Source organism: Pseudomonas sp. lyk4-R2A-8, from assembly GCF_030209095.1.
GTDB lineage: Bacteria > Pseudomonadota > Gammaproteobacteria > Pseudomonadales > Pseudomonadaceae > Aquipseudomonas > Aquipseudomonas quebecensis.
The window spans coordinates 57672-114825 of sequence record NZ_JARVSS010000010.1 but is presented as its reverse complement, the minus strand read 5'-3'; the positions used below and the strand labels follow the sequence as shown (position 1 = coordinate 114825).

Sequence of the window (57154 nt, the reverse complement as noted above, 5' to 3'; positions counted from 1 at the left end):
GTTCATGCAGCAGGGCGCGGGCGATTTCCACGCGGCGCCGGTGCCCGCCGTTCAGGGCGCGGACCTTTTCGCGCCGCCGTTCGCCGAGCCCCTGGCGCGCCAGCTCGGCCTCGACGCGCAGGTCGGTTTGCCGGCGTGACAAGCCATGCAGGGCGGCGTGATAGCGCAGGTTCTGTTCCACGTTCAGGTCCAGGTCCAGGGTGCTTTGCTGGAACACCACCCCCAGTCGAGTGAGGGCCGCCCGCGGTGCGTCGCGCAGGGAGTGGCCGCCGACGTGGATCTCGCCGCGTTGCAGGTCATACAGCCGCGTCAGCAGCGCGATCAGGGTGGATTTGCCGGCACCGTTGGGCCCCAGCAATGCGCTAAAGCGCCCCGGCGCCAGGCTGAAACTCACCTCGCACAACGCCTGTCGAGCGCCATAGGCAAAGTGCAGGTCGCGCACCTCAAGAGCGTTCATGGCGTGACCACCACGCCCCACGGATAGCGCCCCACCTTCACCGACTTGATCACCTTCAGGCTGTCCACATCGATCACCGACACATCGCCGCTGACGCCGTTGGTGGCCAGCAGTTGCTTCTGATCCGGGGTGAATGCCAGCTGCCATACGCGGCGGCCCACCAGCAGGTAATCGAGCACCTCGAAGGTCTTGGCGTCGACCACCGCCACATGGTTGGCCGGGCCGAGCGCGACAAACCCGTATTTGCCATCGGCGCTGAGTTTGATACCGACCGGCTGCACCTTATCCGGGTGCACGCCCTTGATGGCGAATGTCAGGGTCTTGAGCACCTTGCGGCTGGCCACATCGAGAATGGTCACGGTGCCGCCGATTTCCGCCGAGGCCCACAGCTGCGAGCCATCATGGTTGAACTCGACGAAGCGCGGGCGCTGATCCACCAGGGTGCTGTCGGCCAGGGTCTGGGTGCTGGTGTCGATCCAGTGCAGCATGTTGGTGGTTTCGCTGGTATTGACCGCCCACTTGCCGTCCGGGCTCACGGCCATACCCTCGGGTTCCACGCCGACGCTGATCTGGCCGAGCACCTTGGCGGTCTCTGTGTCGATCACGGTGACCAGCGCATCGTCTTCGTTGGACACATACAACCAGCGGTTATTGGGGTGCAGGGCAAACTGCTCGGGGTCTTTGCCGGAAGGCAGCTCCTTGACGATTCTGCGCGTGGCCACGTCCATCACCTGCACACGGTCCGAGTCGCTGGCGCAGATGTACAGCAGCTTATTGTCATGGGACAACAGCAGGCCCCGTGGGCGCTGGCCGACCTTGAGGGTGTCGGTGACTTGCAGTGTCTGCATGTCGATCAGGCTCAGGCTGTTGTCTTTCTCGTTGGAGACCCAGGCGGTGCTGGCCATGGCATGCCCGGCGGCAAGCAGCAGGGCGCATGAGAGCAGGGTGCGGCGCATGGCGAGTTCCTTATTATTGTGAGCGATCAGGGAAAGCGGCAGGTCACCTCGGGTTGGTCATAACCCAGGCTGTCCATTTCATTGGTGGGGTGCAGGAAACCGTCCTGGGGCGACGTGCTGACCAGCGCGCGCGGCTGCACGATGGGAATCGGCTGGCGCAGTTGGCCGTTCCAGGCGCGGTAGCTGAGCTTGCGGCCCTTGAAACCATCCAGGGGCAACTGCTCGCTCAGCTCCAGTTGACGAATCGCCTGAGGGTCGACCTGGCGCAGTTTGTTGACCGCGCTGGCAACGCTGCGCACGGCCATCCAGGCGGCGAAATCGCGGTCGTTCATCCAGCGTCCGGCCAGGGCTTCGAAGCGCTTTTGCAATTGGGCGGCGCCGTAGGTTTCCACGGTCTTGTGCCAGCCGGTGGGTGTAAGGCCCTGGGTGCCGGCGACGGGGCGCGGGTACCAGGTTTGATAGGGAACATACTCGCCGAAGTCACCGCGTTCGTCGGCCACCAGCACCACGTCGTAGTCGGCGGTCTGGGTAAACAGCGGCATATCGGCCTGGGCGCTGCGGCGTTGGTCGTTATCGAAACGCCAGGCTTTTTCCGCGACCAACTGCACGCCGAAGCGTTTGGCGGCACGGCGCAGGGCGGCGGCGTAGGCCTGATCGTCTTCGGTGGGGCCGACAATCAGCAACGCCTTCTGCCATTTGCGCAGCACCAGAAACTGCGCCAACGCATCGGCGAGCATCGCGCGGCTGGGCAGGGTATGCAGCACATTGGCCAAACAGTCGGTGCTGCGCAGGCGGTCGTCCGGGCTCCCGGCGTTGAACAGCAGGCTGTCGGGCAGGGCGGCACTGAGTTGACGCAGGCTGGCGGCCGGGGCATTCACCACGAACAGGCGCAGGCCCTGAGCGTGCTGGGCTTGGGCCGCAGTGAGCAGCGCTTCGGGGCTGTCCACGCTGGCGCTGGTCAAGCTGTAGCGCTGGTTGAGAAACGCGCCGGTGCTGTTGCTGTCGATGATCGCCAGCTCGGCGCCGCGCTGCCCGGCATCGGCGGGTTCGGGAATCACATTCGACAGCAGCGGCCCTGGGTCGGGTCGATAGCCCAGGTAGCCGATCTGCACCTGCAAGGGCGCTTCAGCGGCCTGGCCGTGGCTAGCCCAGGCCATTGTCAGCAGGCAGATCACGGCATAAGGGGCGAGCTGGCGCATAAGGCACTCCATGACAGGTAGCGCCAGCATAGGAAGCCCGGTGCCCGCTGCAAATATGCAGAAAGTAGCGCTGAGGCAGTACCAAGGTAGTAGCGGCGGCGAGCGACGGTCTTAGCATGGACCACCTGGCCTCATTCACAGGAGTGACACGAGCATGCGCGTCTTCACCGCCTGGCCTGGGCTGTCGGCCCTGTGGCGCATCAACCTGTGGGTGTGCAGCTTCTTCACCTTGGTGACCGGCGCGTGTATGGCACTGCTGCTGCACCAAGCCTTGGCGGACGTGGAGCGCGAATTGCAATCGGCCGCGGCGGTGGTGGCCTGACTGGGCGACACCGCCGGGCGCGACCCCGCCAGCCTGCACTGTAAAGTCCCGCCGTGGCCGGGAAGATTTCCCGAGGCGCCGCTGTTTTAGGCCTGCCCCACAAGCCCTACTACCAAGGGAGGAGAGCGCGCCCACCAAAGCAGCATACGGCCCATGCGCCGGGGTTTCTAAGATGGTTGCCATAGCCTCTGCAATGAGGTTTTGCGTGCAATCCTGAGGGCAAAAATAATGACAACAAAACACAACGCCTTGCTCGTGGCCGGGCTGCTGGCCGGTGTGATCGCTGCCGGCTCCGCCTGGGCCCATGGCAACGTGGTCCCGCAAGCGGTGGAAACCAAGGGCCTGACCTCGATCAAAGACGCCGGCGTAGCGGTCAACGAAGACGGCTGGGCGGCGGTCAATCCGTACCGCACCTCGCCTGAACACGACCGCGCCGTGGAAATCGGTGCGTCGGCCTATAACCAGAACTGCGCCGCCTGCCACGGCCTGGAGGCCAAGTCCGGCGGGATCGCCCCCGACCTGCGCATGCTCGATGTGGGCGAAGCCGGTGATGAGTGGTTCGTCGAGCGCGTGCGCCATGGCGCCGTGCGCGACGGCCGCGTGTACATGCCGAAAATGGCCGATTACTTGAGCCAGGAAGCCTTGTGGGCGGTGCGCACCTACCTGGACAGCTTGCACGTCGAGGAGTAAGCCATGCGCCTGTTCGCTTATGTGCTTGGCCTGGCCCTGCTGTGCTGCCAGCCGGCACAGGCGCAGGTGCGCAGCTATGACCAGATGATCGCCGCCGGCGAAATCAACGTGGCGGTGTACCAGGACTTTGCCCCCTACAGTTTCCAGGACGGTGGCACCCCGCGCGGGGTCGACGTGGAGCTGGCCCGGGCCCTGGCCAAGGCGTTGGGGGTGCAGCTCAAGTTGATCTGGGTGCCAGCCGGGGAGAAGCTCGACGACGACCTGCGCGACTACATCTGGCGCGGCAGCCCGTTGCACAACCAGCAACTGGCCGACCTGATGATGCGTGCCCCCTACGATCACGATTACGCGCAAAAGCGCAACGATCAGGGCGAGCTGGAAAATGCCCATGTGGTGATGTTCGGGCCGTACCAGAATGAGCAATGGCAGGTGGCTTATGACCGGCGGCGCCTGGACAGCGTCGCCAGCGTGGCGGTATTCGAACGGCACCCGATCGGCGTCGAGGTCGACAGCGTACCGTCGTTCTACCTCACCTCGGTGTTCAACGGCATGCTCGCCGCCAGGACCCATCACTACCCCGACGTGCCCCAGGCCTTTGCGGCGATGAAGGCCGGTGAGGTCGACGCCGTGATGGCGATGCGCGGCGAAGTTGACTGGCAGGTGCACGAGGCCCATGACCCGCAATTGGCCCTGGCTGAAAACGCCTACCCGAACCTGGGCAAGCAACGCTGGGAGATCGGCATGGCGGTGCACGAGAGCAATCGCCAGTTGGCCTATGCGGTGGAAGAAGCGCTGGAAAGCCTGATCCGTGACGGCGTGGTGCACGCCATCTATGCCCATTACGGCCTGCGCTACGAAGTGCCCGAGATGTATCAATAGGAGCAGGCGATGAACTGGCGACTGAGCTGCATCCTGGCTTGCTGGCTGCCGCTGGCGGCCCACGCCGTGGAGGTCGACCCGGTGCCGTCGGTGATGTGGGACTTCTATCACAAGCAGTTCCTGGCGCAGGCACCGTTCGTGTTCGACGACCGAGTCAAGCTGCTGGCGCCGCCATTCGCCGAAGATGCGCGCCAGGTGCCGCTGGAAATCGATGCGCGCGCCTTCAACGGCCATGTGGTGAAAATCCTCGCCTGGGCCGAGCTCAACCCACTGCCGAAAATCGTCGACTTCCAACCCAGGGCCGGCGTGCTGCCGTGGTTGTCGCTGCGCATTCGTGTCGAACAGGCCACGCCGTTGCGCGCCGCAGTGCTTACCGACGACGGCCTGTGGCATGTGGGCTCGACTCTGATTGACGCGGCCGGTGGCGGCTGCACCGCGCCCAGCGTGGTACGCACCCAGCCGGGTTGGGAAGAGCACATCGGCGAGGTGCTCGGCGGGCGCTACCCCCGTGGCGAATTCAGCCGCGTGCGCGTGCAGGTGGCGCACCCGATGGACAACGGCATGGTCAGCGGTATCCCCGAATTTTTTATCAATCATGCGCAACTGCGTGGTCAGGACGATCAGGTGCTGGCCGAGCTGGAGTTGTTCCCGGCGGTCAGTGAGAACCCCAACCTGGCCTTCGATATCGACGCGCCGGGACCCACTCGCCTGGTGCTGCGCGACAACAGCGGCAATGAGTTCGACGCGGCCATCCCCTGACCAGAAGGAGCGCGCCATGCGCTGGATTTTCCTGTTATGCCTGGGCCTGAGCCTGCCGGCCCTGGCGGACCTGGACTACACCCTCAAGCCCCGGCTGATCGCCGAAGACACCTGGCTGCTTGAAGGCAGCACCGACAACTTCGCCAAAGCCAATGGCGGCAATATCGTCAACACTGCCTTTATCGTCACCGAGGCCGGCGTGGTGGTGATCGACACCGGGCCGTCGCGCCGCTACGGCGAAGCCCTGCGCCAGGCCATCGCCCAGGTCACCTCCAAGCCGGTAATCCAGGTGCTGATCACGCATCATCACCCCGACCACGCCCTGGGTAACCAGGCGTTCAAGGACGTGCCCATCGGTGCCCTGGCCGACACCGCGCGACTGCTGCAGGAGCAGGGCGACAGCATGGCCGAGAACCTCTACCGCATGGTCGGCGACTGGATGCGCGGCACCGAGGTGGTGCTGCCGACCCAGGTGCTGCAACCCGGTGTATTGAGCGTGGGCCAGCATGACCTGCGTTTGCTTGCGCTGGCCGGGCATACCGGCGCCGATCTGGCCATTCTCGACCAGCGTACCGGCGTGCTGTTTGCCGGTGACCTGGTGTTCTACCAGCGCGCCCTCACCACGCCGCACAGCCCAGGGCTGGCGGTGTGGCTGGCCGACCTCGACACCCTGCAAGCCTTGCCCTGGCGCCTGATCGTGCCCGGCCACGGTCCGGTGGCCGACGATGCACAGCCCTTCGCACAGATGCGCGACTACCTCACCTGGCTCGACCAACTCTTGCGCGACGGCGCGGCTCAGGGCAGCGCCATGGCCGAGATGATCCGCAGCCCAATCCCTGAGCGTTTCGCCGCGATCAGCCTGAGCCGCTACGAACTGATCCGCAGCGTCAGCCACCTGTACCCGCGCTACGAACGCGCGCAGATGCAACGGGTCGATACCCGCTACTAAGGAACTAGCAATCTCGATACTGCGGTCAATTGTGACAACTGCCCCTGCGCCCAAGAATCGGCACCAGACCGGGAAAATTTCCCGGGTATAACAAAAAACCGCAGAGGTAGCCGTCATGACCCAACCCGCCCGCCGCCAACCCTTCGCCTTGAGTGTGTTGCTCGGTGCCATCCTGTTATCCGGCCAGGCCATGGCCGCCGTGAGCGATCAGGACATTCTCCAGGACCCGAAAAACCCCGGGCAGATCGTCACCAACGGTCTGGGTGTGCAAGGCCAGCGCTACAGTCCGTTGGACACTCTGAACGTGGACAACGTCAAGGACCTGCGCCCGGTCTGGGCATTCTCCTTTGGCGGCGAGAAACAGCGTGGGCAGCAGGCGCAGCCGATGGTCAAGGACGGGGTGATGTACCTCACCGGCTCCTATTCGCGGGTGTTCGCGGTGGATGCGCGCACCGGCAAGAAGCTCTGGCAGTACGATGCGCGTCTGCCGGATGACATCCGCCCCTGCTGCGACGTGATCAACCGAGGGGTGGCGCTGTACGGCGACCTGGTGTTCTTCGGCACCCTGGACGCCAAACTGGTGGCCTTGAACAAAGACACCGGCAAGGTGGTGTGGAGCAAACGCGTGGCCGACCACAAGGAAGGCTATTCCATCAGCGCCGCGCCGCTGGTGGTCAACGGCAAGCTGATCACCGGCGTGGCCGGCGGCGAATTCGGCGTGGTGGGCAAGATCGAAGCCTACGACCCGAAAAACGGTGACCTGCTGTGGACCCGGCCGACTGTCGAAGGCCACATGGGCTATGTGTACAAGGACGGCAAGGCCGTGGAAAACGGTATCTCCGGCGGCGAAGCGGGCAAGACCTGGCCGGGCGATCTGTGGAAGACCGGCGGCGCGGCGCCGTGGCTGGGCGGCTACTACGACCCGGAAACCAACCTGCTGTTGTTCGGCACCGGTAACCCGGCGCCATGGAACTCGCACCTGCGCCCCGGCGACAACCTCTACTCCTCGTCGCGCCTGGCGCTGAACCCGGACGACGGCAGCATCAAATGGCACTTCCAGAGCACGCCCCACGACGGCTGGGACTATGACGGCGTCAACGAGCTGATCTCCTTCAACTACACCGAAGGCGGCAAAGAAATCAAAGCAGCGGCCACGGCGGACCGCAACGGTTTCTTCTATGTGCTGGACCGCACCAACGGCAAGTTCATCCGCGGTTTCCCGTTTGTCGACAAGATCACCTGGGCCACCGGCCTGGATAAGAACGGCCGGCCGATCTACAACGAAGCCAGCCGCCCCGGCGCTCCGGGCAGCGAAGCCAAGGGCACGTCGGTGTTCGTTGCGCCGGCCTTCCTCGGCGCGAAAAACTGGATGCCGATGGCCTACAACCGCGACACCGGCCTGTTCTATGTGCCGTCCAACGAGTGGGGCATGGACATGTGGAACGAAGGCATCGCCTACAAAAAAGGCGCGGCGTTCCTCGGCGCCGGGTTCACCATCAAACCGTTGAACGAAGACTACATCGGCGTGCTGCGCGCCATTGATCCGGTGAGCGGCAAGGAAGTCTGGCGGCATAAAAACTTCGCGCCGCTGTGGGGTGGCGTGCTCACGACCAAGGGCAACCTGGTGTTCACCGGCACGCCGGAAGGTTTCCTGCAGGCCTTCAAAGCCAAGACCGGCGAGAAAGTCTGGGAATTCCAGACCGGCTCCGGCGTGCTCGGCTCGCCGATTACCTGGGACATGGACGGCGAGCAGTATGTCTCGGTGGTCTCCGGGTGGGGCGGCGCGGTGCCGCTGTGGGGCGGTGAAGTGGCCAAGCGCATCAAGGACTTCAACCAGGGCGGCATGCTCTGGACCTTCAAGTTGCCCAAAGACCTGGTGGCCAAGCACTAGGTCTACGACCAAATGAGCAACACCCCCCTGCCAACGGCGCATTCGCCCTGCCGTGGGGGCACCTTACTATCGGGTGATCGCCTGTTGATCGACAGGCCCGGACCCAGACAGAGGTTTCAACATGATCTACGCACAACCTGGCACCCCTGGCGCCATCGTCAGCTTCAAGCAGCGCTATGGTAATTACATCGGCGGCGAGTTCGTCGCACCGCTCAACGGCGAGTACTTCACCAACACGTCGCCCGTCACCGGTGAAGTGATCGCCGAATTCCCGCGCTCCAGCGCCGCCGATATCGACAAGGCCCTGGACGCCGCCCATGCCGCCGCCGATGCCTGGGGCAAGACCTCGGCCCAGGACCGCGCCCTGGTGCTGCTGAAAATCGCCGACCGTATCGAGCACAACCTCGAAGTGCTGGCCGTGGCCGAAACCTGGGACAACGGCAAGGCCGTGCGCGAAACCCTCAACGCCGACGTGCCGCTGGCCGCCGACCATTTCCGCTATTTCGCCGGCTGCATCCGCGCCCAGGAAGGCGGCGCCGCCGAGATCAACGAACACACCGCCGCTTACCACTTCCACGAACCACTGGGCGTGGTCGGCCAGATCATTCCGTGGAACTTCCCGCTGCTGATGGCCGCGTGGAAACTCGCCCCGGCCCTGGCCGCCGGTAACTGCATCGTGCTCAAGCCGGCCGAGCAGACGCCGCTGTCGATCATGGTGTTTGCCGAGTTGATCAATGACCTGCTGCCACCGGGCGTGCTGAACATCGTCCAGGGCTTTGGCCGCGAAGCCGGGGAGGCGCTGGCCACCAGCAAGCGCATCGCCAAGATCGCCTTTACCGGCTCCACGCCGATTGGCGCGCACATCATGCATGCGGCCGCCGAGAACATCATCCCGTCCACCGTGGAGCTGGGTGGCAAGTCGCCGAATATCTTCTTTGAAGACATCATGCGTGCCGAACCCCAGTTCATCGAAAAAGCCGCCGAGGGCCTGGTGCTGGCGTTCTTCAATCAGGGCGAAGTGTGCACCTGCCCGTCGCGGGCGCTGGTGCAGGAGTCGATCTACGAGCCGTTCATGGCCGAGGTGATGAAGAAGATCGTCAAGATCAAGCGTGGCAATCCACTGGACACCGAGACCATGGTGGGCGCCCAGGCGTCCGAGCAGCAATACGACAAGATCCTGTCCTACCTCAAGATTGCCCAGGAGGAGGGCGCCGAGCTGCTCACCGGCGGCGCGGCCGAGCACCTGGAGGGCGACCTGTCCAGCGGTTACTACATCCAGCCGACCCTGCTCAAGGGCCATAACAAGATGCGCGTGTTCCAGGAGGAAATCTTCGGCCCGGTGGTGGGCATCACCACGTTCAAGGACGAAGCCGAGGCCCTGGCCATCGCCAACGACAGCGAATTCGGCCTGGGCGCCGGGCTGTGGACCCGCGACATCAACCGTGCGTACCGCATGGGCCGGGCGATCAAGGCCGGTCGGGTGTGGACCAACTGCTATCACCTGTACCCGGCGCATGCGGCGTTCGGCGGCTACAAGAAGTCGGGCGTGGGACGTGAGAACCACAAGATGATGTTGGACCACTACCAGCAGACCAAGAACCTGCTGGTGAGCTACGACATCAATCCGTTGGGGTTCTTCTGATTTTCTAATTGCAATTAGACCCAGTATGGGAGGGGGCTTGCCCCCGATGAGGGAGTGTCAGCTTAAACAGCTGTGACTGACACACCGCCATCGGGGGCAAGCCCCCTCCCACAGTTTTGCTACCTGTACATTCGCGGCTACGGCGGCTACAAGGTGTGGGGCGTGAGAACCACAAGATGATGCTGGACCACTACCAGCAGACCAAGAACCTGCTGGTGAGCTACGACATCAATCCGTTGGGGTTCTTCTGATTTTCTAATTGCAATTAGACCCAGTATGGGAGGGGGCTTGCCCCCGATGAGGGAGTGTCAGCTTAAACAGCTGTGACTGACACACCGCCATCGGGGGCAAGCCCCCTCCCACAGTTTTGCTACCTGTACATTCGCGGCTACGGCGGCTACAAGGTGTGGGGCGTGAGAACCACAAGATGATGCTGGACCACTACCAGCAGACCAAGAACCTGCTGGTGAGCTACGACATCAACCCGTTGGGGTTCTTCTGATTTTCTAATTGCAATGCGACCCAGTGTGGGAGGGGGCTTGCCCCCGATGAGGGAGTGTCAGCTTAAACAGTTGTGACTGACACACCGCCATCGGGGGCAAGCCCCGATGCCAGTCAGTTAAGGAGGAACACTGGAACTGTGGTGAGCGGGCTTGCCCCGCGTTGGGCTGCGCAGCAGCCCCCAATAGGAGCGTCGCAGTATGCCAGGCAGCTCCGGGACTATGTTTTGGGGCTGCTTCGCAGCCCAACGCGGGGCAAGCCCGCTCGCCACAGGGTACTGGTTGCCCGTTCCGTCTCTTAACTGACCGGCATTGGGGCAAGCGCCATACCATAGTTTTGCTCCCTGTACATTCGCGACCAATGCACTGCGGTATTTACTTCGAAAGTAGCATTCGCACCCCCATCCCCCCATGCATTAATGCGTTTACCGGAATCTTCCGGCACAACAAGAGGACTCTCCCATGTGGACCAAACCCGCCTTCACCGACCTGCGTATCGGCTTTGAAGTGACCATGTACTTCGCCAGCCGTTGATTCAAACCCGGCCAGCCCAGTGCTGGCCGGTGCGCTATTGGGAATGACCCTTTGGTCTGATTGCAAACGCCTGCGGATCGGTTAGTGTGGAGCGCATCTTCCAAAAATAATAAGAACAGGCTTTCCAATGAGCCCCAACCTGAGCCTCCTGCGTAAATTCGTCTCGCCTGAAATCATCTTCGGTGCCGGTTGCCGGCATAACGTCGGCAACTACGCCAAAACCTTCGGTGCGCGCAAAGTACTGGTGGTCAGCGACCCCGGTGTGATCGCCGCCGGTTGGGTCGCCGACGTGGAAGCCAGCCTGCAGGCCATCGGCATCGACTACTGCCTGTACAGCGCGGTGTCGCCCAATCCGCGCGTGGAGGAGGTGATGCTCGGCGCCGAGGTGTACCGGGAAAACCATTGTGATGTGATCGTCGCCATCGGCGGTGGCAGCCCCATGGACTGCGGCAAGGCCATCGGCATTGTGGTGGCCCATGGGCGCAGCATTCTGGACTTCGAAGGCGTGGACACCATCCGCGTGCCCAGCCCGCCGCTGATCCTGATCCCGACCACCGCCGGTACCTCGGCGGATGTGTCGCAGTTCGTGATTATTTCCAACCAGCAGGAACGCATGAAGTTCTCCATCGTCAGCAAGGCGGTGGTGCCGGATGTGTCGCTGATCGACCCGGAAACCACCGCCAGCATGGACCCGTTCCTGTCCGCCTGCACCGGCATCGACGCATTGGTGCATGCCATCGAGGCGTTTGTGTCCACCGGCCATGGCCCGCTCACCGACCCCCATGCGTTGGAGGCCATGCGATTGATCAACGGCAACCTGGTGCAGATGATCGCCAATCCGGCCGACATTGCCCTGCGCGAAAAGATCATGCTCGGCAGCATGCAGGCCGGGCTGGCGTTTTCCAATGCGATCCTTGGCGCGGTGCATGCCATGTCCCACAGCCTCGGCGGCTTTCTCGACCTGCCCCATGGCCTGTGCAACGCGGTGCTGGTCGAGCATGTGGTGGCGTTCAACTACAACTCGGCGCCGGAGCGCTTCAAGGTGATTGCCGAGACCTTCGGCATCGACTGCCGAGGCCTGAACCATCGGCAGATCTGCGCGCGGCTGGTGGAACACCTGATTGCGCTCAAGCACGCCATCGGCTTTCACGAAACCCTCGGCCTGCACGGTGTGCGGGTGGCGGATATTCCATTCCTGTCCCAGCATGCGATGCACGACCCGTGCATCCTCACCAACCCGCGCGAGTCGAGCCAGCGTGACGTTGAGGTTGTGTATGGCGAAGCTCTCTAACGACCAGCAGCGCGCTCTTGCCGGGTTGCTCGGGCTGGGCGACCAGTCGGCGCGCAAGAGCCATTACCCCGAATTGACAGCGCGCCTGGACGAACTGGAAGCCGAGCGGCGGCGCTATATCCGTCTCAACGATGAACTGGAACAGCGGGTGGCGGCGCGTACCGATGAGTTGCTGGAGGCCAACCGCAATCTGCAACAGCAGATCGCCCAGCGTGAACAGGTGGAACGGCAACTGCGCGACGCCCGCGACGCCGCCGAGGCCGCCAACCGCAGCAAGGACAAATACCTCGCCGCCGCCAGCCACGACCTGCTGCAACCGCTGAACGCCGCGCGCCTGCTGATCGCCACCCTGCGCGAGCGGGCATTGCCCAGTGTCGAGCAGGTACTGGTGGAGCGCACCCATCAGGCCTTGGAAGGCGCCGAGGACTTACTCACGGATCTGCTCGATATCTCGCGACTCGACCAGGCGGCGGTCAAGCCGGACGTGGCGGTGTATCGCCTGGAGGAACTGTTTGCGCCGCTGGTCTCGGAGTTCCAGTCGGTGGCCCAGGCGGCGGGGCTGAACTTGCGTGCGCGCACCGGCGGTTATGCGATTCATACCGACCTGCGCCTGCTGACGCGGATCCTGCGTAACTTCCTCAGCAACGCCTGCCGCTACACCGATGAAGGTTGCATTCTGCTCGGCGCCCGCCGCCGTGGCGATTGCCTGCGCCTGGAAGTGTGGGACACCGGGCGCGGGATCGCCGCCGACCGGCTGGAGGCGATCTTCCTGGAGTTCAACCAGCTCGACGTCGGCCGCGCGTCGGAGCGCAAGGGCGTGGGCCTGGGGTTGGCGATTGTCGAGCGTATCGCCGAGATCCTCGGCTACCCGGTGGCCGTGCGTTCATGGCCGGGGCGCGGCTCGATGTTCAGCATCGAGGTGCCCATCAGCGCAGAGATGCCGCCCGCGATCAGCCAGTTGCCGACCCTGCCCAGCACCGGCAACCCGCTGCCGGGGCGGCGTTTGCTGGTGATCGACAACGAGATCAGTATCCTCGACAGCATGCGCGCGCTGCTGGGCCAATGGGGCTGCGACGTGGTCACCGCCACCGACCAGGCCGGCGCAGTGCTGGCGCTGCAGGGCAGGGCGCCGGAGTTGATCCTGGCCGACTATCACCTCGACCACGGGGTGGTGGGCTGCCTGGTGGTCAAGCAACTGCGCGAGCATTTCGGTCACAAGATCCCCGCCGTGATCATCACCGCCGACCGCACCGACCAATGCCGCCGCGCGCTGCGCAGGCTGGATGCGCCGCTGCTGAACAAACCGGTCAAGCCTGGGAAGCTGCGTGCCGTGCTCAGCCAGTTGCTGGCTTAGAAGCTTGATACCTGTCAACACGTCGCAGCCGGCGTTGCGGCAAGCTTAAGGCCTGACCCGGAGTCCTGGAGTACGCCATGAACGCCGCACCTTTCAAACTGCCCATGGGCCTGGTGGTCGCCGTGCTGGCGCTGGCCGGCGTGCTGCTGTTGCCGCTGCCCGCCGACCTGCCGGTGGCCGGCCAGCGTATGTTGGCGATCCTTGCGTTTGCCGTGGTGGTGTGGATCACCGAGGCGGTGTCCTATGAAGCCAGCGCGATCATGATCACTTCGCTCATGGCATTTCTGCTCGGCACGGCACCCTCGCTGCAGGACCCCGCGCACCTGATTGGCTCCAGCCCGGCCATCGGCATGGCGCTCACCGGCTTCGCCAACCCGGCGCTGGCGCTGGTGGCGGGGGCCTTGTTCATCGCGGCGGCCATGACCCACACCGGCCTGGACCGGCGCATCGCCCTGGTGACGTTGAGCCGCATCGGTACCAGCACCCGGCGCATCCTGCTGGGGGCGATTGCGGTGACGATCCTGCTCAGCCTGGTGGTGCCCAGCGCCACGGCGCGCAGTGCCTGTGTGGTGCCGATCATGATGGGCGTGATCGCCGCCTTCGGCGTGGACAAGCGCTCGAATATCGCCGCCGGGATCATGATTGTGGTGGCCCAGGGCACCAGCATCTGGAACGTCGGCATTCAGACCGCCGCAGCACAGAACCTGCTCACCGTCGGCTTTATGGACAAGATGCTCGGCCAGCGCGTGTCGTGGCTTGACTGGCTGATCGCCGGCGCGCCGTGGGCGCTGATCATGTCGGCAGTGTTGCTGTTGCTGGTGCTCAAGCTGCTGCCGCCGGAAACCGACAGCATCCCCGGCGGCAAGGAAGCGGTGGCCCAGTCCCTGGTGGACATCGGCCCCACGACCGGCCCACAGAAACGCTTGCTGGCGGTGTCGGTGCTGCTGCTGTTGGCATGGGCCACGGAAGGGCGCCTGCATCCTTTCGACACCACCTCGACCACCTACGCCGGGTTGGTGTTCCTGCTGCTGCCGGGCATCGGCGTGATGACCTGGAAAGATGTGCAGTCGCGCATTCCGTGGGGCACGGTGATCGTGTTCGGCGTGGGTATCAGCCTGGGTACGGCGCTGCTGACCACCCAGGCCGGGCAGTGGCTGGGGGCTGCGGTGGTGGCCCACACAGGATTGGATCAGGTCGGGCCGCTGGGGGTGTTCGCGATACTGGGTGCGTTCCTGATCCTGATTCACCTGGGGTTTGCCAGCGCCACGGCGTTGACCTCGGCGCTGTTGCCGATCCTGATTGCGGTGCTGCAGACCCTGCCCGGCGAATTCAACCGCTTGGGCATGACCCTGTTGCTTGGGTTTGTGATGAGCTACGGGTTTATCCTGCCGATCAACGCGCCGCAGAACATGGTGTGCCTGGGCACCGGAACGTTTACCGCGCGACAGTTTGCCAAGGTGGGGATTCTGGTGACGTTGATCGGGTATGGGTTGATGTGGGTGCTGGCGGCGACTTACTGGAGTTGGCTCGGTTGGATTTGATTTGACGTTTACCTCTGGCTGCACCTGAGATCCAATGGGGGAGGGGGCTTGCCCCTCCCACTTTCTGACCCTACCCACTTCTGACATCCATTCCACCCCAAGATGGCAAGATGAACTCCGCTCAGGTTTACTGTTCTCTGAGTAGAGGTATCACCGACGCCCCCGTCGGTCATCTAGGTCATTGAATGGACAAATACACCCCCCGCGCCTGGCAACCCCACGAACGCCCGAGCCTGCCCGGTTCGCCGTCGACGCCATTGCACCCCACCTATAAGCGCTGGCTGTTCGCGATGGTCGGCGTGCTGGTGGCGATCACCGGTGGGCTGGGCAATTCGTTGGTGATCGCCAACCTGCAATACCTGCAAGGCGCACTCGGTGCGACCACCGCGGAAATGGCCTGGCTGCCTGCCGCCTATGTGATGACCAACGTGTGCATGAACCTGCTGCTGGTGAAGTTTCGCCAGCAGTTCGGTCTGCGTGCCTTTACCGAAGTATTCCTGGTGCTGTACGCGCTGGTGACCTTCGGCCATCTGTTCGTCAACGACCTTAACTCGGCCATCGCCGTGCGGGCGGCGCATGGCATGGTCGGCGCGGCGCTGAGTTCATTGGGGTTGTACTACATGATCCAGGCGTTCCCGGCCAAGTGGCGTATGAAAGCCCTGGTGCTGGGGTTGGGCACCGCGCAATTGGCGCTGCCGCTGGCGCGATTGTTCTCCGAGGATTTGCTGCAGATCGCTGAATGGCGCGGCTTGTATCTGTTCGAATTGGGCCTGGCGCTGATCTGCCTGGGTTGCGTGTTTCTGCTCAAACTGCCACCCGGTGACCGTTTCAAGACCTTTGAAAAACTCGATTTCCTCACCTTTGCGATCCTCGCCAGCGGCGTAGCGCTGCTGTGTGCGGTGCTGTCCCTGGGGCGTATCGACTGGTGGCTGGAAGCGCCGTGGATCGGCATCGCCTCGGCTTGCTCGCTCGTGCTGATCATGGCCGGCCTGGCCATCGAACATAATCGCGCCAACCCGCTGCTGATGACGCGCTGGCTGGGCAGCGGTGTGATGATCCGCCTGGCGCTGGCGGTGGTGTTGATTCGCATGGTGTTGTCCGAGCAGTCCACCGGCGCGGTGGGTTTTATGCAGGTGCTCAATATGAGCTACGAGCAGATGCACACCCTGTATGTGGTGATGCTGGCCGGGGCGATCAGCGGGCTGGTGGTCAGTGCGTTGACGATCAATCCGGCGCATCTGTTGATGCCGCTGATCATCTCCCTGGCGCTGATGGCTACGGGGTCGGTGATGGACAGCTTTTCCAACAACCTGACCCGGCCGCAGAACCTGTATGTCAGCCAGTTCCTGCTCGGCTTTGGCGGTACGTTCTTTCTGGGGCCGACCATGGTGCTGGGGACCAGGAACGTGCTGACCAACCCGCGCAACCTGGTGAGTTTTTCGGTAATGTTCGGCATCTGCCAAAACCTCGGCGGCCTGATTGGCGCGGCGTTGCTTGGCACTTTCCAGGTGGTGCGCGAGAAGTATCACTCCAGCATGATCGTCGAGCACCTGACCCTGCTCGACCCTCGTGTGGCAGCGCGCGTGCAGAGCGGCGGTTCGGCCTATGGCGGGCTGGTCGCCGACCCGGAACTGCGCAACCTCATGGGCATTCGCAGCCTGGCCACGGCGGCCACCCGTGAGGCGAATGTGATGGCCTACAACGATGTGTTCATGCTGATCGCGATCATCGCCATCCTGACCATGTTGTGGATCTTCATCCGCAGCCTGTGGCTGATGAGTACAACCAAGGCAGCAACCCCTCCCGTTCAATCCAGCGGCGTTACTTCATGACTGAAACAACGACTACCACCAACGCCATCGCCTCCACCCCCGAAGGCACCACGCCCTCGGGTGCGACCGTGAATGAACCGCGCTCGCTGCGGGTGCGCATCCTGTCATCCCTGGGCTTTGCCGCGATTGCCATCGTCGGTGTGTTGATTGTGCTGTACGCCTGGCAATTGCCGCCGTTCAGCAGCGCGGTGGAAACCACTGAAAATGCCCTGGTACGCGGCCAGGTCACGATCATTGGCCCGCAGCTCAGCGGCTATGTGTTCGAGGTGCCGGTGCAGGACTTTCAGTACGTCAAGGCCGGCGATCTGCTGGTGCGCCTGGACGACCGCATTTATAAGCAGCGCCTCGATCAGGCGCTGGCGCAACTGGCGGTGCAGAAGGCCGCGCTGGCCAATGTAGTGCAGCAGCGCAACAGCGCCGAAGCCACGATCAAACTGCGTCAGGCAGCCTTGGCGGACAGCCAGGCCCAGGCGCGCAAAAGCACCGCCGATCTGCGGCGTAATCAGGAGCTGATCAGCGATGGCTCGGTGTCCAAGCGCGAGCTGGACGTCACCCGCGCAGCAAATGCCCAGACCCAGGCGGCAGTGGCCCAGGCCCAGGCCAGCCTGGAAATCGCCCGGCAGGATCTGCAAACGGTGATCGTCAACCGCGGCTCCCTTGAGGCCGCGGTGGCCAGTGCCGAGGCGGCGGTGGAGCTGGCGCGGATCGACCTGTCCAATACCCGCATTACCGCACCGCGTGACGGCCAATTAGGGCAGATCGGCGTGCGCCTGGGCGCCTACGTCAACTCCGGCGCGCAGTTGATGGCGCTGGTGCCGAAGCAGTTGTGGGTGATCGCCAATATGAAAGAAACCCAGATGGACAATGTGCAGGTCGGCCAGCCGGTGACCTTTACCGTGGATGCGCTGAACCACCGCAGGTTTCACGGCACGGTGCAGCATATTTCCCCAGCCACCGGTTCCGAGTTCAGCCTGTTGCAGGCCGACAATGCCACCGGCAATTTTGTGAAGATTGCCCAGCGCGTGCCGGTGCGGATTACCGTCGACCCGGATCAGGCCGAGAGCGAACGGTTGCGGCCGGGGTTGTCGGTGGTGGTGAGTATCGACACCGCCGGCCGCCTGAAAAACAGCCCGCCCTGAAGGATTGCGGTCAATGCGGGAGGTATTTCAGGGTGAAATCGAGGTGGGTTGATTGGCCCTGTTCCAGCAGCTTCAGCCCCGGCCTGCCCGGCAGGTGATGGGCATTGACCGGATGGCTTACCGGTTCGATGCAAAAGAAGCCGAGCCCCGGCGGGCAGTACAGCAGGAAGTAATCGGCGCCGATGGCCCGGCACTCCAGGGCATAGCCCAGCTCCGGCTGTTCGATCCGGCAGGCCCCATCCCACTGGCAGAAGCCATTGTCCACGAGGCCATCCGGCAGGTTTTTCAATATGTGGAAATCCCAGGCATCCGGAATCGCCGCCAACGCTGTCGGTAACTTGCTCGCGTCGCTCAGCCATACCTGCGCCGCCCTGGCCTGCAATTGCGTGCCGGCCCGGCGCGGAAAGTAGGGGTGCAACCCAAACCCATGCCACGCCGCCTTTTCGGCCAGATGGGTCACGCACAATTGAATGCTCAGTTCGCCGTTATTCAAGCGAAACCGTTGCTCGGCGCGATAGGCGAAGGGCGTTTGGCACAACACCTCCAACACTGCCTCAGTCGTCGTTTGGCTGACCACTTGCCACGCCTGCTGCCAGGCCGAACCATGAATCGCAAAGGGGTCGGTAAGGCTGTTGGGCGTCAGGGCCAGCCAGCCGTCGGGGTTCTCAAAACCGCCTTCGGCGATGCGGTTGGACCACGGCACCAGCGGGTAGCAGCCAAGCTTGCCGGGCAGCCCGGTGTTCAGTGCCTGCTGGTCGCTATGCCGTAACAGCGGCTGGCCGGTGGCGCGCACGCACCAGTTGACGAGGCTGCCGCCCACGGCAGGGTTCAGAGTGAGGTGAGTCACATGGTCTTCAAGTTCAAGCATGATCACTCCGCTGAGCGCTCCCACGCTCTACGTGGAAGCGCTGCCTTGGATGCTGTTGGATCTTGACGCGCAGCGTCACAGGATGCATGCCCACACAGGCGCGCAGGAAGAATCAGTCAGAGGGTGAAGGTGGGCTCCGGCAGGCCGGTCACCCCGGGGTTGAGGGCGAACACGCCCCCGGCGAGCGACTGCGGGCCCTGGTCATCACGGATCGAGGTGACGAACAAGGTGTCCAGGCGACTGCCGCCAAACGCGCACATGCTGGGCTTTTTCACCGGTACGCTCAAGGAGCGATCGAGGCGACCTTCGGGGGTGAAACGGTGGATCAGCCCGGCGTCGTTGGCGCAGATCCAGTAACAGCCGTCGGTGTCCACGGCGGCGCCGTCGGGACGGCCGAGGTGGTTGTGCATGTCGACGAACTCGCGGCGGTTGGACGGTGTGCCGGTGTCGAGGTCGTAATCAAAAGCCCAGATCCGTTGCACCAACGGGTGCGAATCCGAGACGTACATCGTGCGGCCGTCGGGGCTGAAGGCCAGGCCGTTCAGCGTGATAAAGCCTTCCAGCTGAGCATGCGGCGCGGAACCTGACGCATAGCGGTAAAGGATGCCCTCGGCCGCATTCAGGCCCATGTCCAGTACCATGCTGCCGGCCCAGAAGCGCCCCTGGCGATCACAGCGGCCATCGTTCAGGCGCATGTCCGTGCGCGGGTGCTCGACACGGGCCAGGAGCGTGGCGTCGAGGCTTGCGTCGTTATGCGGGGTGAGTTGGAAAAACCCGGTTTCCATGCCGGCGACCCAATTGCCCGCGTCGGTGCGGGCGATGCAGGCGAGCATCTGCGGGGCTTTCCACGCAGCCAGGTGGCCGGTGGCGGCGCTCCAGCGCTGCAGGCCGCCGTTGGGGATATCCACCCAATATAGGGCGTTTTCCTCGGGTACCCACACCGGGCATTCGCCCACGGCGTTGCGGGCGTCGACGATCAATTCAGCAGTCATGGCCACTTCCTGGGTTGGTGAACGCTCAATCGCCAAACGGCCCGGCCGCGCAGAACGCGCCGCCCTGATACACCTTGGCCGGGTCGTTGTCAGCCACCGGCGGCTGGGTTTCTACCTGGGCGCGGAACACTTCGGAGTTGTCCTTGGGCACGAAGCCCAGGTGCGCGGCGTAGCGGTTATCCCACCAGGTGTCGAGGTTGTCCGACATACCGTAGACCACGGTGTGGCCGACGTTGGGCGTGTACAGGGCGCGTTCGAGTAGTTGGGTCAGGTCATCGAAGCTCAACCAGGTGTGCATCATCCGGCGATTCTGCGGCTCGGGGAACGAGGAGCCGATGCGGATGCTGACGGTCTCGATGCCGTAGCGATCGAAGTAGAAACTCGCCATGTCTTCGCCGTAGGACTTGGACAGACCATAGTAGCTGTCCGGGCGGCGCGGGGAGCGGGCGTCTACTTTTTCGTCCTGCTTGTAGAAGCCGATCACATGGTTGGAGCTGGCGAAGATCACCCGTTTGACGCCATGGCGGCGCGCGGCTTCGTAGATATGGAAAACCCCGCAGATATTCGCGCCGAGAATCTCCTCGAACGGTCGCTCCACCGACACGCCGCCAAAGTGCAAAATTGCGTCGACGCCTTCCACCAGGTGATGCACGGCTTGTTTGTCCGAAAGATCGCACGGCTGCACTTCTTCCTGGGCGTTGGCGGCGGGGGCCATCTCGGCGATATCCGACAGGCGCAGTACGTGGGCGTAGGGGCGCAGGCGTTCGCGCAGGACTTTGCCCAGGCCGCCGGCGGCCCCGGTGAGCAGCAGGCGATGGAAGGGAGTTGGGGTGATGGTGGTCATGAGCATTCCAGATTTTTGTTGTAGGTTGTCGTATGAGTATGGCGAAGTATTGTTACGGAGCTCCGGGTTGTCAACGTCGATTCGGCTCGCCGCGACAGCGGTGGGTCAGCTAAGGAAACATCGGCTGACCCGGCCTCATCGGCGGCAAGCCCCCTCCCACATGAGTTGGGCGTCAGTTTCAGGTTGTGCAATCTTTAGAGCAGCGAGATCGGGTAGCTGATGAATATCCGGTTCTCATCGAACTCGTTGGTGCTGAAATCCCGACGCATCGTTGAGTTGCGCCATTTCACGTTGAGGTTTTTCAGCGCGCCGCTCTGCACGGTGTAGGCCAGTTCCGATTCGCGGCCCCATTCCTTGCCGTCAGTGATCGTTCCGGTGTGCACGTTGCTGCCGCTGATGTAGCGGTTCATCAAGGTCAGGCCGGGTACGCCGAGCACCGCGAAGTTGAAGTCGTGACGCAGTTGCCAGGATTTTTCCTTGGCGTTGTCGTAGCTGGAGTTGTAGCTGTCGTTGGCCAGGGTGCCGCCGCTGGTGCCGTTGACGCGCATCCACACGCTGTCGCCGCTGAGTTTCTGCAGGCCCACGTAAAACGTGTTGCCGCCGTACTTGGCCGAGAGCAGGGCAAACGCGGTTTTGTTATCGAGGTCGCCGGCCAGTGCGCTGCCGTCCTCTTTGCCGTTGAAAAAACCGAGGTTGGCGCCCAGGGTCCAGTCGCCCAGCGGTTGGCTGTGGATGAGGTTGACGTACTGCTGCTGGTAGATATCTCTGAGCTCGGCGTACCACAGGCCGACCTGGGTGCGTTTGTCATTGAAGGTGTATTCACCGCCGCCGAAGTTGAAACGGTCGGACTTGAACGCGGTTTTGCCGTTCATGAACATGTCTTCCATGCTCGCGTCGTTGCGCGGGCTGTTGCCGCGAAATTGCCCGCCGTAGAGGGTCAGGCCCGCGATTTCATTGGACGTGACCTGGCCGCCGCGGAAGGTTTGCGGCAGTGAGCGGCCATCGTCGGAGCGCAGGATCGGCAGCACCGGCATCCATTCGCCGACTTTCAATTCAGTCTTCGACAACTTGGTTTTCAGCGCCACGCCCAGGCGTCCGAAGTTGTCGGCGGGGCGGCCGTCGTCGTGGATCGGCAACAACTGGGTGCCGCCGGTGCCTTTACCGCCATCGAGTTTCTGCGAGTACAGCCCCAGCACGTCAATTCCGAAGCCAACGGTGCCTTGGGTGTAACCGGACTTGGCGTCGAGAATGAAGTTCTGCGTCCACTCTTCAGCCTTGCCCTGGGCGTTGCCTGGGTTAGTGAAGTTACGGTTGAAATAGGCGTTGCGCAGGTTGAGGGTGGCCTTGGCGTCGTCGACAAAGCCGTCGGCATGCGCGGCGAAGGGCAGGGTGATGGCCAGGCTGCCGAGGCCGACCAGGCCCAGGCGTGCGCAGGAATTGCGGGCGAGTTGACTCACAGTGACGCTCCATTCTTTTGTTGTTTTTATTAGATGTCATACGTCGTCGTACAACATTGGTGCGGATATTTGCGAGAAATTCTCGGAGTGTCAAGCAGAAGTCATACGATGACTAAGGTGCGCGAGGTTACTGTGGGAGGGGCGGCACGGGTATCAGTGAAAACATCCCTTGAGGCTCCTGTGGTGAGCCAGCTCACCACAGGGCAGGCCTGCTCCCCACAGAGTTATGTGTCGGCCTCTAAGACCTGTGTAGATACCTATGGCTATCGCAGGCAAGTCGAATCGTCGCACCGCCCCTCCCACATTTCAGCCAGCCAGGACCATCGGAGGCAAGGTGCCCAGCACCGAAACGGCCGCTACCGCACAAACACCGAGCAGCCACTCCAGCATTACGCTGCCTTTCAAACTGGCCAAGCGCTGTTCGTCGCTATCCAGGCGCAGCCGGTTCAGCAGGGCCAAGCCCAACATGCCCAGCACCAGCATCACCTTGATCAATAGAATCAAGGCAAAACCACTGAACAACGGCGTGGGCCACAGTTGCCCGGTGAGGACACGCACGTTGATCAACCCGCTCACCAGCAACGCCGCAACCAGGCCATAGCCGACGCCGCTGAAACGCCTGAGGACCGGCTCCAGCCGGTAACGCGGCGCTTGCCTGAAGATCAGCACCAGCAACAGCAACCCGCCCAGCCACGCGCCGACACACACCAGGTGTACCATTTGGTTGAGGATCAGCAGGCGTCCGCTCATCCCGTCCAGCATAGCGCCGTGCCCCACCGGGGCCAGAGTGGCCAGCAACAGTGCCAGCAGCGGCAGGCGCAGCGCCGGCCAGGGTTTGACCAGGGCGATCACCAGCAGCAGGTTCAGTAACAGGTGCCAGACCCACACCTGGCCGAAGAACGTCTTACTCAACACCAGGCGTACGGTGTTCGGCTGCAGTGCTGCGTCCCAGCCGCCGGCCATGCTCGCGGTGATCAGCAGCAACCAGGCCGCGCCGGACGCCAGGCCGATCCAGGCCAGCCCACGGGTGAGGCGCAGCAAGGTGCGGTCCAACGCCGGCTGTGTATCGCCGCCCAGCAGCCAGGGCCTGAAGGCCCAGGCTCCGAACATCAGCAGCACGACGATAAAATGCACGAAGCGGCACAGCACCAGCAGGGTTGCCATCGCTTATTGGCCGACCTTGAAGCGATAAGTGCCTTCGCTTTTGTGGGTGTCGACGGAGACCGCATGCCACTCGACGGTGTAAGTGCCGGCTGCCAGCGGCGCGGCCGGTGTGACCACCAGGACTTTTTTGTCGGCGTCCGGGGTTTCCAGGCCTTTGATAGCGACTTCGGTGCCGTCCTTGCTCAGGGACACCTTGGTGAAGGTGGCCTCGACGCCTTCGCTGAAAGTCAGACGCAGGTCTTTGGGCGCGGTGACGGTACTGTCCTGCGCCGGGGTGGCGCTTTTCAGGTGGGCATGGGCAAATGCCGCCGAAGCGCCCAGCAGGGACGCGAGCAGGGCAACGGTGGTCAGGGCTTGCTTGATCAACATTGTGCAATACCAATCAATGGGGAAGAGCGGGCAGTGTACGAAGTTTCGACTGTGCCTGTCGCCCCGATCTAGAGCGGTGGTAGTCTTTGGTTTATGTCTTTGTCAGGGAGCCCATATGGGCAATCACAAGAGTGGCATTCGCCGAGCCAACGTCGAAAAAATCCTGCTGGCGGCGGAGAAAGTCTTCGCCGAGAAAGGCTATGGCAGCACCGCCATGGCCGACATCGCCGAACAAGCGCAACTGCCGCGCTCCAACCTGCATTACTACTTCACCACCAAGAGCGAGCTGTACAGCGCGGTGCTGTTCGATCTGCTGGACCTGTGGAAACAGGATGCCCTGAGTTTTGAAACCTACGATGACCCACGGGTGGTGCTCAGCAGCTACATCCGCGCCAAGATGCAGCGTTCACGCACACGGCCGTACGGCTCGAAAGTCTGGGCCAACGAAATCATCCACGGCGCGCCGACCCTGGGTGAGGCGCTCGACGAAAGCCTGTACGACTGGGCCAAGATGAAGGAAGCGAAAATTCGCCAGTGGGTGGAAGACAAACGCATCCTGCCGGTGGAACCGTCGAGCCTGCTGTATATGATCTGGGCATCGACCCAGCACTACGCCGACTTTGATCACCAGGTGACGATTTTGAATGATCACCAGCCGTTGTCGGATATGCAGTTCGAGAAGGCGATCCAGACGGTGACCAGTGTGATTCTGCGGGGGATTGGGTTGGAGCCTTGAGTATCGTGGTGGGGCTTGGGGCCTCATCGGGGGCAAGCCCTCCCACACTTGACCGCATTCATTCAGACAGACTCGGTCGAATGTGGAAGGGGGCTGCCCCCGATGAGGCCTGAAGGGCTACACCGCCTCCCTGCACGGATTCCTCGGATCCTGCGTCCAATTCAAAAACGGCTTGCCCGTGTCGATGGGCACCATCTCGATGCAATCGGCCACCGGGCAGGTGATCTGGCACAGGTTGCAGCCCACGCATTCATCATCGATCACTTCGTATTTATGCGTGCCGTCCGCTTGTTTCAGGCTGGCGATGGCCTGGTGCGAGGTATCCTCACAGGCAATATGGCAACGCCCACAGCCAATGCACGCCTCTTGGTCGATCTTGGCGATCACCTGGTAGTTGACGTCCAGATACTTCCAGTCCGTGGTATTGCCCACCGCGCGGCCGGAAAACGCTTGCAGGCTCTGGTAGCCATGACTGTCCATCCAGCGCGACAGCCCGTCCTTCATCTCTTCGACGATGCGAAACCCATGCAGCATCGCCGCCGTGCACACCTGCACCGCGCCGCAACCGAGGGCGACGAATTCGGCGGCGTCGCGCCAGGTGCCGATGCCGCCGATCCCGCAGATCGGCAAGCCTTGGGTCTGCGGGTCGCGGGCAATTTCAGCGACCATGTTCAGGGCGATCGGCTTGACCGCCGAACCGCAATAACCGCCGTGGGTGCTCTGGGTGCCAACCGTCGGCAGCGCGACCATACGCTCCAGGTCGACGCTGGTGATGGAGTTGATGGTGTTGATCAGCGACACCGCATCCGCCCCGCCCCGATACGCCGCGCGTGCCGCCACGCGGATGTCGGTGATATTCGGCGTGAGCTTGACGATCACCGGCAGCGAGCAATAGGTCTTGCACCAGCGCGTCACCTGTTCCACGTACTCCGGCACCTGGCCCACCGCCGCGCCCATGCCGCGTTCTGGCATGCCGTGGGGGCAGCCGAAGTTGAGCTCGATACCGTCGCAGCCGGTGGCTTCCACCAGGGGCAGGATGTTTTTCCACGACTCTTCAACGCAAGGCACCATCAGCGACACGATCAGCGCGCGGTCGGGCCAGTCCTTTTTCACCTGGGTGATTTCCCGCAGGTTGATCTCCAGGGAGCGGTCGGTGATCAGCTCGATGTTGTTGATGCCCAGCACTTCACGGTTGGCGCCATAGTGCGCCGAGTAACGCGAGGATACGTTGACCGCCGCCGGGTCCTCGCCGAGGGTTTTCCACACCACGCCGCCCCAGCCGGCTTCAAAAGCCCGGACCACGTTGTAGGCCTTGTCGGTGGGCGGCGCGGAGGCCAGCCAGAACGGGTTGGGGGCTTTGATACCGGCGAAGACAATCGAGAGATCGGCCATTACGCAGCCTCCACATTCAGCATGAGTTGGGCGTGCATGGCCTCGGCGGCCCGCTTGCCATGTTGTACCGCCTGCACGGTAAGGTCCTGGCCGAGGCTGACGCAGTCGCCGCCGGCATAGACGCCTGGAATGCTGGTGCGCAGGTGCTCGTCGACGAAAATCCGCTCGCCCACGCGGTGCAGTTGCTGGGCCAGTGGGTCGTGCAACGCCTCGTTATCGAAGCCTTGGCCAATGGCCTTGAATATCGCATCGGCGGCCAGTTCGAAGGTTTCTCCCGTGGCACTCAGACGTCCGTTTTCCATGCGTGTGCGAGCAAAGCGCATGCCGCGAACGTGGCCCTTATCGTCGAGCAACACCTCTTCAGGCTGAGCCCAGGTCAGCAGACGTACCTGGTTGGCCTTGGCGATGTCCTGCTCATGGTGGGTGGCGCCCATATCGGCCAGGCCACGGCGGTAGACGAGGTTGACATCGCGGGCACCGAGGCGGGCCATCTGCACGGCCATGTCGATGGCGGTGTTGCCGGCGCCGAGCACGATGCAGCGGTCGGCCAGCGGCAGTTGGGTCAGGTCATCGGCCTGGCGCAGTTCGCGGATATAGTCGGTGGCGGCGAGCAGGCCGGGGGCGTCCTCATGGGGTAGACCGAGTTGCTTGCTGGCGGCCAGGCCCAGGCCGAGAAATACTGAATCGAATTGCTGGTGCAGTTCGCTCAGGGTCAGGTTGTCGCCCAGGCGCTGGCCGTGGCGGATGTCGATGCCGCCGATCTGCAGCAGGAACTCCAGCTCCTTCTGGGCGAAGTCATCCACCAGTTTGTATTTGGCGATCCCGTATTCATTCAGGCCGCCGGCCTTTTCCCGCGCTTCGAAAATCACCACGTCGTGGCCGTGCAAGGCCGCGCGATGGGCGCAGGCCAGGCCGGCGGGCCCGGCGCCGACCACGGCGATGCGTTTGCCGGTGGGCGCGGCGCGTTGGAACGGGTGTTCGCTGAAGTGGGCATTGTCGACCGCATAGCGCTGCAACAGGCCAATCAGAACTGGCGCACATTCTTCGGCGTTATTACGGACACAGGCCTGCTGGCACAGGATTTCGGTGGGGCAGACCCGCGCACAGCTGCCGCCGAGGATGTTGGCCGAGAGGATTTTCTGCGCGGCGCCCTGCACGTTATCGGTGTGGATATTGCGGATGAACGAGGGGATATCGATCTCGCTGGGGCATGCATTCACGCACGGCGCGTCGTAGCAATACAGGCAGCGTGAGGCTTCCAGTTGGGCCTGGCGGGCGTTGAGAGGCGGTGCCAGGTCGGTGAAATGGCTGGCGAGGGTTGCGCCATCTTCTACGGGATGGGGGAGGTGGGTCAGGGTCTGGATCACGGTGGTGGCCTCACGGTTATTGAGGTTCTGCCTCTGATGGGCGATCGTTCCCATGCTCTGCGTGGGAATGCCTCACTGGACGCTCTGCGTCCGCTCTTGGAACGCGGAGCGTCCCTGGCTGCATTCCCACGCAGAGCGTGAGAACGATCATGTGCGCTGTATGTTCAGCGCTTCACAGCAATTGGCCTGGAATGCTCGGCCCGCTTGCTCAACTGCTCGAACACCGCCGGATACGCCGGCCGCTCCACATAGCGCCCGGCCCCGCGCTCGGCGCGCAGGTCGCCATCGGCCCAGACCAGCTTGCCCTGGCTGATGGTGTGGCTCGGCACGCCGCGCACGGTCTTGCCTTCGAAGATGTTGAAGTCGACCTGCTGGTGGTGGGTCTTGGCGGAAATGGTGCGTGTGCCCTGCGGGTCCCACAGCACCAGGTCGGCATCGGCACCCACGCGGATCGCACCTTTGCGGGGGTAGAGGTTGAAGATCTTCGCGGTGTTGGTGGAGGTCAGCGCAACGAAGTCCTGCATGGATAAGCGGCCGGTGTTGACCCCTTCATCCCATAGCAGTGCCATGCGGTCTTCGATCCCGGCGGTGCCGTTGGGGATCTTGCTGAAGTCGTCGCGCCCGGCGGCTTTTTGCTCGGCGCAGAAGCAGCAGTGGTCGGTGGCGGTGGTGTGCAGGTTACCCGATTGCAGGCCGTGCCAAAGCGCCTCCTGGTGCCCGCGCGGACGGAACGGTGGGCTCATCACATAGCCGGCTGCAGTCTGCCAGTCGGGGTGCTGATAGACGCTGTCGTCCAGCAGCAGATGGCCGGCGAGCACTTCGCCGTACACCGGCTGGCCCTTGCCACGGGCATAGGTGATCTCATCCAGGGCTTCTCGGGTGGACACATGCACCAGGTACAGTGGCGTGCCGATGGTTTCGGCGATCCGGATCGCCCGGCTGGCCGCTTCGCCTTCCACCTGGGACGGCCGCGACAGCGGGTGCGCTTCCGGGCCGGTGATGCCCTGGGCCATCAGCTTGCGTTGCAGGTGGTACACCAGCTCGCCGTTTTCCGCATGCACGGTGGGCACCGCGCCCAGTTCCAGGCAGCGTTCGAAGCTGGCGACCAGGGTGTCGTCCGCCGCCATGATCGCGTTCTTGTAGGCCATGAAGTGCTTGAAGCTGTTGATACCGTGGTGGCTGACCAGCTCGGCCATTTCCTCGCGCACCTGTTCGCTCCACCAGGTGATCGCGACATGGAAACCGTAGTCGGCCGCCGATTTTTCCGCCCAGCCGCGCCACTGATGGAAGGCTTCCAGTAACGACTGCTGCGGGTTGGGAATCACGAAATCGATGATCGATGTGGTGCCGCCGGCCAAACCCGCCGCCGTGCCGCTGAAAAAATCTTCGCTGGCCACGGTGCCCATGAAGGGCAGTTGCATATGGGTGTGGGGGTCGATGCCGCCGGGCATCAAGTATTGGCCACTGCCGTCGAGCACTTCGGTGCCGACAGGAATGTCCAGGTCCATGCCAATAGCGCGAACTAGACCGCCTGCGCATAAAACATCGGCGCGGTAACTTTCATCATGGGTAATTACGGTGGCGCCACGGATCAACAGCGACATGTCGAATTCCTCACAGGCTTGACCGGCTTGTGCCAGTTCTAAGTGTTGTAATGCTGCGTTCCCATCTCAGGTTTATTCCTGACATCGGTGACAGGAATAGAAACTAGCCCGAGTTTTCCGATTGGGCAAGCGTATTTTTTACAAGCTTATTCAAGATATAACCTATTGAAAATAAACTAAAAAATGTTGGAATCACCAAAATGTAGCGGGCGTTCACCATTTTGACGCACTTGACAGGTTTGCAAATTGAGCAACATTTCTTATTGCAAATCAGGTGCTTGAGATATGTCGCTTGACGGGAGTGAAAAATGAAAATAATTGTGTTGCACCAGATTGAGTCCGACCGGTTCAGGCAACTTGCTTAATGCCCCGGCTGAACCCAGCAACAAGTAACCCGGATTCAATCTGAAAGTTGATTAACATCAGCAAGTTATATAAGCGGTGAGGGCATGGCGGCGGTTAACGGCACGAATATTGAGTGCAGTGGCGGCTGGCCGGGCCTGTGATGTCATGTTGTTTATGAGGTACTCCGGCCATCTCCTGCGTTGCAGGGGGTGAGCAACAATAATTCGAAAAAACCGTGGAGCGGCCATGCAACAGAACAGATCGCAAGTCATTGAGCGCAACGGCCTGTACGAACTCGACGCCGGCCCCGACGTCCTCGACAGCCCTCGCTACAACCACGACATGGCACCGACCAAGGTGCATGAACGAACCTGGAACAAATGGCATATCACCGCGCTGTGGGTCGGCATGTCGATCTGTGTGCCCACCTATACGCTGGGCGGTGTGCTTACCGCGTATTTCGGCTTGTCGGTGGGGGAGGCGCTGATTGCGATTCTGCTGGCCAATATCGTGGTGTTGCTGCCGCTGACCCTCAACGCGTTTCCCGGCACGAAGTACGGTATTCCGTTTCCGGTGCTGCTGCGCTCCTCGTTCGGTATTCTCGGTTCCAACGTGCCGTGCCTGATTCGCGCCCTGGTGGCGTGCGGCTGGTTCGGCATCCAGACGATGTTCGGCGGGCTGGCGATCCACCTGTTTTTGGGCTCGATTTTCGAAGGCTGGAAGTCCCTGGGCGGCACCGGCGAGGTGATCGGGTTCATGATTTTCTGGTGCCTGAATTTGTGGGTCGTGCTGCGCGGCGCCGAGTCGATCAAGCGCCTGGAAACCTTGTCGGCACCCTTGCTGGTGGCGGTGGGCATCGGTCTGCTGGTGTGGGCGATGCCGAATGTGTCGATCAGCGAGCTGATGGCGATCCCGCCCAAGCGGCCCGAAGGCGCGAGCCTCACCGGTTATTTCATGGCGGGCCTGACCGCCATGGTCGGTTTCTGGGCCACCTTGTCGCTGAACATTCCCGACTTCAGCCGCTACGCCAGGAGCCAGAAGGACCAGATCCTCGGGCAGATTTTCGGCCTGCCGCTGACCATGTTTCTGTTCGCCGCCCTCGGCGTGATCATGACCGCCGCCTCGGTAAAACTGGTGGGTGTGAGCGTGTCCGACCCCGTCACCCTCATCGGCCATATCCAAAGCCCGGTATGGGTGGCCGTCGCGATGGCGCTGATCATCATCGCCACGCTCTCCACCAACACGGCGGCCAATATTGTCTCGCCCACCAACGACTTCCAGAACATCGCGCCCAAGCTGATCAACCGCACCACCGCAGTGATCCTCACCGGCCTGGTGGGGCTGGCGCTGATGGCGCATGAACTGCTCAAGAAACTCGGCCTGATTGTCTCGGATGTGAGCCTGGAGACGGTGTATTCCAATTGGCTGCTGGGCTATTCGAGCCTGTTGGGGCCGATCGCCGGAATCATGGTGGTGGACTACTTCATCACCCGCAGGCAGCAGCTGGACCTGGCCGGCCTGTACCGCGACGACGTCTACCCGGCGTGGAACTGGAGCGGGTTTATCGCCTTTGGTGTGCCGGTGGTGCTGACCTTGCTGTCCCTGGGCAGCGATGCGTTCAGCTGGTTTTACAGTTACGGCTGGTTTACCGGTTCGGCGTTGGGCGGGCTGTTGTATTACGGCCTGAACGCCAGGCGCGCAGCCAGCCCGATCGTTGTCAATTCATAAGAAATACAAGCCTGAGGAGACCCCCATGAACGCTGCCCTCGACGTTCTGCAATCGAGCCACCCGCACATCAACCGCGACCGCTTGTGGCAGTCGCTGATGGACCTGGCAAAACTCGGTGCCACGCCCAAGGGCGGCGTGTGTCGGCTGGCCCTTACCGACCTCGATCGCAAGGCTCGCGATCTGTTCGTGCAGTGGTGTGAAGAGGCTGGCTGTACGGTGAGCGTCGACGGCATCGGCAACATTTTTGCCCGCCGCGCCGGGCGCAACCCCGACCTGCCGCCGGTGATGACCGGCAGCCACATTGATACCCAGCCCACCGGCGGCAAGTTCGATGGCTGCTTCGGTGTGCTGGCCGGCGTGGAAGTGCTGCGTACGCTGAACGACCTCAAAATCGAAACCGAGGCCCCCCTGGAAGTGGTGGTGTGGACCAACGAGGAGGGCTCGCGTTTTCCGCCGTGCATGATGGGCTCCGGGGTGTTCGCCGAGAAATTCACCCTCGCCGATACCCTGGCCAAGGTCGATGCGGACGGGGTCAGCGTGGGCGATGCGTTGAATGCAATTGGCTACGCGGGAACCCGGCCTGAAAGTGGGCATAGGGTCGGTGCGTATTTCGAGGCGCATATCGAACAAGGGCCAATTCTGGAGGATGAGAAAAAAACCATTGGCGTGGTGCTCGGCGCGTTGGGGCAAAAGTGGTTCGACCTGAAACTGCGTGGCGTCGAAGCCCATGCCGGGCCGACGCCGATGCACCTGCGCAAGGACGCCCTGGTCGGCGCGGCGGCGGTCGTGGCAGCGGTGAATACGGCGGCGCTGGGGCATCAACCCCACGCCTGCGGCACGGTCGGTTGCCTGCAGGCCTATCCGGGCTCACGCAACGTCATCCCCGGCGAAGTGCGCATGACCCTGGACTTCCGGCACCTGGAACCGGCGCGCTTGGATTCGATGATTGCCCAGGTGCGCCAAGTGATCGAAGACACCTGTGCCAAACACGGATTGAGTTTCGAGATGGAACCCACCGCCGATTTCCCGCCGTTGTACTTCGACAAAGGCTGCGTCGAGGCGGTGCGTAACGCGGCGAACGGCCTGGGTCTGTCGAACATGGACATCGTCAGCGGGGCGGGGCACGACGCAATCTTCGTCGCGGAGTTGGGGCCGGCGGGCATGATCTTTGTGCCGTGTGAAGGCGGCATCAGCCACAACGAAATCGAAAACGCCGCGCCGGATGACCTGGCGGCGGGGTGTGCGGTGTTGTTGCGTGCGATGGTGGCGGCCTCTGCTGCACTCGCCGCCTGAACGTGTGATTAACAATATGGGAGGGCGCTTGCTCCCTCCCACATTTGGGCGGTGTTTGACGTTAAACCCAGATGGCATCCCAGAGTGGGTAGTCGCCAATCCGTTCGACCAAACCCGCACGCAATGGATTAGCCACCACATACCGAGCCATTTTCACCAAATCATCTTCCTCGCGCAGGGCCCGGTCATGAAAGCTCTGCTGCCACAGCCGGCCCTTGCGACCACTCACACCATTGACGGATCGCGTGCTCTTGGACTTCACCTGCCGCATCAGGTCCGCCAGCGAGCCTTTGCGTAGCTCGATCAGCCAATGAAAATGGTCCGGCATGATCACCCATGCCAGAGAGTTGGCCAGCCCTTGGTACTGGGCTAACCGAAATTGCCAGACCACCAGGCGACCGAGGTGGAAATGGCTGAATAGCGGTGTGCGTTCGTGAGTGTTGGTGGTGATGAGGTAGATGCGGCCTTGCTCGCTGAAGCGGCCGATGCGCAGGCGGTGTGAAGCGGGTAGATCTGCCATTCCCTGGCCCTCTTTAGATGTGCTTAGAGAGGCTAGATTGGAGAGCAGGAGGTTGAGCGGCAGGCTTTTGGCAGGATGTGTCTGGAGGGCCGCCATCGGGAGCAAGCCCCCTCCCACATTGGCTCAGCGGCGCTTATACATTATGTGTCTGACGCAGGATCAGTGTGGGAGGGGGCTTGCCCCCGATGAGGCCAGAACTGACGCTGCCGCAACCTCATTGCACTTGGAAGTATCTTGCTTTGAGGCTGTGGTGTAAGGCATGCCTTACTCCTTCGTACGAATCCTCTTTTGCTCTTCTCCTCGCTCATCATCTTGGCTATCCGGTGTTAGGTTCTGCCGCTCAAAAACCTAATGCAGAGGAAGCATGCAATGGCGAACCCTATGCCCCCGCCTGGTGTATCGGTTGACGAAAATATGGCCACCGCTTTTCATAAAAAGAATGTACTGAAAGCCGGTTCAGCGTTTATGTACTCTTGGTTTTATACTCAGGTCCGCAATCGCGGCCCGTGGGACTACAAGCAAATTTCCAAAGAATATGAAGCGTTTGGAAACTTTCACTATGTCGCCGTGGGGATTGCCGCGGGTTTCAGCGAAGAAGTGCTTTTACGTGCAGCGGGACTTGCTCAAACCAGGGCGGGTACGGATAAACCCGAGTTTGGTCGTTGGTGGGGGGATGCGCCTTTCGGTGACGATCCAGTGGACCAATATTGGATCAAGAAAGGAATCAGGTATGCCAGGTTCAGGAACTACGAGAAAGTCGCTTTATTCAACGGTCACAACGATCTTGCTGGCGCTTTGCTTGGTGTATATCGCTGGTGATTGGCTGCTTTCGCCGGGCCGTCCGCAATTGACGGAGGTTGTACTCCGCGTGCCGATCAGTGATGACGCTTCGATCTATGGCGTCAAGGATGATCGCGGAGGGGCCACTGTGCCGTTTGGGAACCGATAGTGAAATATTGGCTTTATTGAAAGATGCCAATCCGTTTCTAGTTACGCGTGACGGGGCGGTAAAAGTTGATGTCGAGAGCCGTTCGATTACGGTTTCGGTGTCGGGGGATGTATCCGACTATCACAGCAGTACCCTGTATCGGCATGCCAATGGTAGTGATTACATAGTGGTGAGTGTTTTTCTTAATAGTCGGCCAGAGGGCTGAAATATGCGGTGGATCAGTCAGTGATGATTGACTGAATCACCGCAATCGGGGGCAAGCCCCCTCCCACATTGGCTCAGCGGCGCTTATACATTATGTGTCTGACGCAGGACCCGTGTGGGAGGGGGCTTGCCCCCGATTGCGGTGGCTCAGCTACGGATAAACTGGCTGTTCCACTGCTATCACTGTGCCTGGGGTGATGTCAGGCGCCAGGTTGCCAGCCGCCGCCGAGTGCGGTCATGAGTCCTACACTGGCCTGCAACTGCCGCGTCTGCACCGCCTGCAATGTCCGCTGCGCCTGCAACGCCGCCGTCTGCGCGGTCACCACATCCAGGTAACTCACCGCACCCGCTTGATAGCTGTTCATCGCCAGCGATTGCGTATGCTGCGCCGCATCCGCCGCCGCTTGTTCATCCTGCGCTTCCTGCTGCAAATCCCGCAGTTGCGCCAGGTTATCTTCCACCTCGCGCACGGCCTTCAGCACCTGGCTGCGGTACTGCGCCGACGCCTCTTCAAACTCGGCCTTAGCCTGGCGTTCATTGGCGCTCAAGCGGCCACCGTCGAAGATCGGCAGGTTCACCAACGGGCCCAGTGCCCAATACCGATTGCCCGCCGACAGCAGATTGCCGACGCCCTGCGTCTGCCCGCCAATCAACCCGGTCAAGCTGAAGTCCGGATACCACGCCGCCTTGGCCACGCCGATATTTGCGTTGGCCGCAAACACCCGTCGCTCTGCCGCTGCAATATCCGGGCGACGTTGCAACAGGTGGCTTGGCAACTGCGACGGAATTCCCGGCAGGGCGATCAGTTGCTGGTCGGGCGGCAAGGTAAAGTCACTGGCTGCCACACCTACCAACTCGCCGATGGCGTGCTCAGTGAGGTTGCGTTGGCCGCGTACCTCGTCCAATTGCGCCCTGGCCTGCGCCAGTTGATTTTGCGCACGGGTCAGGTCCAGCTCCGAGGCTATCTGGCCCTCGTAGCGACTGCGGGTCAGTTGCAATGCCTGGCTGAAATCATCCAGCGAGCCAGTGAGAATCCGGCTCTGTGCATCCAGCCCATTGAGCTGCACGTACAAGGTCGCCAGCTGACGCTGCAAACTCAGGCGCGCCACCGCCAGGTCATCCCCGGACGCTTGCGCCTGGGCATCGCCGGCCGCGACCTGATTGCGAATTTTGCCCCACAGGTCGAGGTCGTAGCTCAAGGAAAAACCCGCGATGTTGCTGTTGTACACCGACGGTTGCGTATCCCCCCGCAACGGTCGCGAATCCGATTGCCGCTGGCGCAGAGGTTGCGCGCTGGCGGTGATCTGCGGGAACAGGCCTGCGTGCAGTTGGCTGGCATACGCCTGGGAAGCATCAAAGTGCGCCAGCGCCGCCGCCAGGTCCGGGTTGGCCTTGAGCAGCCGCTGTTGCAGGTCATTCAGGCGCGAATCGTTGTAGAGCTTCCACCATTGGGGCGCCAGTTGGTCGGAGGGCTGGGCGCTGTGCCAGGGTCCATCGCTGGTCTGTTCGCGGTAGTTGGCCGGCAGGTCGATCGCCGGCACCTTGTAGGTCGGCGCCATCGAGCAACCCTGCAAGACCAGCAGCGTCAATGCGGCGAGCGGTTTAAGCCTTATGCGCATGCGCACCTCCGGAGGCATCGGCGAGTTGCACGGGATCACCTTCGCGCAGCGCATCGGGCGGGTTGTCGACGATGCGGTCGGCGGGTTTCAAGCCTTGGTCGATCACCAGGCGTTCGCCCAGGTCGAGGCCGATATGGATGGCTTGCAGGTGGATATGATTCTGCGCATCCAGCACTGCGACCTGAGTGCCCTGGGCACGGAAGATCAGGGCGCTGGCCGGGATGCTCACGCCGTGGGTGTCGGCCGGAATCGGCAGAGTCGCTTCGGCATAGTCACCCGGCAGCAATTCGCCGCTGGGGTTGTCGACCGCGAATTGGGCGAGCAGGGTGCCTGACCGTCGGTCGATGGCAGTGGAATCGCCGATCAGGCGCGCCTTGAAGTGCTCGCCGGGGTGCTCGGGCACGCTCAGCTCGGCTTCCAGGCCCGGATGGATGACCGCTGCGTAGTTCTGCGGCACCGGTACATAAAGGCGCAACTGGTGGGTGTCGGCAATGTTGAACAGTTCCGGAGCGCTGTCGGTGTCGGCTTTGATCAACTGGCCGATATCGGTGTTGCGCGCGGTGATGGTGCCGGCAAACGGCGCGCGGAGGGTCTTGAAGCTTTCCAGCGCCGACAGCCGGGCATAGTCGGCAGCGGCGGCCTCGGCGTTGGCCTTGGCGGCAGCGGCATTGGAAGTTTTTTCATCCGCCTCCTGGCGCGATACCGAATGGCTGGCCAGCAGGTTTTGCCAGCGTGTAGCGGTGGTGCCGGCCAGGCGCGCATTGGCCTGCTCCTGCACCAGGCGTGCATGGGTCTGTGCCAATTGCTGGTCGAGATCGGGGCTGTCGATTTCCGCGAGGACTTGCCCGGCCTTGACCTGGCTGCCGATGTCGACTTTCCAGTCCTTCAGATAACCGCTGACCCGAGCGTGAATCGGCGCCTTGCTCCAGGCTTCCAGATGCGCCGGCAGGCGCAAGGTGTCGCCGGCCACGTTCTGCTTGGGTTGGAACACTCTCACCTGAGGGATGGCGGCGGTCTCGGTCCAGGCGGTGACCGATTGTTCGTGCAGCGTGCGGGCATGCAGGCCGTTGGCAACTAACACGGCGGCCAGGGTCAGGCCGCCGACACCCAGGAGCATCAGGCGCTTGCGCGAGGGTTTGTGATCAGACGACATGGGGCGTTTCTCCAGCAGTGACGCGAGTAGGGTGACGACCGTGGACCAGGCTGAAGACCACGGGTACAAACAACAGGGTGGCAGTGGTAGCGAGGATCAAACCGCCGATGACGGCGCGACCCAGCGGCGCGTTCTGTTCCTCGGACAGAGCCAGGGGCAGCATGCCGATGATCATCGCCAGGGCGGTCATGCACACCGGGCGAAAGCGCGTGTAGCCCGCTTCCAATGCAGCTTTCAAAGCATCGCCGTGTTCGGCCAGGCGTTCCCGGCAGAAGCTCACCACCAGGATCGAGTTGGCGGTGGCCACGCCCATGCACAGGATCGCGCCGGTCAACGCCGGTACCGACAATGAGGTACCGCTGAGAAATAGCATCCACACGATCCCCGCCAGCGCCGCCGGCAGCGCGGTGATGATCACAAACGGGTCGACCCACGACTGGAAGTTGACCACGATCAGGAGATAGATCAGCACCACCGCGCCCAGCAGACCAAAACTCAAGCCGCTGAAGGCTTCATGCAGCGCATCGATCTGCCCATGCAGGCTGATCGTCGCGCCTTTGGGGCGCATGGCCGCGGTGTCGTCGAGCACCTTTTGCACGTCCCGCGCCACACCACCGAGATCGCGACCTTGCACATTGGCGTACAGGTCCAGGGTCGGCTCGATGTTGTAGTGGGTCACCACCGCCGGGCTTTGCACGCGGGAGATGGTTGCCACGCCGCCGAGGATCTGCGACTGGCCGTTCGCGCCGGTGACCGGCAAGGCTTCCAGCGACGGCAGGCTGTCCAGGCGATATTGCGGGGTGGCGGCAACGATGGAGTAGGACACCCCATTGGCCGGGTTGAGCCAGAAGGTCGGCGCAATCTGCGAGCTGCCCGCCAGTGACGCGACCATGCTGTTGGTCACGTCGCGCTCGGTAATGCCCAGGCCGTTGGCGCGCAGGCGGTCGACATTCACCTGCAGCGAAGGGTAGCCGGTGGATTGCTGGATACGCAGATCGGCGATGCCCGGCACGTGCTGCAGGCGGCGTTCCAGCTCGACGGCATAGGCGCGGTTTTCTGCATCGCTGCGCCCGGAGATTTTCACATCCAGCGGCGCCGGCGCGCCGAAGTTGAGGATCTGGCTGCTGATGTCCGCCGGCAGGAACGCAAAGTGGCTGCCGGGGAAGCTTTGCGGCAAGGCTTCACGCAGTTTTTTCACGTAGTCGGCGGTGGGGGCGTGGTGCGCTTTCAAGGTGACCTGGATATCGCCATCCTGCGGGCCGATGGTGCCGCTGCTGCTGTAGGCCATGTCGATGCCGCTCAGCGGCATGCCGATATTGTCGACAATGGTGTCCAGCTCCTGGGCCGGGATGACTTCGCGAATGCGCGCTTCGATACGGTCGAAGGCTGCGGCGCTTTCTTCGATGCGCGTGCCCAGCGGCAGGCGTACGTGCAGGGCCAGTGCGCCGGCATCGGTGGCCGGGAAAAAGTCCTGGCCCAGGCTGGGCAGCAGCAGGAAGGAGGCCAGCACGCAGGCAAGAAACCCTGGGATAAAGACCCTGCGGTTGCCCAGGGCCAGCGTCAGCAGACCGTGATAGGTGTCGCGGATATTCGAGAAGTGGCGCTCGAAACCCTGCTGGAAATTCAGCACCGCTTGCAGCGCGGCATTGCGTGGTTTCGGGTGTTGCTCGCCTTCATGATGGTTGATGAATTCGTCTTCGGGATGGTGCCCCGCGCCTTGCTCCGGGGTGTGCGGCTTGAGCAGAAACATGGCCAGTGTCGGCACCAGGGTGCGCGACAGGACGAAGGAGCTGGCCATGGCGAAGATCACCGCCAGCGCCATCGGCCGGAACAGATAACCGGCGATGCCTTGCAGCAGAAACATCGGCACGAACACGATGCAGATGCACAGCAGAGAGACGAACGCCGGGCCGACGATCTGCGCGGCGCCGTCGAGAATCGCGGTCCTCACCGCCTTGCCTTGTTCCAGGTGCCAGTTGATGTTTTCGATGGTCACCGTGGCGTCATCCACCAGGATCCCCACTGCCAGCGCCAGCCCGCCCAGGGTCATGACGTTGAGGGTTTGCCCGCTGGCCGCCAGCAGCGCGATGGCCGCCAGCACCGCCAGGGGAATCGATGCCGCGATGATGATTGTGGAGCGCCAACTGCCGAGGAACAGCAGGATCATCGCGCTGGTCAGCAGCGCGGCAATAATGCCTTCCTGCGCCACGCTGCCCACCGATTGCTTGACGAACACCGAGGCGTCACCCAGCAGCGAGGTCTTCAGCGACGGCGGCAGGGTTTCGTTGATGCGCGGCAGCATCTGGCGGATGCCGTCGATGATCGACAGGGTTGAGATGCTGCCGTTTTTCAATGCCGGCATCAGCACCGCGCGATGGCCGTCGACGCGCACGATATTGGTCTGCGGCGGCGAACCGTCGCGCACATGGGCGACCTGGCCGATGGTAATCCGCGCGCCGTCGACGGTCTTGATCGGCAGGTTGTTCAGCTCATCGATGGCCTTGGGGCTGTTGTTGAGCAGGACCGTGTATTCATTCGAACCGAGTTTGGCGGTGCCCACCGGAATGATCTGGTTCTGCAGGGCCAGCGCCGTGCCCACGTCCTGGGCCGACAGGCCTTTGGCAGCCAGGGCCTGAGGATCGAGGTCGAGGGTGATCTGGCGTTGCTTGCCGCCCATCGGCGTAGGCATCGCCAGGCCGGGCAGGGCACTGAGGGGCAGGCGGATATTGTTCTGCACCAGGTCGCGAATTTTGGCTTCCGACAGCGTCGGGCTGGAGAACGCCATCTGCAGGATCGGCACCGTGGACGCGCTGTAGTTGAGGATCAGCGGCGGCGTAATGCCGGGTGGCATTTGCTTGAGCACGGTTTGTGACACGGCGGTCACTTGGGCGTTGGCGGTGCGGATATCGACGCCGGGCTGGAAGAAAATTTTGACGATGCCCATGCCGGGCAGGGATTGCGACTCGATGTGTTCGATGTCGTTGACGGTGGTGCTCAGGGAGCGTTCGTAGGTATAGATCACCCGACCGGCCATGGCGTCCGGCGACAGGCCGTTGTATTGCCAGACGACGGCGACCACCGGAATGCCGATATCGGGGAACACATCGGTGGGTGTGCGCAGGGCCGCCATTGGCCCGATGATGCAGATGAATATGGCCAGCACGATAAACGTGTACGGCTTGTGCAGTGCGGTCTTTACCAGCCCGAGCATGCGTGGATCTCCAACAGAGCAGGATTGCAAACCCCGGCAGTCTTGCCCGACCCACCTAACACGCACCTTTCAGCCAGGTGAAGGAACATTTAGGTAACAGCTGAAGATCGTTTCATAGGCTTTCATTTGTTCCAGCCGTAGCAGCTCTCCAAGCTTGTCGCCCATCGAATGATCGACCCGAGGAGCGTTGCCATGTCACTCAAACCCTTTTTGTTACTCCCTGTCCTGAGCGCCGTATTGCTGTTATCGGCCTGTGCCGGACCGATGCCCAAGGCGGACCCGAGCGAGGCCTGGATCGGCCTTAAAGAGGAAGCGCCCAATGACCTGCTGGCCGAGCGCGTGGATGGCAAGCGCGTGGATGATGGGCGCTTCTTCGAGGTTACCCCGGGCGACCACCGGCTGGATGTGACGTTGTTCGAGGACGAACCTGGGGACGACAACCAGCAGGACTGCCAGGGACGCGTGGAGTACAAGCACTTCAAGGCAGGCGAGCACTACACCTTGGTGGAGTCCAGCCTGGGAATGACCGTGCGCGCATCCCTCAGGGATGCGCACGGTCACGAAGTCGCGGCGACCCAGGACTTCAATTGCATGCCTGGCTAGGCGTGACGCGCCACTGACTTATGCGCTTTGGCGGGTTTGACGTGGGGGTGATGGTGCCGGCGGGTGATGCGCAACACCCCCCACAACATGGCGCCGGCTACTGCCAGCCAACCGCAGATCAATAAAAAAATCGTCGTTGCAAGGCTCATTCGGGCCTCCTTCGCCCCGCAGGGGGCACACACAGTCTTCTCAATGGACAGTCTAGCCAACGGGCGGTTGCCTGCTATTGACCAATGGTCGTGTCCGTCCAACCGGTTCGCTATATCCAGGCCCCACGGAAACGTGATTGGGCTATGATCAGGCCCCTCACCGACGGCTGATCAAGAGAGTAAAAAAGTGCGGTTACGGTCGAACCTTACAGCGTCCCTGCTGCTGGCCTTCACCCTGGGGCTCACGGCCTGTGCCGGGCAACCTTCGAAATTGGCGGGCCTGCCCGAACGCGTCGAGCTCAATGGCGTGCCGACCTTTCGCAGCGAGGCTTATCAGAGCGGCCCTGCTGCGTTAGCCAGCATGCTGTCGCAACAGGGCATTGTGATGACACCGGGGCTGCTGGATAAACCGCTGCAGTTGCCGGGCAGCGAAGCCAACCTTGAGCGCACGATGCCGGAACTGGCGCGCGAGTACGGGCTCATGGTGTATCCGCTGGAGGCCAGGCTGACCGCCGTGCTGGCGCAGGTGGCGGCGGGTTACCCGGTGATGGCGCGCCTTGGCGGCGGGCTGTGGTCCGACGCGCGGTATGTGGTGGTAGTGGGCTTTAATCAGCAGAAGAGCACAGTGCTATTGCGTTCGGGCATGGACCGGCGACTGGTGATGAGCTTCAGCGATTTTGAATCGAAATGGGCCAGTGCCGGGCATTGGGCGATCCTCACCCAGCGCGCGAGCCAATTGCCGGCCAATGTGGATGCGCAGCGCTGGCGCGAGGCAGCCAATGCAACCGCCCAGGCCGGGCAGGAGCAGGCGGCGGCGCAGGCGCTTAAAGTGTTGGCGAAACATCGGTGAAAACGCGGGAGGGGCGTTGCGCCTCCCGCGTCACTGTTTAATGTCGTTCAGCGGCGCACTTCAGTGGCATTCCCACGATTCTTCAGGTTCTTGTCGGCCTTGTAGCGCAACGCGACGTCCGGCACCGCGCCGCCCTTGCCGGTCTCGACCCAACTGCGAATGCGGCTGGCATCGGCGAAGTGGGTGAATTTTCCGAACGCATCGAGGATCACCAGAGACACCGGCCGGTTACCCATGCTGGTCACCAGCACCAGACAATGGCCGGCCTGGTTGGTGAATCCGGTCTTGGTCAGCTTGATATCCCAATTGGCGCGGTTGATCAGGTGGTCGGTATTGGAGAAACCCAAGGTGTAGTTGGGCTTGTGGAACGCCACGGTCTTTTCCTTGGTGGTGCTCAACTGGCTCAGCAGCGGATATTTGCGCGCCGCGGCCAGCAGTTTGCTCAGGTCGCGGGCGGTGGACACGTTGTGAATCGACAGCCCGGTGGGTTCGACGTAGTGCGTGCTGGTCATGCCGAGCGCCTTGGCCTTGGCATTCATCGCTGCGATAAATGCCGAATAGCCACCCGGATAGTGATGGGCCAGGCTGGCGGCGGCGCGGTTTTCCGAAGACATCAGCGCGATCAGCAGCATTTCCTTGCGCGGCATTTCGCTGCCGATTTTCACGCGGGAGAACACGCCTTTCATTTCAGGGGTGTCGGTGATGTTGATGTCGATGTACTCGTCCAGGTTCTGCTTGGCTTCGAGCACGATCAAACCGGTCATCAGCTTGCTCACGGAGGCAATGGGCACCACCACGTCGGGGTTGCTGGCATAGATGACTTTGTTGGTTTGCAGGTCGACCAGCATGGCGCTGCCGGAAGCGATTTGCAGTTTGGAGGGATCGCGCGGCGCCAGGGTGGTTTCGGCGGCGTGTGCGAGCGTGCCTGAGAAAGCAAAAAACAGGCTGATGATGGATAGACGAATTTTCACGCGGATGAACTCGCTAAAAAGTAAGAAATACCGTCGGGAAACGGGTTTTTGATAAATGGCGTTACATTTTAGGAGTATGGATCAGAAACTGTCGAATGTTCTTCCATAACCAGACGAAAGTACTTCAAAAATAAGAAAAAACAGGTTTTATTCCGGAAACAAAAAAGCCCCGCGATAAGGCGGGGCTTTTTCAGTACGAGCGGTTATTAATCGTGCAGGGTTTCTGCGGCGTACAAGGTGTTCTCCAGCAGGCACGCGCGGGTCATCGGGCCGACGCCGCCCGGCACCGGCGTGATCCAGCCGGCGCGGGGCAGGGCGGTGTCGTACACCACGTCGCCGACCAACTTGCCGTCGTCCTGGCGGTTGATACCCACATCGATAACGATGGCGCCTTCCTTGATCCACTCGCCTTTGACCAGACCCGGCTTGCCGGCGGCAACCACCACCAGGTCGGCGCGGCCGACGTGGCCGGCGAGGTCCTTGGTAAAGCGGTGGGTAACGGTCACGGTGCAGCCGGCGAGCAGCAGTTCCATGGCCATCGGGCGACCGACGATGTTGGAGGCGCCCACTACCACGGCGTCGAGACCGTACAGGTCGACACCCGTGCTTTCCAGCAGCGTCATGATGCCTTTAGGGGTGCAGGGGCGCAGCAATGGGATGCGCTGGGCCAGGCGCCCGACGTTATAAGGGTGGAAGCCGTCGACGTCTTTGTCCGGGCGAATGCGCTCAAGCAATCCGGACGCGTCCAGATGGGCCGGCAGCGGCAGTTGCAGCAGCACGCCGTCGATCGCCGGGTCATCGTTGAGGCTGTCGATCAGGTCGGTGAGGGCTTGCTGGGTGGTCTCGGCAGGCAGGTCGTAGGCCTTGGAAATAAAGCCGACCTCTTCACAGTCTTTACGCTTGTGCGAGACATATACCTGAGAGGCAGGATCGCTGCCGACCAGGATCACCGCGAGCCCGGGCGTGCGCAGGCCTTGCTTGCTACGCTCGGTGACGCGTTTGGCGATCTGCTGGCGCAGGCTGGCGGCGATTGATTTGCCGTCGATAAGTTGTGCAGTCATTACGCGTGATTAACCATCGAGAGGGGGAAGAAAAGTGCGCGCATTCTCGCATGCCAGGGCGTGAGGGCAAAGGCGCTTGGTCTGCAAATTGGCCTAACCCCTTAAATAAAATGAATTTTTTTCAAAAAAGATTTGACGGGTTTCTGGGGCCTCTATACTATTCGTCGCACTTGTCGGGCACAGCCTAGCACTGGTTAAGAAGGTCGAGCAGAATAGTTGTTCTGTAAGGCTGGAAGCACTTAGTTTGTAATCCTCCAAGAGTACAGATTAATAAGGCGCCCGTAGCTCAGCTGGATAGAGCATCCGCCTTCTAAGCGGATGGTCGCAGGTTCGAGTCCTGCCGGGTGCGCCATTAGGCAGCTTTGGCACAAGTAGCGCTATATGGTGGGCGTAGCTCAGTTGGTAGAGCACGGGATTGTGACTCCCGTTGTCGAGGGTTCGATCCCCTTCGTCCACCCCATATTTTGAAAGGCGCCAGATTTTACGGTCTGGCGCCTTTGCTTTAAGAGCTGCAAGCGCGGATGTGGTGGAATTGGTAGACACACTGGATTTAGGTTCCAGCGCCGCGAGGCGTAAGAGTTCGAGTCTCTTCATCCGCACCAATCACAGCTTTGTTCAATCGTAAGAGAGAGCAGGGCTCGACAAAGAAGTGGTTTGGTTTCTTTGTTAACGCAATATGGTGGGCGTAGCTCAGTTGGTAGAGCACGGGATTGTGACTCCCGTTGTCGAGGGTTCGATCCCCTTCGTCCACCCCATATTCGAAAGGCGCCAGATTTAACAGTCTGGCGCCTTTTTTGGTTTTGGCGGTTCGAACGCTGGGTAGTCGCGGCTACCGCGTCGCCGCGTCAGGGGGGATGGTGGTGACGCCTTCTATATATAGAAGGAGGCGGCGCAGGGCCCTGGCTTGATCGGCTGTATTTGTCAGCGGGACGAGGAGCAGCAGTGCTCTCGTACCGATAAATTGCCGGCTGTTTACGAGCATATTTCCAGTAGGGTGACTTCTTGAGTTTGACCCACTAGAATGCATGCCCTTGATTGGGGTCGGAAATGGCCGGCTAACGTCTGTGCAACGAGGAATATCCATGCAAGTTTCTGTTGAAAATACTACTGCTCTCGAGCGCCGCCTGAGCATCACCGTGCCGGCAGAGCGTATCGAGACTGCGGTCAACAAGCGTCTGCAGCAGACTGCCCAGAAGGCCAAGATCGCTGGTTTCCGTCCAGGCAAAGTGCCGATGAGCGAAATCAAGCGTCGTTTTGGTGCCGATGCGCGTCAGGAAGCTGTCGGTGACGTGATCCAGGCTTCCTTTTATGAAGCCGTGGTCGAGCAAAAGCTGAACCCGGCTGGCTCGCCTTCGATCGAGCCCAAGTCCCTGGAAGCGGGCAAGGACCTGGAATACGTTGCCGTATTCGAAGTGTTCCCTGAGTTCGAAGTTGCCGGCTTCGACGGTATCGCTATTGAGCGCCTGAGCGCTGAAGTGGCTGACTCCGATCTGGACAACATGCTGGAAATCCTGCGCAAGCAGAACACGCGCTTCGAAGTGGTTGAGCGTGCCGCCCAGACCGAAGACCAGCTGAACATCGATTTCGTTGGCAAGGTTGACGGCGAAGTATTCGCTGGCGGCTCTGCCAAAGGCACTCAGCTGGTGCTGGGTTCCAACCGCATGATCCCTGGTTTCGAAGACGGCCTGGTTGGCGCTAAAGCCGGCGAAGAGCGCGTGTTGAACCTGACCTTCCCGGCTGACTATCAGAACCTGGACCTGGCCGGTAAGGCCGCCGAGTTCACCGTGACCGTCAACAGCGTTTCCGAGCCTAAGCTGCCAGAGCTGAACGAGGAATTCTTCGCTCAATTCGGCATCAAGGAAACCGGCATCGAAGGCTTCCGCGCCGAAGTTCGCAAGAACATGGAGCGTGAGCTGCGCCAGGCCATCAAGTCCAAGGTGAAGAACCAGGTCATGGACGGTCTGCTGGCCGCCAATCCGATCGAAGTGCCTAAGGCTCTGCTGTCCAACGAAGTGGATCGCCTGCGCGTTCAAGCGGTTCAGCAGTTCGGTGGCAACATCAAGCCTGATCAACTGCCGGCCGAGCTGTTCGAAGAGCAAGCCAAGCGTCGCGTTGTGCTGGGTCTGATCGTGGCTGAAGTGGTCAAGCAGTACGACCTCAAGCCTGACGAAGATCGCGTTCGCGAAATGATCCAGGAAATGGCTTCGGCCTACCAGGAGCCTGAGCAGGTCGTGGCTTGGTACTACAAGAACGACCAGCAACTGAACGAAGTACGTTCGGTTGTGCTGGAAGAACAAGTTGTGGATACTGTTCTGCAGAAGGCTAAGGTGACCGATAAAGCGGTCTCTTACGAAGAAGCAGTCAAACCGGCGGAAGCAGCACAAGCCGACTGATTGTCCAACTCGTTGGAAATACAACCATAAGCCAGCCTCGCGCTGGCTTATGCGTTTTCAAGACATGACTATTTGGGAGTAACTGCAGAGCATGTTCCGTAATTCCTATATTCAGCAGAACTCTGATATCCAGGCCGCCGGCGGCCTGGTCCCGATGGTTGTCGAGCAATCCGCTCGTGGCGAACGCGCCTATGACATCTATTCGCGCCTGCTAAAGGAGCGAGTGATCTTTCTGGTTGGTCCGGTAGAGGACTACATGGCCAACCTGATCTGTGCGCAGCTGCTGTTCCTTGAAGCGGAAAATCCGGACAAGGACATCCATCTTTACATCAACTCGCCGGGCGGTTCGGTGACGGCGGGCATGTCGATCTACGACACCATGCAGTTCATCAAGCCAAACGTATCGACCACCTGTATTGGTCAGGCCTGCAGCATGGGTGCGTTCCTGCTGACCGCCGGCGCTCACGGCAAGCGTTTCTGCCTGCCGAACTCCCGTGTAATGATTCACCAGCCGTTGGGTGGTTTCCAGGGTCAGGCGTCGGACATCGAGATTCACGCCAAGGAAATCCTTTTTATCCGCGAGCGCTTGAACACGCTGATGGCCAAGCACAGTGGACGCACCCTTGAAGAAATCGAGCGCGATACCAACCGCGACAATTTCATGAGTGCAGAAATGGCGCGTGAATACGGGTTGATCGACGCAGTGATTGACCACCGCCCCGCATAATATAAGCCGCTCAAAATAAGGCTGATCGGCGTGTCCGATCATCGGCGGGCTTGAAAAAGCCCGCATAAGCCTTCATCTTGTGTTGCAAGCCTATCGGATTTGGATCGAACGAATGACTGACACCCGCAACGGCGAGGACAACGGCAAGCTGCTCTATTGCTCCTTCTGTGGCAAAAGCCAGCATGAAGTACGCAAATTGATTGCCGGCCCCTCGGTCTTTATCTGCGACGAGTGCGTCGACCTGTGCAATGACATCATCCGCGAGGAGGTGCAGGAAGCCCAGGCCGAGAGCAGCGCGCATAAATTGCCTTCGCCCAAAGAAATCAGCGGCATCCTTGACCAGTATGTGATTGGTCAAGAGCGTGCGAAGAAGATTCTGGCCGTAGCGGTGTACAACCACTACAAGCGCTTGAATCAGCGAGACAAGAAAGGTGAGGAAGTCGAACTCGGCAAGAGCAACATCTTGCTGATCGGTCCTACAGGCTCGGGTAAGACCCTGCTTGCTGAGACCCTCGCTCGCCTGCTTAATGTTCCGTTCACCATCGCCGACGCCACCACCCTCACCGAGGCTGGCTATGTGGGCGAGGACGTCGAGAACATCATTCAGAAACTGCTGCAGAAGTGCGACTACGATGTGGAGAAGGCCCAGATGGGTATCGTCTACATCGACGAAATCGACAAGATCTCGCGCAAGTCCGACAACCCGTCCATCACTCGTGATGTTTCTGGTGAAGGTGTGCAGCAGGCGCTGTTGAAACTCATCGAAGGCACGGTGGCTTCCGTACCGCCGCAAGGTGGTCGCAAGCACCCGCAGCAGGAATTCCTTCAGGTTGATACGCGTAATATCCTGTTTATCTGTGGCGGTGCGTTCTCCGGTCTGGAAAAGGTTATTCAAAACCGTTCCACCCGTGGTGGTATCGGGTTCAGTGCGGAAGTGCGCAGCAAGGAAGAAGGCAAGAAGGTAGGCGAGTCCCTGCGTGAAGTCGAGCCTGACGATCTGGTCAAGTTCGGTCTGATCCCTGAGTTCGTTGGCCGTCTGCCGGTCCTGGCCACGTTGGACGAGCTGGATGAGGCTGCGTTGATTCAGATCCTCACCGAGCCGAAAAACGCGCTGACCAAGCAATACGCCAAGCTGTTCGAAATGGAAGGCGTCGACCTCGAGTTCCGTACCGACGCGCTCAAATCGGTGGCCAAGCGTGCACTGGAGCGTAAGACCGGCGCGCGCGGTTTGCGCTCGATCCTGGAAGGCGTACTGCTCGACACCATGTATGAAATCCCCTCGCAGTCCGAGGTGAGTAAAGTGGTGATCGACGAAAGCGTTATAGAAGGTAAGTCCAAGCCACTGTATATCTACGAAAACAGTGAGCCGGCTGCCAAGGCTGCGCCAGACGCGTAAGCGTTTCGCGGCATTCGTAAAGACAAAGGGGCCTCCAGCAGACTGTGTGAAAACCTAGCAATCTGTCCGGCCCTTTAAGAGAATGCTCCGTATCGAAAGATACGGAGCATTTTTCGTTATGGCCTACATACAAGGCGAGTCCCGCAACCAGACCAGCCTGTTCCCGGTCTCGCTGGAGGAACTGATCCCTGAAGATCACCTCGTACGGGTCATCGACCTGTATGTCACCAAGCTCGATCTGGGCCAGCTCGGTTTTGAGAAGGCTCAGCCCAAGGCCACTGGGCGCCCAGCTTACGACCCCGCCGATCAGCTCAAGCTCTATCTCTATGGCTATTTTCAGCGCATTCGATCGTCGCGGCGCCTAGAAGCTGAGTGCCAACGCAACATCGAAGTGATGTGGTTGATCAACCGGCTTAAACCCGACTTCAAGACCATCGCCGACTTTCGCAAGAACAACAAAGTAGCGTTCGTTACGACGTGCCGAGCTTTTGTGCAGTTCTGCCGATCCGTCGGCTTGATTGCGGGCGATCTGGTTGCGATCGATGGCAGTAAGTTTCAGGCAGTCGCTTCCTCGCGACGCCACCTGAATTTGAATCAGCTCAAGCGTCAGGAGGAGAAGCTGGATAAACGGATCGCCCAATACCTGGCTGACCTGGATGCCGTTGATAAAGCAGAGGGCGAGCAAGTGGTCGATCGCACTGCGATCAAGGCGGCACTGGCGAAGCTTGAGGCCAAGCAGCAAGACAACCGTAGTTGCCAAGCTTTGATGAAGTCGATGGGGCTGGAGCAATTCAACACGCACGAAAGCGATGCCCGAATGATGCGCACGCCAAAGGGGGCTCGTGTTGCCTATAACGTGCAAACAGCCGTGGACGCAGAGCACTGTCTGATTTTGCACCATGAGGTGACGCAAGATGGTGACGACCGCAAACAGCTTGAACCCATAGCTAAAGCTGCCAAGGCCGAACTGGGGCAGGACACGCTGACCGTGACAGCCGATATGGGCTACTCAAATGGCCAGCAATTCCAGGCGTGCGAGGATGCCTCCATTACCGTGTACGTGCCGCCAAACCGAACTTCGAACCCAGGCGGAGAGACATTATTCGAGCGCCAGGACTTTACCTATGACGCTGAACAGGATCGATACCAGTGCCCGGCAGGTCAATGGCTAACCCTGAAGCAGCGTTGCAAAGGCGACCGGATCTACCAGGCGGCAGTCAGCGACTGCGCTGGATGTGCGCTGAAAGCCCAATGTACAAAGGCTCAGCGCCGCTATGTCTCACGTCACGCACAAGAGGAAGCCTTTGAGCGTATGGCACAGCGGATGCAACTGCATCCAGAGATGATGGAGCGACGCAGATCCATCGTGGAGCACCCGTTTGGCAATCTCAAACAATGGCTATTTGGGAACGGGCGGTTCTTGCTACGACAACTTGAAGGGACGAAAGCTGAAATGGCCCTGGCCGTGACCGCGTACAACTTCAAGCGGGCGATCAGTGTCTTGGGAGCCAAGAAAATGATGCAACTGATGGGCTGAAGAGCCTTTTTCAGCACAAAAACAAACGCCCCGAACAAGTCGGGGCGTTTGGTCTAAGGCCTGTCAGTGTGTTTTCACACAGTCTGCCAGGGGCCCCTTTGTGTTTTTAACGTTTTACTGCGCTTAACTGCCGGCAATAAGCTTGTTTTTTTTGCATGCAGCCCCCATCTTGGCTTCATGCTTAATTTTGAACTGTCATAGAGGCGAACTCATGAAGACCACCATTGAATTGCCTCTCCTGCCGTTGCGTGATGTCGTCGTCTATCCGCACATGGTTATCCCGCTGTTCGTGGGGCGCGAGAAGTCTATCGAAGCCCTCGAGGCTGCGATGACGGGCGATAAGCAGATCCTGCTGCTGGCCCAGAAGAATCCGGCTGATGATGATCCAGGCGAAGACGCCCTGTATCGCGTCGGCACCGTTGCCACTGTGCTGCAATTGCTCAAACTGCCGGATGGCACCGTCAAGGTATTGGTAGAAGGCGAGCAGCGCGGCGCCGTGGAACGCTTCATGGAGGTGGATGGCCACCTGCGTGCCGAGGTGGCGTTGATCGACGAGATCGAGGCCCCGGAGCGCGAGTCCGAAGTGTTTGTGCGCAGCCTGCTTTCGCAATTCGAGCAGTATGTGCAGTTGGGCAAGAAAGTCCCGGCTGAGGTGCTGTCTTCTCTCAACAGCATTGATGAACCGAGCCGCCTGGTCGATACGATGGCCGCGCATATGGCGCTGAAAATCGAACAGAAGCAGGACATCCTCGAAATCATCGACCTGCCGGCCCGCGTGGAGCATGTACTGGCCCTGCTGGACGCTGAAATCGACCTGTTGCAGGTCGAGAAGCGCATTCGTGGCCGTGTAAAGAAACAAATGGAGCGCAGCCAGCGCGAGTACTACCTGAATGAGCAGATGAAGGCCATTCAGAAAGAGCTCGGCGACGGTGAGGAAGGCCATAACGAAATCGAAGAGCTGAAAAAGCGTATCGATGCCGCCGGTTTGCCCAAGGACGCTCTGACCAAGGCCACCGCTGAGCTGAACAAGCTCAAGCAGATGTCGCCGATGTCGGCTGAAGCCACCGTGGTTCGCTCTTACATCGACTGGTTGGTGCAGGTGCCGTGGAAGGCGCAGACCAAAGTGCGCCTGGACCTTGCGCGCGCCGAGGACATCCTCGACGCCGACCACTACGGCCTGGAGGAGGTCAAGGAACGCATCCTTGAATACCTCGCCGTACAGAAACGCGTGAAGAAAATCCGCGGCCCGGTGCTTTGCCTGGTGGGTCCGCCTGGCGTGGGTAAAACATCCCTGGCCGAGTCCATCGCCAACGCCACCAACCGCAAATTCGTGCGCATGGCCCTTGGCGGTGTGCGTGATGAAGCGGAAATCCGTGGTCATCGCCGCACGTATATCGGTTCGATGCCAGGAAGATTGATTCAAAAGATGACCAAGGTTGGCGTACGCAACCCGCTGTTCCTGCTCGATGAAATCGACAAGATGGGCAGCGACATGCGCGGCGATCCGGCTTCGGCGTTGCTCGAAGTGCTCGATCCCGAGCAGAACCACAATTTCAACGACCATTACCTGGAAGTCGATTACGACCTTTCCGACGTGATGTTCCTGTGCACCTCCAACTCCATGAATATTCCGCCGGCGTTGCTGGATCGGATGGAAGTGATTCGCCTGCCGGGTTACACCGAAGACGAGAAGATCAACATCGCCGTCAAGTACCTCGCGCCCAAGCAAATCGCGGCCAACGGCCTTAAGAAGGGCGAAATCGAGTTTGACGTCGAAGCGATCCGCGACATGGTCCGCTACTACACCCGCGAGGCCGGTGTGCGTGGGCTGGAGCGCCAGATTGCGAAGGTGTGCCGCAAGGCGGTGAAGGAACACGCACTGGAAAAACGCTTCTCGGTGAAGGTGACGGCCGATGCGCTGGAGCACTTCCTCGGCGTACGCAAATTCCGATACGGGCTGGCCGAGCAGCAGGATCAGGTAGGGCAGGTGACTGGCCTGGCGTGGACCCAGGTGGGTGGCGAGCTGCTCACCATCGAGGCCGCGGTGATCCCAGGCAAGGGCCAGTTGATCAAGACCGGCTCCCTGGGTGACGTGATGGTCGAATCCATTACCGCCGCGCAAACCGTGGTGCGCAGCCGCGCGAGAAGCCTGGGGATCCCCCTGGACTTCCACGAGAAGCACGACACCCATATCCACATGCCGGAAGGGGCGACCCCGAAGGATGGTCCTAGCGCGGGTGTGGGCATGTGCACCGCACTGGTATCAGCATTGACCGGCATCCCGGTACGCGCCGATGTAGCGATGACCGGGGAAATAACCCTGCGTGGTCAGGTATTGGCGATCGGCGGCCTCAAAGAGAAACTGCTGGCCGCGCACAGGGGTGGTATCAAGACCGTGATCATTCCTGAAGAGAATGTTCGCGACTTGAAGGAAATTCCTGACAATATCAAGCAGGATCTTCAGATTAAACCGGTTAAATGGATTGACGAAGTCCTGCAAATTGCGCTGCAATACGCGCCGGAGCCCTTGCCGGACGTGGCGCCGGAGATAGTTGCTAAGGACGAAAAACGAGAGTCTGATTCCAAGGAAAGAATTAGCACGCATTAATGAGCCTGGGGGCTTCCTTGACAGCTTTTTAGAGCCCTTGTTATAAAGCGGCTCTTAAGTGTCTGTAGGCCATTCAGCACTGGTTTTTGCTTTTACCAAAAAACTTAGAATCATACTCAATAGATATATAAGGGGACTTAGAGTGAACAAGTCGGAACTGATTGATGCTATCGCTGCATCCGCTGATATCCCGAAAGCTGCTGCTGGCCGTGCGCTGGATGCAGTAATCGAATCCGTCACTGGCGCTCTGAAGGCCGGCGACTCCGTGGTACTGGTAGGCTTCGGTACGTTCTCTGTGACTGACCGCCCAGCTCGCACTGGCCGCAACCCACAGACTGGCAAAGCACTGCAAATCGCTGCTGCCAAGAAACCAGGTTTCAAAGCCGGTAAAGCCCTGAAAGAAGCCGTTAACTAAGCTTCGATCAAGCCTTACCTACCCGGGTCCGACGCAGGTCTGGCCTGGCAGCGGAGCGGCAATCGACCCACTATCCATCGGGTCGCCAAGCCGGGGGTGTGGGTTCAGACCCCCGTCCGCTCCGCCAGTTACGAGAAGGCGCATCCTCGGATGCGCCTTTCTTCTATCCGGACTCTACCCACGCTCCACGGTTGCCAATTTTTGAAGTTCAACCGTTTCTGGGGGACGCATGCTGCAAAATATCAGGGACAATTCACAAGGCTGGATTGCCAAGACCATTATCGGGATCATCGTCGCATTGATGGCGTTCACCGGTATCGAAGCCATTTTCCAGGCTTCGACCAACACCAAGCAGGACGTGGCCAAGGTCAACGGTGAAGCAATCACCCAGACCGAACTGAGCCAGGCCGTCGACATGCAACGGCGCCAGCTGATGCAACAGTTGGGCAAGGATTTCGATGCGTCGCTGCTGGACGAAAAACTGCTGCGCGAAGCGGCCCTCAAGGGCCTGATCGACCGCAAGCTGCTGCTGCAAGGGGCCGCCGACGCCAAGTTTGGCTTCTCTGAAGCTGCGCTGGACCAGGTGATCCTGCAAACGCCGGAATTCCAGGTGGACGGCAAGTTCAGCCCGGAACGTTTCGATCAGGTGATCCGCCAACTGGGCTACAGCCGTCTGCAATTCCGTCAGATGCTGACTCAGGAAATGCTGATCGGCCAGGTGCGTGCAGGTATCGCCGGCAGTGGCTTTGTGACCGATGCCGAGGTGCTGGCTTTTGCCCGCCTGGAAAAACAGACTCGCGATTTCGCCACGGTCAATATCAAGGCTGACCCTGCGGCGGTGAAGCTCACCGACGATGAGGTCAAGGCCTACTATGACCAGCACGCTAAAGAGTTCATGACGCCGGACCAGGTGGTCATCGATTACCTCGAATTGAAGAAGTCGTCGTTCTTCGACCAGGTCAGCGTCAAGGATGATGAGCTGCAGGCGGCCTATCAGAAAGAAACCGCCAACCTCGCTGAACAGCGTCGTGCCGCGCACATTCTGATTGAAGTCAACGACAAGGTGACCGACGCGCAGGCGAAAGCCAAGATCGAAGAAGTCCAGGCGCGCCTGGCCAAGGGGGAGAAGTTCGAAGCCCTGGCCAAGGAGTTCTCTCAGGATCCGGGTTCGGCCAACAATGGCGGCGACCTCGGATTTGCCGGCCCCGGCGTCTACGATCCGGACTTTGAAGCCGCGCTGTACGCGTTGAATAAAGACCAGGTCTCGGCGCCGGTGCGCACCACCTTTGGTTGGCACCTGATCAAACTGCTCGGCGTCGAAGCACCTGAAGTCCCGACGTTCGCCAGCCTGAAAGACAAGCTGACCCGCGAGCTCAAGGCCCAGCAGGTCGAACAGCGCTTTGTCGAAGCCACCAAGCAATTGGAAGATGCGGCATTCGAAGCGTCCGATCTGGCCCAGCCGGCGTCCGATCTGAAGCTGACCGTGCACACCTCCGCGCCTTTCGGCCGCGACGGTGGCGAAGGTGTCGCCGCCAACCGTGCCGTGGTGACCGCCGCGTTCAGCCCGGAAGTGCTGGACGAAGGTGCCAACAGCACCGCTATTGAGCTGGATCCGGACACCGTCATCGTGCTGCGTGCCAAGGAGCACCGCAAACCAGCGCAATTGCCGCTGGAAAGTGTTGCCTCGGCAATTCGCGCGCAGATGACCAAGGAGCGCGCCAGCGCGGCCGCCAAGACCCATGCTGACGAGCTGATCGCCAGCCTGCGTGAGGGCAAGACCCCGCTGAACCAGCCGATTGATGGTCAGGCGTGGAAGGTCACCGAAGCGGCTACCCGTAGCCAGGAAGCGATCGATCCGGCCGTGCTGCAAGCCCTGTTCCGCATGCCGAAGCCTGCGGCCAAGGACAAGCCAACGTTCACTACAGTGACCCTGGCTGATGGCAGCCTGGTGATCGTGCGTTTGAACGGTGTCAACGAAGCCGCCGCGCCAACGGACGAAGAAAAGGCACAGTACCGCCGCTTCCTCGCTTCCCGTGTCGGCCAGCAGGACTTTGCCGCTTACCGCAAGCAGTTGGAAACAAAGGCTGACATCAAAAAATATTGATGTCGGTTTGAACACCCAGCCCCCGGCCTGTAAAGGCCGGGGGTTTTTTATTGGGGTTCGTTCAGAGCCAATAGTCAACCTGTGACGTTTTACCGACAGGAATACGCGCGCCAGTCCCCCGTTCTGTTGCACAATACCGCCCAGACCGTTTTCCTCAGGATTTTCAATGTCGACATCATTTCACTTGCGCAGCCTCGGGTTGGCGTTGGTGTTGGCGGGCGCCGCGGGCTGCTCGTCACCCAAGACCGCTATCTATGAACATGAGAACTTCGACGACTCCGGTACGTTTTCAAGGGACTACCCGGTCAGCGACGTAGCGGCGTGCGAAGCCGCTCGTCGTGCCTTGCTGAGCCAGGGCTACATCATCACCAGCAGCGATCCGAAACTGGTGGTGGGTAACAAGAGCTTCCAGCAGACCGGCGAAACCCATCTGCAGATCAGTTTCAACGTCGTGTGTGCCGATGACGGCAAAGGTAAAAAGCACTCGACGATGTTTGCCAATGCCTTGCAGGATCGCTATGCGCTGAAGAAGGTCAATAACTCAGCGAGCCTCGGCGTGGGCGTATTGGGGTCGGTGTCGATGCCGATTGGCTCCACCGATGACTCGATGGTCAAGGTCGCCAGCGAGACGGTGTCTGCGCCTAAGTTCTATGATCGTTACTTCGCCCTGGTGGACGTGTTCCTGCCGCAGGAAGTGAAGAAGGCCGAGCATATCCCTGAGAAGCCGAAGGCGGACCTGGGTGTGCCGGAACCTAAAGCCGAACCTGCCGCAGAGAACGTCGAGGCGCCCAAGCAAGAACCGGCGGCGCCTGCTGCATCGCAACCGCTTGCCCCACCTGCCGAGCCTGCTCCGTTTGCCCCGCAGGTTGAGCCACAAGCGGCGCCAACGCCTGCACCTGCACCGACCAATCCTGAGCTCCCCGCGCCGACCGAGGCAATTCCAGCCCTGCCGACGCCGGCGCAGTAAAACAGATCGTTGCGGGGTCGATCCTGTCCCCGTAACGGTTTCTTCCTCGACAGCCTACGTGTGCTAAATCCCCGCGCCGCTGCTACGTTTAATCCTCAAGTGCAGGAACGTCATGGCGCAGACTTTTTTTCGTCATCACGGCACTTTAGGCTGGTGGTGCGGGTCATTCATTAAAGCCGTATTGCACCGGCTTTCACGATCAGAAAACAGGGAGTACACCATGGACGATTACCAGGAAGAACTGCTGGAGTATCAGGCCTTTGAGCTGGATCCGTTGGATCCGGTCGACGATGCCACCGAGCTGTAATACCGGCCTCAGGCGGAATGCCGCTGACTGCGGCGAAATTCCCCTGGGGTCTGGTTGTTCCATCGCCTGAATGCCCGTTGAAATGCCTGGGCAGAGGCAAACCCGAGCAAATAGGCGATCTCGCCGAAGGCCAGTTCCGTGTCGCGGATGTAGGTCATGGCCAGGTCGCGACGGGTGTCATTGAGAATTGCGCGAAATTGAGTGCCTTCATCGGCCAGTTTGCGCCGCAAGGTCCAGGTCGGCAGCTTTAAGCGTGCCGCCACTTCCTCCAGGTCGGGTTCCCGGCCGCCATTGAGCATCGGCCCAAGCAACCGGGTGATCCGCTCGCGCAGGCTGCGGGTGCGCGTCAACTGCTCCAATTCCCGTTCACACAGTTGCAGCAACAGGTGCCAGGTGCTTGGACAATGTTGTGGGTTGCGCAGGGCCAGGGTGGGTTGGCTCAGGCGCAACTGGTTGATATCCGCGCCGAAGTGCACGGGGCTGTCACCCAATAGGCTGTAGTGTTCGCTGTAGTCCGGAGCCTCGAATTCAATTTCGATCCGCTGCGCCTGCACCGGTCGCTCGGCCAGGTTGGAGAGTTGGTGCAGCCAGCCGGCGATGATCGAGTCCACCACGAAGCGGTTGTAGGCGTTGTAGGGACTGATGGAGTAAAAGCGCAGCCAGGCGCCTTCGGCGTCCTCATGAAAGCTCGATTGCCCTCGGTAGTTGGAACCGTACAGCGGCTCGAAGCGCGTCAGCGTGCGCGCGGCTTCGCGAACGTTGGGCGCCTGGGCGGCGGTGACGCCCGCCAGCCCGGCCTGGCTCAGGCGGCTGAGCTGTCCCATGCGCAGGCCCAGCGCCGGGTCGCCGGTCAGTTGGATGGCCGCGTGACCCAGGCGCATATAGCGAGGGATCGACAACCGCGCACCGGCTTCGGCCAGCCGTGCCGGTTCAAGACCGTATTGCAGGAGCAGGGGCTGCGGGTCCAGGCCGTGGCTGTGGACGGCATCGGCCAACGTGTGCACAAAGCCTACCGACAGATCCCCCAGGCGCACGGGCTTCATTGCGTTACAGCCAGATATTGAGCATGCGAGCACCCCGGGCGTCGCCATCGGCGCTGATCTGCCCGTTGCTGCTCAGGAAACTGTGCCCGGCGGTGCCCAGGTCCCAGAACTGCCCGCGCAGGAACACGCTCATGCCGGCGGTGGCCTGGCTGACGGGCTGCTGGCTGATCAACGTGAGCCGCCGCCAGGCCTCGCCTTCGCTCAGTTCCTCGGGCTTGAGGCTGACTTCCGGTGGCGTCGAAACGCTCTTGAAACCGCGCCATGGCCGATCC

The 57154-nt window shown here is 61.2% G+C and carries 47 protein-coding genes, 4 tRNA genes and 4 pseudogenes (2 of these 55 only partly in view); 34 read left to right on the top strand and 21 right to left on the bottom strand.

Translation table 11 applies throughout. The annotated features are described in order from the left end of the window. The 3 genes in view from QRN10_RS10930 to QRN10_RS10920 are tightly spaced (at most 26 nt apart) and all read right to left on the bottom strand, a layout consistent with a single transcriptional unit that may run on beyond the window. Positions 1 to 457: the 5' portion of a lanthanide ABC transporter ATP-binding protein PedB/LutE gene (locus QRN10_RS10930; RefSeq protein WP_181081717.1), read on the bottom strand. Its footprint begins 284 nt before the window's first position; only the first 457 of its 741 coding nucleotides appear in the window; its start codon is at positions 455 to 457; its stop codon lies off the left edge, out of view. Next, positions 454 to 1413 (bottom strand): YVTN family beta-propeller repeat protein, encoded by a 960-nt coding sequence (locus tag QRN10_RS10925; protein ID WP_181081718.1) that lies wholly within the window; start codon positions 1411 to 1413, stop codon positions 454 to 456. The genes QRN10_RS10930 and QRN10_RS10925 overlap by 4 nt, the downstream gene beginning before the upstream one ends. A 26-nt stretch (positions 1414 to 1439) precedes the next feature. Then, positions 1440 to 2612 (bottom strand): lanthanide ABC transporter ABC transporter substrate-binding protein PedA1, encoded by a 1173-nt coding sequence (locus QRN10_RS10920; protein WP_253508401.1) that lies wholly within the window; start codon positions 2610 to 2612, stop codon positions 1440 to 1442. 181 nt (positions 2613 to 2793) lie between these two features. Here QRN10_RS10920 and QRN10_RS10915 point away from each other — a divergent pair. From QRN10_RS10915 to QRN10_RS10855, 15 genes and pseudogenes are all read left to right on the top strand, one after another. Beyond that, positions 2794 to 2931, top strand: a pseudogene (locus tag QRN10_RS10915) (sensor histidine kinase); the annotation flags it as partial. Between the two features lie 231 nt (positions 2932 to 3162). After that, positions 3163 to 3624 carry a cytochrome c-550 PedF gene (gene pedF / locus QRN10_RS10910; RefSeq protein WP_285428397.1) on the top strand — a complete coding sequence of 154 codons (462 nt, stop codon included), beginning with the start codon at positions 3163 to 3165 and terminating at the stop codon, positions 3622 to 3624. A 3-nt stretch (positions 3625 to 3627) separates the two neighbouring features. After that, on the top strand, positions 3628 to 4503 hold the full coding sequence (locus tag QRN10_RS10905; RefSeq protein ID WP_285428396.1) for a substrate-binding periplasmic protein: 876 nt from the start codon (positions 3628 to 3630) through the stop codon (positions 4501 to 4503). 9 nt (positions 4504 to 4512) lie between these two features. Next, positions 4513 to 5262, top strand: coding sequence for a quinoprotein dehydrogenase-associated SoxYZ-like carrier (locus tag QRN10_RS10900; protein WP_266246008.1), 750 nt, complete (start codon positions 4513 to 4515; stop codon positions 5260 to 5262). Between the two features lie 16 nt (positions 5263 to 5278). Then, positions 5279 to 6211, top strand: coding sequence for a quinoprotein relay system zinc metallohydrolase 1 (locus tag QRN10_RS10895; RefSeq protein WP_253508395.1), 933 nt, complete (start codon positions 5279 to 5281; stop codon positions 6209 to 6211). Between the two features lie 115 nt (positions 6212 to 6326). Further along, positions 6327 to 8102, top strand: coding sequence for a PQQ-dependent methanol/ethanol family dehydrogenase (locus QRN10_RS10890; protein ID WP_285428395.1), 1776 nt, complete (start codon positions 6327 to 6329; stop codon positions 8100 to 8102). 121 nt (positions 8103 to 8223) lie between these two features. After that, complete coding sequence (gene exaC, locus QRN10_RS10885; RefSeq protein WP_181081725.1) at positions 8224 to 9744, top strand: acetaldehyde dehydrogenase ExaC; 1521 nt, start codon at positions 8224 to 8226, stop codon at positions 9742 to 9744. 149 nt (positions 9745 to 9893) lie between these two features. Next, positions 9894 to 9995, top strand: a pseudogene (locus QRN10_RS25305) (hypothetical protein); the annotation flags it as partial. A 149-nt stretch (positions 9996 to 10144) separates the two neighbouring features. Beyond that, positions 10145 to 10246: pseudogene (locus tag QRN10_RS25300) on the top strand (hypothetical protein); the annotation flags it as partial. A 460-nt stretch (positions 10247 to 10706) separates the two neighbouring features. Beyond that, on the top strand, positions 10707 to 10778 hold the full coding sequence (pqqA, locus tag QRN10_RS10880) for a pyrroloquinoline quinone precursor peptide PqqA (protein WP_010209364.1): 72 nt from the start codon (positions 10707 to 10709) through the stop codon (positions 10776 to 10778). A 127-nt stretch (positions 10779 to 10905) separates the two neighbouring features. Continuing rightward, on the top strand, positions 10906 to 12069 hold the full coding sequence (gene ercA, locus QRN10_RS10875; protein WP_253508391.1) for an alcohol dehydrogenase-like regulatory protein ErcA: 1164 nt from the start codon (positions 10906 to 10908) through the stop codon (positions 12067 to 12069). Continuing rightward, entirely contained in the window at positions 12053 to 13423 is a 1371-nt protein-coding gene (locus QRN10_RS10870) for an ATP-binding response regulator (protein WP_266247604.1), read from the top strand. Before ercA ends, QRN10_RS10870 begins: the two co-directional genes overlap by 17 nt. A 77-nt stretch (positions 13424 to 13500) precedes the next feature. After that, on the top strand, positions 13501 to 14964 hold the full coding sequence (locus QRN10_RS10865) for a DASS family sodium-coupled anion symporter (protein WP_181081728.1): 1464 nt from the start codon (positions 13501 to 13503) through the stop codon (positions 14962 to 14964). 185 nt (positions 14965 to 15149) lie between these two features. Further along, positions 15150 to 16796, top strand: coding sequence for an MFS transporter (locus QRN10_RS10860; protein WP_285428394.1), 1647 nt, complete (start codon positions 15150 to 15152; stop codon positions 16794 to 16796). Continuing rightward, the gene (locus tag QRN10_RS10855; RefSeq protein WP_181081730.1) at positions 16793 to 17935 is read left to right on the top strand and encodes an HlyD family secretion protein; all 1143 of its coding nucleotides are present in this window, start codon (positions 16793 to 16795) and stop codon (positions 17933 to 17935) included. The genes QRN10_RS10860 and QRN10_RS10855 overlap by 4 nt, the downstream gene beginning before the upstream one ends. Before the next feature lie 10 nt (positions 17936 to 17945). Here QRN10_RS10855 and QRN10_RS10850 read toward each other — a convergent pair whose 3' ends face one another. From QRN10_RS10850 to copC, 6 genes are all read right to left on the bottom strand, one after another. Then, positions 17946 to 18803, bottom strand: coding sequence for an aldose 1-epimerase (locus QRN10_RS10850; protein ID WP_285428393.1), 858 nt, complete (start codon positions 18801 to 18803; stop codon positions 17946 to 17948). 116 nt (positions 18804 to 18919) lie between these two features. Then, positions 18920 to 19795 carry an SMP-30/gluconolactonase/LRE family protein gene (locus QRN10_RS10845; RefSeq protein WP_285428392.1) on the bottom strand — a complete coding sequence of 292 codons (876 nt, stop codon included), beginning with the start codon at positions 19793 to 19795 and terminating at the stop codon, positions 18920 to 18922. A 25-nt stretch (positions 19796 to 19820) separates the two neighbouring features. After that, complete coding sequence (locus QRN10_RS10840) at positions 19821 to 20639, bottom strand: NAD-dependent epimerase/dehydratase family protein (protein WP_285428391.1); 819 nt, start codon at positions 20637 to 20639, stop codon at positions 19821 to 19823. 194 nt (positions 20640 to 20833) lie between these two features. Beyond that, entirely contained in the window at positions 20834 to 22096 is a 1263-nt protein-coding gene (locus tag QRN10_RS10835; RefSeq protein ID WP_285428390.1) for an OprD family porin, read from the bottom strand. Positions 22097 to 22402: 306 nt separating this feature from the next. Continuing rightward, positions 22403 to 23260 (bottom strand): copper homeostasis membrane protein CopD, encoded by an 858-nt coding sequence (gene copD, locus QRN10_RS10830; protein WP_285428389.1) that lies wholly within the window; start codon positions 23258 to 23260, stop codon positions 22403 to 22405. A 3-nt stretch (positions 23261 to 23263) separates the two neighbouring features. Continuing rightward, entirely contained in the window at positions 23264 to 23629 is a 366-nt protein-coding gene (copC, locus tag QRN10_RS10825) for a copper homeostasis periplasmic binding protein CopC (protein ID WP_181081736.1), read from the bottom strand. Positions 23630 to 23744: 115 nt separating this feature from the next. On the opposite strand from copC, the gene QRN10_RS10820 reads away from it, so the two are divergent. Then, entirely contained in the window at positions 23745 to 24365 is a 621-nt protein-coding gene (locus QRN10_RS10820) for a TetR/AcrR family transcriptional regulator (protein ID WP_285428388.1), read from the top strand. Positions 24366 to 24482: 117 nt separating this feature from the next. Here the strand turns inward: QRN10_RS10820 and preA are convergent, their stop codons facing one another. The 3 genes from preA to hydA form a co-directional block, all read right to left on the bottom strand. After that, on the bottom strand, positions 24483 to 25757 hold the full coding sequence (gene preA / locus QRN10_RS10815; protein ID WP_285428387.1) for an NAD-dependent dihydropyrimidine dehydrogenase subunit PreA: 1275 nt from the start codon (positions 25755 to 25757) through the stop codon (positions 24483 to 24485). Further along, on the bottom strand, positions 25757 to 27124 hold the full coding sequence (locus QRN10_RS10810) for an NAD(P)-dependent oxidoreductase (protein WP_285428399.1): 1368 nt from the start codon (positions 27122 to 27124) through the stop codon (positions 25757 to 25759). The genes preA and QRN10_RS10810 overlap by 1 nt, the downstream gene beginning before the upstream one ends. 164 nt (positions 27125 to 27288) lie before the next feature. Beyond that, positions 27289 to 28728, bottom strand: coding sequence for a dihydropyrimidinase (gene hydA / locus QRN10_RS10805; protein ID WP_181081739.1), 1440 nt, complete (start codon positions 28726 to 28728; stop codon positions 27289 to 27291). Positions 28729 to 29319: 591 nt separating this feature from the next. Here hydA and QRN10_RS10800 point away from each other — a divergent pair. Beyond that, positions 29320 to 30801: an NCS1 family nucleobase:cation symporter-1 gene (locus QRN10_RS10800; protein WP_181081740.1), complete on the top strand. Its 1482-nt coding sequence runs from the start codon at positions 29320 to 29322 to the stop codon at positions 30799 to 30801. Positions 30802 to 30826: 25 nt separating this feature from the next. Next, complete coding sequence (locus QRN10_RS10795; protein WP_285428386.1) at positions 30827 to 32095, top strand: Zn-dependent hydrolase; 1269 nt, start codon at positions 30827 to 30829, stop codon at positions 32093 to 32095. A gap of 61 nt (positions 32096 to 32156) precedes the next feature. Here QRN10_RS10795 and QRN10_RS10790 read toward each other — a convergent pair whose 3' ends face one another. Further along, complete coding sequence (locus QRN10_RS10790; RefSeq protein WP_253508363.1) at positions 32157 to 32615, bottom strand: REP-associated tyrosine transposase; 459 nt, start codon at positions 32613 to 32615, stop codon at positions 32157 to 32159. 414 nt (positions 32616 to 33029) lie between these two features. Here QRN10_RS10790 and QRN10_RS10785 point away from each other — a divergent pair. Continuing rightward, a pseudogene (locus QRN10_RS10785) lies at positions 33030 to 33365 on the top strand (polymorphic toxin type 44 domain-containing protein); the annotation flags it as partial. 603 nt (positions 33366 to 33968) lie between these two features. Here the strand turns inward: QRN10_RS10785 and QRN10_RS10780 are convergent. Genes QRN10_RS10780 through QRN10_RS10770 form a run of 3 tightly spaced genes read right to left on the bottom strand, consistent with a single transcriptional unit; the run spans position 33969 to position 39751 of the window. Further along, the gene (locus QRN10_RS10780) at positions 33969 to 35387 is read right to left on the bottom strand and encodes an efflux transporter outer membrane subunit (RefSeq protein WP_181081744.1); all 1419 of its coding nucleotides are present in this window, start codon (positions 35385 to 35387) and stop codon (positions 33969 to 33971) included. After that, positions 35371 to 36540, bottom strand: a complete 1170-nt coding sequence (locus tag QRN10_RS10775; RefSeq protein ID WP_285428384.1) for an efflux RND transporter periplasmic adaptor subunit — start codon at positions 36538 to 36540, stop codon at positions 35371 to 35373. Before QRN10_RS10775 ends, QRN10_RS10780 begins: the two co-directional genes overlap by 17 nt. Continuing rightward, entirely contained in the window at positions 36530 to 39751 is a 3222-nt protein-coding gene (locus tag QRN10_RS10770; protein WP_285428383.1) for an efflux RND transporter permease subunit, read from the bottom strand. The genes QRN10_RS10775 and QRN10_RS10770 overlap by 11 nt, the downstream gene beginning before the upstream one ends. Before the next feature lie 192 nt (positions 39752 to 39943). Here QRN10_RS10770 and QRN10_RS10765 point away from each other — a divergent pair, with 192 nt between their 5' ends. Further along, positions 39944 to 40354 carry a PA0061/PA0062 family lipoprotein gene (locus QRN10_RS10765; protein ID WP_285428382.1) on the top strand — a complete coding sequence of 137 codons (411 nt, stop codon included), beginning with the start codon at positions 39944 to 39946 and terminating at the stop codon, positions 40352 to 40354. On the opposite strand, the gene QRN10_RS10760 is transcribed toward QRN10_RS10765, so the two are convergent. Then, entirely contained in the window at positions 40351 to 40503 is a 153-nt protein-coding gene (locus QRN10_RS10760; protein ID WP_181081748.1) for a hypothetical protein, read from the bottom strand. The two genes, QRN10_RS10765 and QRN10_RS10760, sit on opposite strands and share 4 nt — an antisense overlap. Positions 40504 to 40690: 187 nt before the next feature. On the opposite strand from QRN10_RS10760, the gene QRN10_RS10755 reads away from it, so the two are divergent. After that, a complete protein-coding gene (locus QRN10_RS10755; protein WP_285428381.1) occupies positions 40691 to 41353 on the top strand; it encodes a peptidase C39 family protein in 663 nt (220 codons plus the stop codon). A 47-nt stretch (positions 41354 to 41400) separates the two neighbouring features. On the opposite strand, the gene pbpG is transcribed toward QRN10_RS10755, so the two are convergent. Beyond that, positions 41401 to 42324, bottom strand: a complete 924-nt coding sequence (gene pbpG, locus QRN10_RS10750) for a D-alanyl-D-alanine endopeptidase (RefSeq protein WP_253508353.1) — start codon at positions 42322 to 42324, stop codon at positions 41401 to 41403. 206 nt (positions 42325 to 42530) lie between these two features. Next, positions 42531 to 43385 carry a bifunctional methylenetetrahydrofolate dehydrogenase/methenyltetrahydrofolate cyclohydrolase FolD gene (folD, locus tag QRN10_RS10745; protein WP_285428380.1) on the bottom strand — a complete coding sequence of 285 codons (855 nt, stop codon included), beginning with the start codon at positions 43383 to 43385 and terminating at the stop codon, positions 42531 to 42533. Between the two features lie 275 nt (positions 43386 to 43660). On the opposite strand from folD, the gene QRN10_RS10740 reads away from it, so the two are divergent. The 13 genes from QRN10_RS10740 to QRN10_RS10680 all read left to right on the top strand — a co-directional run bounded on the left by QRN10_RS10740 (position 43661) and on the right by QRN10_RS10680 (position 55839). Beyond that, positions 43661 to 43737: transfer RNA gene (locus QRN10_RS10740), tRNA-Arg, on the top strand. 32 nt (positions 43738 to 43769) lie between these two features. Next, positions 43770 to 43845, top strand: a tRNA-His gene (locus tag QRN10_RS10735). Positions 43846 to 43902: 57 nt separating this feature from the next. Then, positions 43903 to 43987: transfer RNA gene (locus QRN10_RS10730), tRNA-Leu, on the top strand. A 77-nt stretch (positions 43988 to 44064) separates the two neighbouring features. Next, positions 44065 to 44140, top strand: a tRNA-His gene (locus QRN10_RS10725). Between the two features lie 327 nt (positions 44141 to 44467). Then, entirely contained in the window at positions 44468 to 45778 is a 1311-nt protein-coding gene (gene tig, locus QRN10_RS10720; protein WP_181081752.1) for a trigger factor, read from the top strand. A gap of 91 nt (positions 45779 to 45869) precedes the next feature. Continuing rightward, complete coding sequence (gene clpP / locus QRN10_RS10715) at positions 45870 to 46505, top strand: ATP-dependent Clp endopeptidase proteolytic subunit ClpP (protein WP_181081753.1); 636 nt, start codon at positions 45870 to 45872, stop codon at positions 46503 to 46505. A 112-nt stretch (positions 46506 to 46617) separates the two neighbouring features. After that, positions 46618 to 47901, top strand: a complete 1284-nt coding sequence (gene clpX / locus QRN10_RS10710; RefSeq protein ID WP_034098852.1) for an ATP-dependent Clp protease ATP-binding subunit ClpX — start codon at positions 46618 to 46620, stop codon at positions 47899 to 47901. 118 nt (positions 47902 to 48019) lie between these two features. Then, positions 48020 to 49438 (top strand): IS1182-like element ISPfl3 family transposase, encoded by a 1419-nt coding sequence (locus QRN10_RS10705; protein ID WP_285428379.1) that lies wholly within the window; start codon positions 48020 to 48022, stop codon positions 49436 to 49438. Between the two features lie 211 nt (positions 49439 to 49649). After that, positions 49650 to 52046, top strand: coding sequence for an endopeptidase La (lon, locus tag QRN10_RS10700; RefSeq protein WP_181080981.1), 2397 nt, complete (start codon positions 49650 to 49652; stop codon positions 52044 to 52046). 127 nt (positions 52047 to 52173) lie between these two features. Next, positions 52174 to 52461 (top strand): HU family DNA-binding protein, encoded by a 288-nt coding sequence (locus QRN10_RS10695; RefSeq protein ID WP_221034285.1) that lies wholly within the window; start codon positions 52174 to 52176, stop codon positions 52459 to 52461. Between the two features lie 229 nt (positions 52462 to 52690). Continuing rightward, a complete protein-coding gene (locus tag QRN10_RS10690) occupies positions 52691 to 54565 on the top strand; it encodes a SurA N-terminal domain-containing protein (protein ID WP_253508347.1) in 1875 nt (624 codons plus the stop codon). A gap of 166 nt (positions 54566 to 54731) precedes the next feature. Then, positions 54732 to 55532, top strand: coding sequence for a DUF2242 domain-containing protein (locus QRN10_RS10685; RefSeq protein WP_181080979.1), 801 nt, complete (start codon positions 54732 to 54734; stop codon positions 55530 to 55532). Positions 55533 to 55644: 112 nt separating this feature from the next. Beyond that, positions 55645 to 55839, top strand: a complete 195-nt coding sequence (locus QRN10_RS10680; RefSeq protein WP_181080984.1) for a hypothetical protein — start codon at positions 55645 to 55647, stop codon at positions 55837 to 55839. An 8-nt stretch (positions 55840 to 55847) separates the two neighbouring features. Here QRN10_RS10680 and QRN10_RS10675 read toward each other — a convergent pair whose 3' ends face one another. Beyond that, positions 55848 to 56882, bottom strand: a complete 1035-nt coding sequence (locus QRN10_RS10675) for an AraC family transcriptional regulator (RefSeq protein ID WP_285428378.1) — start codon at positions 56880 to 56882, stop codon at positions 55848 to 55850. Positions 56883 to 56886: 4 nt separating this feature from the next. Further along, a protein-coding gene (locus tag QRN10_RS10670; RefSeq protein WP_181080977.1) for a carbon-nitrogen hydrolase family protein crosses the window boundary here: on the bottom strand, positions 56887 to 57154 show its end. The gene runs 863 nt beyond the window's last position; 268 of the gene's 1131 nt are visible here — the last part of the coding sequence; its start codon lies beyond the right edge, outside the window; its stop codon occupies positions 56887 to 56889.

Excerpts from the sequence above, each read along its gene's own strand:
- QRN10_RS10890 (WP_285428395.1), top strand. The coding sequence starts at position 6,327 with ATGACCCAACCCGCCCGCCGCCAACCCTTCGCCTTGAGTGTGTTGCTC.
- hydA (WP_181081739.1), bottom strand. The coding sequence starts at position 28,728 with ATGTCGCTGTTGATCCGTGGCGCCACCGTAATTACCCATGATGAAAGT.
- QRN10_RS10685 (WP_181080979.1), top strand. The coding sequence starts at position 54,732 with ATGTCGACATCATTTCACTTGCGCAGCCTCGGGTTGGCGTTGGTGTTG.
- QRN10_RS10920 (WP_253508401.1), bottom strand. The coding sequence starts at position 2,612 with ATGCGCCAGCTCGCCCCTTATGCCGTGATCTGCCTGCTGACAATGGCC.
- QRN10_RS10925 (WP_181081718.1), bottom strand. The coding sequence starts at position 1,413 with ATGCGCCGCACCCTGCTCTCATGCGCCCTGCTGCTTGCCGCCGGGCAT.
- tig (WP_181081752.1), top strand. The coding sequence starts at position 44,468 with ATGCAAGTTTCTGTTGAAAATACTACTGCTCTCGAGCGCCGCCTGAGC.
- ercA (WP_253508391.1), top strand. The coding sequence starts at position 10,906 with ATGAGCCCCAACCTGAGCCTCCTGCGTAAATTCGTCTCGCCTGAAATC.
- QRN10_RS10895 (WP_253508395.1), top strand. The coding sequence starts at position 5,279 with ATGCGCTGGATTTTCCTGTTATGCCTGGGCCTGAGCCTGCCGGCCCTG.
- QRN10_RS10840 (WP_285428391.1), bottom strand. The coding sequence starts at position 20,639 with ATGACCACCATCACCCCAACTCCCTTCCATCGCCTGCTGCTCACCGGG.
- lon (WP_181080981.1), top strand. The coding sequence starts at position 49,650 with ATGAAGACCACCATTGAATTGCCTCTCCTGCCGTTGCGTGATGTCGTC.
- exaC (WP_181081725.1), top strand. The coding sequence starts at position 8,224 with ATGATCTACGCACAACCTGGCACCCCTGGCGCCATCGTCAGCTTCAAG.
- QRN10_RS10705 (WP_285428379.1), top strand. The coding sequence starts at position 48,020 with ATGGCCTACATACAAGGCGAGTCCCGCAACCAGACCAGCCTGTTCCCG.
- QRN10_RS10765 (WP_285428382.1), top strand. The coding sequence starts at position 39,944 with ATGTCACTCAAACCCTTTTTGTTACTCCCTGTCCTGAGCGCCGTATTG.
- clpX (WP_034098852.1), top strand. The coding sequence starts at position 46,618 with ATGACTGACACCCGCAACGGCGAGGACAACGGCAAGCTGCTCTATTGC.
- clpP (WP_181081753.1), top strand. The coding sequence starts at position 45,870 with ATGTTCCGTAATTCCTATATTCAGCAGAACTCTGATATCCAGGCCGCC.
- QRN10_RS10690 (WP_253508347.1), top strand. The coding sequence starts at position 52,691 with ATGCTGCAAAATATCAGGGACAATTCACAAGGCTGGATTGCCAAGACC.
- QRN10_RS10790 (WP_253508363.1), bottom strand. The coding sequence starts at position 32,615 with ATGGCAGATCTACCCGCTTCACACCGCCTGCGCATCGGCCGCTTCAGC.
- QRN10_RS10795 (WP_285428386.1), top strand. The coding sequence starts at position 30,827 with ATGAACGCTGCCCTCGACGTTCTGCAATCGAGCCACCCGCACATCAAC.
- QRN10_RS10770 (WP_285428383.1), bottom strand. The coding sequence starts at position 39,751 with ATGCTCGGGCTGGTAAAGACCGCACTGCACAAGCCGTACACGTTTATC.
- QRN10_RS10845 (WP_285428392.1), bottom strand. The coding sequence starts at position 19,795 with ATGACTGCTGAATTGATCGTCGACGCCCGCAACGCCGTGGGCGAATGC.
- QRN10_RS10905 (WP_285428396.1), top strand. The coding sequence starts at position 3,628 with ATGCGCCTGTTCGCTTATGTGCTTGGCCTGGCCCTGCTGTGCTGCCAG.
- QRN10_RS10780 (WP_181081744.1), bottom strand. The coding sequence starts at position 35,387 with ATGCGCATAAGGCTTAAACCGCTCGCCGCATTGACGCTGCTGGTCTTG.
- QRN10_RS10860 (WP_285428394.1), top strand. The coding sequence starts at position 15,150 with ATGGACAAATACACCCCCCGCGCCTGGCAACCCCACGAACGCCCGAGC.
- QRN10_RS10760 (WP_181081748.1), bottom strand. The coding sequence starts at position 40,503 with ATGAGCCTTGCAACGACGATTTTTTTATTGATCTGCGGTTGGCTGGCA.
- QRN10_RS10870 (WP_266247604.1), top strand. The coding sequence starts at position 12,053 with ATGGCGAAGCTCTCTAACGACCAGCAGCGCGCTCTTGCCGGGTTGCTC.
- pedF (WP_285428397.1), top strand. The coding sequence starts at position 3,163 with ATGACAACAAAACACAACGCCTTGCTCGTGGCCGGGCTGCTGGCCGGT.
- QRN10_RS10855 (WP_181081730.1), top strand. The coding sequence starts at position 16,793 with ATGACTGAAACAACGACTACCACCAACGCCATCGCCTCCACCCCCGAA.
- preA (WP_285428387.1), bottom strand. The coding sequence starts at position 25,757 with ATGGCCGATCTCTCGATTGTCTTCGCCGGTATCAAAGCCCCCAACCCG.
- QRN10_RS10680 (WP_181080984.1), top strand. The coding sequence starts at position 55,645 with ATGGCGCAGACTTTTTTTCGTCATCACGGCACTTTAGGCTGGTGGTGC.
- QRN10_RS10675 (WP_285428378.1), bottom strand. The coding sequence starts at position 56,882 with ATGAAGCCCGTGCGCCTGGGGGATCTGTCGGTAGGCTTTGTGCACACG.
- copD (WP_285428389.1), bottom strand. The coding sequence starts at position 23,260 with ATGGCAACCCTGCTGGTGCTGTGCCGCTTCGTGCATTTTATCGTCGTG.
- QRN10_RS10865 (WP_181081728.1), top strand. The coding sequence starts at position 13,501 with ATGAACGCCGCACCTTTCAAACTGCCCATGGGCCTGGTGGTCGCCGTG.
- QRN10_RS10900 (WP_266246008.1), top strand. The coding sequence starts at position 4,513 with ATGAACTGGCGACTGAGCTGCATCCTGGCTTGCTGGCTGCCGCTGGCG.
- QRN10_RS10850 (WP_285428393.1), bottom strand. The coding sequence starts at position 18,803 with ATGCTTGAACTTGAAGACCATGTGACTCACCTCACTCTGAACCCTGCC.
- QRN10_RS10820 (WP_285428388.1), top strand. The coding sequence starts at position 23,745 with ATGGGCAATCACAAGAGTGGCATTCGCCGAGCCAACGTCGAAAAAATC.
- folD (WP_285428380.1), bottom strand. The coding sequence starts at position 43,385 with ATGACTGCACAACTTATCGACGGCAAATCAATCGCCGCCAGCCTGCGC.
- copC (WP_181081736.1), bottom strand. The coding sequence starts at position 23,629 with ATGTTGATCAAGCAAGCCCTGACCACCGTTGCCCTGCTCGCGTCCCTG.
- QRN10_RS10775 (WP_285428384.1), bottom strand. The coding sequence starts at position 36,540 with ATGTCGTCTGATCACAAACCCTCGCGCAAGCGCCTGATGCTCCTGGGT.
- QRN10_RS10800 (WP_181081740.1), top strand. The coding sequence starts at position 29,320 with ATGCAACAGAACAGATCGCAAGTCATTGAGCGCAACGGCCTGTACGAA.